The sequence below is a fragment of the Cupriavidus alkaliphilus genome, from assembly GCF_900094595.1.
GTDB lineage: Bacteria > Pseudomonadota > Gammaproteobacteria > Burkholderiales > Burkholderiaceae > Cupriavidus > Cupriavidus alkaliphilus.
In genome coordinates, this window is sequence record NZ_FMAD01000014.1 from 1 (window position 1) to 55,540 (window position 55,540).

At 68.6% G+C, this 55,540-nt stretch carries 53 protein-coding genes, 1 tRNA gene and 1 pseudogene (1 of these 55 cut by a window edge); 33 read left to right on the forward strand and 22 right to left on the reverse strand.

The features are described from left to right. The first annotated feature begins 277 nt into the window (after positions 1-277). The 3 genes from GA0116996_RS23870 to GA0116996_RS23880 all read left to right on the forward strand — a co-directional run bounded on the left by GA0116996_RS23870 (position 278) and on the right by GA0116996_RS23880 (position 2,616). The gene (locus GA0116996_RS23870; protein ID WP_092316552.1) at positions 278-664 is read left to right on the forward strand and encodes a DUF488 domain-containing protein; all 387 of its coding nucleotides are present in this window, start codon (positions 278-280) and stop codon (positions 662-664) included. Positions 665-728: 64 nt separating this feature from the next. Beyond that, positions 729-1,973, forward strand: a complete 1,245-nt coding sequence (locus tag GA0116996_RS23875; protein ID WP_092316554.1) for a nucleoside recognition domain-containing protein — start codon at positions 729-731, stop codon at positions 1,971-1,973. Positions 1,974-2,337: 364 nt separating this feature from the next. Beyond that, the gene (locus GA0116996_RS23880; protein WP_018006086.1) at positions 2,338-2,616 is read left to right on the forward strand and encodes a DUF1488 family protein; all 279 of its coding nucleotides are present in this window, start codon (positions 2,338-2,340) and stop codon (positions 2,614-2,616) included. A 21-nt stretch (positions 2,617-2,637) separates the two neighbouring features. Here the strand turns inward: GA0116996_RS23880 and GA0116996_RS23885 are convergent, their stop codons facing one another. After that, positions 2,638-3,108 carry a universal stress protein gene (locus GA0116996_RS23885; protein WP_092316556.1) on the reverse strand — a complete coding sequence of 157 codons (471 nt, stop codon included), beginning with the start codon at positions 3,106-3,108 and terminating at the stop codon, positions 2,638-2,640. A 200-nt stretch (positions 3,109-3,308) separates the two neighbouring features. Here GA0116996_RS23885 and paaA point away from each other — a divergent pair, with 200 nt between their 5' ends. From paaA to GA0116996_RS23920, 7 genes are all read left to right on the forward strand, one after another. After that, a complete protein-coding gene (gene paaA / locus GA0116996_RS23890) occupies positions 3,309-4,328 on the forward strand; it encodes a 1,2-phenylacetyl-CoA epoxidase subunit PaaA (protein WP_092316558.1) in 1,020 nt (339 codons plus the stop codon). 26 nt (positions 4,329-4,354) lie between these two features. Next, positions 4,355-4,642: a 1,2-phenylacetyl-CoA epoxidase subunit PaaB gene (gene paaB, locus GA0116996_RS23895; RefSeq protein ID WP_012354162.1), complete on the forward strand. Its 288-nt coding sequence runs from the start codon at positions 4,355-4,357 to the stop codon at positions 4,640-4,642. Positions 4,643-4,652: 10 nt separating this feature from the next. Beyond that, the gene (paaC, locus tag GA0116996_RS23900) at positions 4,653-5,504 is read left to right on the forward strand and encodes a 1,2-phenylacetyl-CoA epoxidase subunit PaaC (RefSeq protein WP_092316560.1); all 852 of its coding nucleotides are present in this window, start codon (positions 4,653-4,655) and stop codon (positions 5,502-5,504) included. A 31-nt stretch (positions 5,505-5,535) separates the two neighbouring features. Further along, on the forward strand, positions 5,536-6,105 hold the full coding sequence (paaD, locus tag GA0116996_RS23905) for a 1,2-phenylacetyl-CoA epoxidase subunit PaaD (RefSeq protein ID WP_092316562.1): 570 nt from the start codon (positions 5,536-5,538) through the stop codon (positions 6,103-6,105). Positions 6,106-6,129: 24 nt separating this feature from the next. Beyond that, a complete protein-coding gene (paaE, locus tag GA0116996_RS23910; RefSeq protein ID WP_092316564.1) occupies positions 6,130-7,227 on the forward strand; it encodes a 1,2-phenylacetyl-CoA epoxidase subunit PaaE in 1,098 nt (365 codons plus the stop codon). A gap of 195 nt (positions 7,228-7,422) precedes the next feature. After that, positions 7,423-8,217 (forward strand): DUF1835 domain-containing protein, encoded by a 795-nt coding sequence (locus GA0116996_RS23915; protein WP_092316566.1) that lies wholly within the window; start codon positions 7,423-7,425, stop codon positions 8,215-8,217. A 10-nt stretch (positions 8,218-8,227) separates the two neighbouring features. Next, entirely contained in the window at positions 8,228-8,845 is a 618-nt protein-coding gene (locus tag GA0116996_RS23920) for a TetR/AcrR family transcriptional regulator (RefSeq protein ID WP_092316568.1), read from the forward strand. A 27-nt stretch (positions 8,846-8,872) separates the two neighbouring features. On the opposite strand, the gene kefC is transcribed toward GA0116996_RS23920, so the two are convergent. Together kefC and kefF are read right to left on the reverse strand one after the other, a co-directional pair. Next, positions 8,873-10,687 (reverse strand): glutathione-regulated potassium-efflux system protein KefC, encoded by a 1,815-nt coding sequence (gene kefC, locus GA0116996_RS23925; protein ID WP_092316570.1) that lies wholly within the window; start codon positions 10,685-10,687, stop codon positions 8,873-8,875. Next, positions 10,684-11,238 (reverse strand): glutathione-regulated potassium-efflux system oxidoreductase KefF, encoded by a 555-nt coding sequence (kefF, locus tag GA0116996_RS23930; protein ID WP_092316572.1) that lies wholly within the window; start codon positions 11,236-11,238, stop codon positions 10,684-10,686. The genes kefC and kefF overlap by 4 nt, the downstream gene beginning before the upstream one ends. Positions 11,239-11,569: 331 nt before the next feature. On the opposite strand from kefF, the gene GA0116996_RS23935 reads away from it, so the two are divergent. Then, the gene (locus GA0116996_RS23935) at positions 11,570-12,268 is read left to right on the forward strand and encodes a GNAT family N-acetyltransferase (RefSeq protein WP_092316573.1); all 699 of its coding nucleotides are present in this window, start codon (positions 11,570-11,572) and stop codon (positions 12,266-12,268) included. Between the two features lie 89 nt (positions 12,269-12,357). Here GA0116996_RS23935 and GA0116996_RS23940 read toward each other — a convergent pair whose 3' ends face one another. The 5 genes from GA0116996_RS23940 to GA0116996_RS23960 all read right to left on the reverse strand — a co-directional run bounded on the left by GA0116996_RS23940 (position 12,358) and on the right by GA0116996_RS23960 (position 16,699). Continuing rightward, the gene (locus tag GA0116996_RS23940; RefSeq protein WP_010813460.1) at positions 12,358-12,852 is read right to left on the reverse strand and encodes an Lrp/AsnC family transcriptional regulator; all 495 of its coding nucleotides are present in this window, start codon (positions 12,850-12,852) and stop codon (positions 12,358-12,360) included. A gap of 414 nt (positions 12,853-13,266) precedes the next feature. Continuing rightward, on the reverse strand, positions 13,267-13,890 hold the full coding sequence (locus tag GA0116996_RS23945; protein WP_092316575.1) for an EF-hand domain-containing protein: 624 nt from the start codon (positions 13,888-13,890) through the stop codon (positions 13,267-13,269). Positions 13,891-14,044: 154 nt separating this feature from the next. After that, entirely contained in the window at positions 14,045-14,806 is a 762-nt protein-coding gene (locus tag GA0116996_RS23950; RefSeq protein ID WP_092316577.1) for a type II secretion system protein N, read from the reverse strand. Between the two features lie 126 nt (positions 14,807-14,932). Further along, positions 14,933-16,153: a globin domain-containing protein gene (locus GA0116996_RS23955; protein ID WP_092316579.1), complete on the reverse strand. Its 1,221-nt coding sequence runs from the start codon at positions 16,151-16,153 to the stop codon at positions 14,933-14,935. Positions 16,154-16,246: 93 nt separating this feature from the next. Next, positions 16,247-16,699 (reverse strand): RrF2 family transcriptional regulator, encoded by a 453-nt coding sequence (locus GA0116996_RS23960; RefSeq protein WP_092316581.1) that lies wholly within the window; start codon positions 16,697-16,699, stop codon positions 16,247-16,249. A 242-nt stretch (positions 16,700-16,941) separates the two neighbouring features. Here GA0116996_RS23960 and gspG point away from each other — a divergent pair, with 242 nt between their 5' ends. The 11 genes from gspG to gspF all read left to right on the forward strand — a co-directional run bounded on the left by gspG (position 16,942) and on the right by gspF (position 28,544). Then, positions 16,942-17,403, forward strand: coding sequence for a type II secretion system major pseudopilin GspG (gspG, locus tag GA0116996_RS23965; protein ID WP_092316583.1), 462 nt, complete (start codon positions 16,942-16,944; stop codon positions 17,401-17,403). A 33-nt stretch (positions 17,404-17,436) separates the two neighbouring features. After that, complete coding sequence (locus tag GA0116996_RS23970) at positions 17,437-17,937, forward strand: GspH/FimT family pseudopilin (protein WP_092316585.1); 501 nt, start codon at positions 17,437-17,439, stop codon at positions 17,935-17,937. Then, positions 17,934-18,347, forward strand: a complete 414-nt coding sequence (gspI, locus tag GA0116996_RS23975; RefSeq protein ID WP_092316587.1) for a type II secretion system minor pseudopilin GspI — start codon at positions 17,934-17,936, stop codon at positions 18,345-18,347. Before GA0116996_RS23970 ends, gspI begins: the two co-directional genes overlap by 4 nt. Continuing rightward, on the forward strand, positions 18,325-19,032 hold the full coding sequence (locus tag GA0116996_RS23980) for a PulJ/GspJ family protein (RefSeq protein WP_092316589.1): 708 nt from the start codon (positions 18,325-18,327) through the stop codon (positions 19,030-19,032). Before gspI ends, GA0116996_RS23980 begins: the two co-directional genes overlap by 23 nt. Beyond that, the gene (gene gspK / locus GA0116996_RS23985; protein WP_092316591.1) at positions 19,029-20,075 is read left to right on the forward strand and encodes a type II secretion system minor pseudopilin GspK; all 1,047 of its coding nucleotides are present in this window, start codon (positions 19,029-19,031) and stop codon (positions 20,073-20,075) included. Before GA0116996_RS23980 ends, gspK begins: the two co-directional genes overlap by 4 nt. Before the next feature lie 270 nt (positions 20,076-20,345). After that, entirely contained in the window at positions 20,346-21,791 is a 1,446-nt protein-coding gene (gspL, locus tag GA0116996_RS23990) for a type II secretion system protein GspL (protein WP_092316593.1), read from the forward strand. A 16-nt stretch (positions 21,792-21,807) separates the two neighbouring features. Further along, positions 21,808-22,413: a type II secretion system protein M gene (locus GA0116996_RS23995; RefSeq protein WP_092316595.1), complete on the forward strand. Its 606-nt coding sequence runs from the start codon at positions 21,808-21,810 to the stop codon at positions 22,411-22,413. Next, positions 22,413-23,222, forward strand: coding sequence for a type II secretion system protein N (gspN, locus tag GA0116996_RS24000; protein ID WP_092316597.1), 810 nt, complete (start codon positions 22,413-22,415; stop codon positions 23,220-23,222). Before GA0116996_RS23995 ends, gspN begins: the two co-directional genes overlap by 1 nt. Positions 23,223-23,256: 34 nt before the next feature. Continuing rightward, positions 23,257-25,746, forward strand: coding sequence for a type II secretion system secretin GspD (gene gspD / locus GA0116996_RS24005; RefSeq protein ID WP_092316599.1), 2,490 nt, complete (start codon positions 23,257-23,259; stop codon positions 25,744-25,746). 89 nt (positions 25,747-25,835) lie between these two features. Then, positions 25,836-27,311, forward strand: coding sequence for a type II secretion system ATPase GspE (gspE, locus tag GA0116996_RS24010; protein ID WP_092316792.1), 1,476 nt, complete (start codon positions 25,836-25,838; stop codon positions 27,309-27,311). A gap of 15 nt (positions 27,312-27,326) precedes the next feature. After that, positions 27,327-28,544 carry a type II secretion system inner membrane protein GspF gene (gene gspF / locus GA0116996_RS24015; RefSeq protein ID WP_092316601.1) on the forward strand — a complete coding sequence of 406 codons (1,218 nt, stop codon included), beginning with the start codon at positions 27,327-27,329 and terminating at the stop codon, positions 28,542-28,544. A gap of 110 nt (positions 28,545-28,654) precedes the next feature. On the opposite strand, the gene GA0116996_RS24020 is transcribed toward gspF, so the two are convergent. After that, the gene (locus GA0116996_RS24020; protein WP_092316794.1) at positions 28,655-29,920 is read right to left on the reverse strand and encodes an NYN domain-containing protein; all 1,266 of its coding nucleotides are present in this window, start codon (positions 29,918-29,920) and stop codon (positions 28,655-28,657) included. A gap of 339 nt (positions 29,921-30,259) precedes the next feature. Here GA0116996_RS24020 and GA0116996_RS24025 point away from each other — a divergent pair, with 339 nt between their 5' ends. Next, on the forward strand, positions 30,260-33,865 hold the full coding sequence (locus tag GA0116996_RS24025; protein ID WP_092316603.1) for an indolepyruvate ferredoxin oxidoreductase family protein: 3,606 nt from the start codon (positions 30,260-30,262) through the stop codon (positions 33,863-33,865). A 162-nt stretch (positions 33,866-34,027) separates the two neighbouring features. On the opposite strand, the gene GA0116996_RS24030 is transcribed toward GA0116996_RS24025, so the two are convergent. Continuing rightward, the gene (locus tag GA0116996_RS24030; protein WP_092316605.1) at positions 34,028-34,639 is read right to left on the reverse strand and encodes an HD domain-containing protein; all 612 of its coding nucleotides are present in this window, start codon (positions 34,637-34,639) and stop codon (positions 34,028-34,030) included. 208 nt (positions 34,640-34,847) lie between these two features. On the opposite strand from GA0116996_RS24030, the gene GA0116996_RS24040 reads away from it, so the two are divergent. The 4 genes from GA0116996_RS24040 to GA0116996_RS24055 all read left to right on the forward strand — a co-directional run bounded on the left by GA0116996_RS24040 (position 34,848) and on the right by GA0116996_RS24055 (position 38,218). Next, on the forward strand, positions 34,848-35,198 hold the full coding sequence (locus GA0116996_RS24040; RefSeq protein WP_092316607.1) for a GFA family protein: 351 nt from the start codon (positions 34,848-34,850) through the stop codon (positions 35,196-35,198). Then, the gene (locus GA0116996_RS24045) at positions 35,179-35,622 is read left to right on the forward strand and encodes a VOC family protein (RefSeq protein WP_092316609.1); all 444 of its coding nucleotides are present in this window, start codon (positions 35,179-35,181) and stop codon (positions 35,620-35,622) included. The genes GA0116996_RS24040 and GA0116996_RS24045 overlap by 20 nt, the downstream gene beginning before the upstream one ends. A 110-nt stretch (positions 35,623-35,732) precedes the next feature. Next, positions 35,733-37,022, forward strand: a complete 1,290-nt coding sequence (locus tag GA0116996_RS24050; protein ID WP_092316611.1) for an MFS transporter — start codon at positions 35,733-35,735, stop codon at positions 37,020-37,022. Next, positions 37,019-38,218, forward strand: a complete 1,200-nt coding sequence (locus GA0116996_RS24055; RefSeq protein ID WP_092316613.1) for an MFS transporter — start codon at positions 37,019-37,021, stop codon at positions 38,216-38,218. Before GA0116996_RS24050 ends, GA0116996_RS24055 begins: the two co-directional genes overlap by 4 nt. 4 nt (positions 38,219-38,222) lie before the next feature. Here GA0116996_RS24055 and GA0116996_RS24060 read toward each other — a convergent pair whose 3' ends face one another. Continuing rightward, positions 38,223-39,107, reverse strand: coding sequence for a DODA-type extradiol aromatic ring-opening family dioxygenase (locus GA0116996_RS24060; RefSeq protein WP_092316615.1), 885 nt, complete (start codon positions 39,105-39,107; stop codon positions 38,223-38,225). A 270-nt stretch (positions 39,108-39,377) separates the two neighbouring features. Between GA0116996_RS24060 and GA0116996_RS24065 the strand changes: the two genes are divergently transcribed. Both GA0116996_RS24065 and GA0116996_RS24070 read left to right on the forward strand, forming a co-directional pair. Continuing rightward, positions 39,378-39,716 (forward strand): hypothetical protein, encoded by a 339-nt coding sequence (locus GA0116996_RS24065; protein ID WP_092316617.1) that lies wholly within the window; start codon positions 39,378-39,380, stop codon positions 39,714-39,716. A 77-nt stretch (positions 39,717-39,793) separates the two neighbouring features. Then, positions 39,794-41,104: an MFS transporter gene (locus GA0116996_RS24070; protein WP_092316796.1), complete on the forward strand. Its 1,311-nt coding sequence runs from the start codon at positions 39,794-39,796 to the stop codon at positions 41,102-41,104. An 80-nt stretch (positions 41,105-41,184) separates the two neighbouring features. Here the strand turns inward: GA0116996_RS24070 and GA0116996_RS24075 are convergent, their stop codons facing one another. Beyond that, the gene (locus GA0116996_RS24075; RefSeq protein ID WP_018006121.1) at positions 41,185-41,541 is read right to left on the reverse strand and encodes a DUF2314 domain-containing protein; all 357 of its coding nucleotides are present in this window, start codon (positions 41,539-41,541) and stop codon (positions 41,185-41,187) included. A 105-nt stretch (positions 41,542-41,646) separates the two neighbouring features. Here GA0116996_RS24075 and GA0116996_RS24080 point away from each other — a divergent pair, with 105 nt between their 5' ends. Beyond that, positions 41,647-42,273, forward strand: a complete 627-nt coding sequence (locus GA0116996_RS24080; RefSeq protein WP_092316619.1) for a DNA-3-methyladenine glycosylase I — start codon at positions 41,647-41,649, stop codon at positions 42,271-42,273. Between the two features lie 345 nt (positions 42,274-42,618). On the opposite strand, the gene GA0116996_RS24085 is transcribed toward GA0116996_RS24080, so the two are convergent. Further along, positions 42,619-43,563: a cation diffusion facilitator family transporter gene (locus GA0116996_RS24085; RefSeq protein WP_092316798.1), complete on the reverse strand. Its 945-nt coding sequence runs from the start codon at positions 43,561-43,563 to the stop codon at positions 42,619-42,621. Positions 43,564-43,748: 185 nt separating this feature from the next. On the opposite strand from GA0116996_RS24085, the gene GA0116996_RS24090 reads away from it, so the two are divergent. Next, the gene (locus GA0116996_RS24090) at positions 43,749-44,000 is read left to right on the forward strand and encodes a hypothetical protein (protein ID WP_092316621.1); all 252 of its coding nucleotides are present in this window, start codon (positions 43,749-43,751) and stop codon (positions 43,998-44,000) included. Between the two features lie 17 nt (positions 44,001-44,017). Here the strand turns inward: GA0116996_RS24090 and GA0116996_RS24095 are convergent, their stop codons facing one another. From GA0116996_RS24095 to GA0116996_RS24105, 3 genes are all read right to left on the reverse strand, one after another. After that, positions 44,018-44,731, reverse strand: coding sequence for an aspartate/glutamate racemase family protein (locus tag GA0116996_RS24095; protein WP_092316623.1), 714 nt, complete (start codon positions 44,729-44,731; stop codon positions 44,018-44,020). Between the two features lie 14 nt (positions 44,732-44,745). Then, positions 44,746-46,194, reverse strand: coding sequence for an MFS transporter (locus GA0116996_RS24100; RefSeq protein ID WP_092316625.1), 1,449 nt, complete (start codon positions 46,192-46,194; stop codon positions 44,746-44,748). A gap of 231 nt (positions 46,195-46,425) precedes the next feature. Then, positions 46,426-47,277, reverse strand: coding sequence for a MurR/RpiR family transcriptional regulator (locus tag GA0116996_RS24105; RefSeq protein ID WP_092316627.1), 852 nt, complete (start codon positions 47,275-47,277; stop codon positions 46,426-46,428). Positions 47,278-48,194: 917 nt separating this feature from the next. Here GA0116996_RS24105 and GA0116996_RS24110 point away from each other — a divergent pair. Next, positions 48,195-49,913 carry a YncE family protein gene (locus tag GA0116996_RS24110; protein ID WP_221221591.1) on the forward strand — a complete coding sequence of 573 codons (1,719 nt, stop codon included), beginning with the start codon at positions 48,195-48,197 and terminating at the stop codon, positions 49,911-49,913. Positions 49,914-50,115: 202 nt separating this feature from the next. Further along, on the forward strand, positions 50,116-51,147 hold the full coding sequence (locus GA0116996_RS24115; protein ID WP_092316631.1) for a hypothetical protein: 1,032 nt from the start codon (positions 50,116-50,118) through the stop codon (positions 51,145-51,147). A 90-nt stretch (positions 51,148-51,237) separates the two neighbouring features. Here the strand turns inward: GA0116996_RS24115 and GA0116996_RS24120 are convergent. The 6 genes and pseudogenes from GA0116996_RS24120 to GA0116996_RS24145 form a co-directional block, all read right to left on the reverse strand. After that, positions 51,238-51,313, reverse strand: a tRNA-Ala gene (locus GA0116996_RS24120). Positions 51,314-51,386: 73 nt separating this feature from the next. Further along, on the reverse strand, positions 51,387-53,108 hold the full coding sequence (gene soxB, locus GA0116996_RS24125; protein WP_092316633.1) for a thiosulfohydrolase SoxB: 1,722 nt from the start codon (positions 53,106-53,108) through the stop codon (positions 51,387-51,389). A gap of 57 nt (positions 53,109-53,165) precedes the next feature. After that, positions 53,166-53,612, reverse strand: a pseudogene (locus GA0116996_RS24130) (TlpA family protein disulfide reductase); the annotation flags it as partial. 53 nt (positions 53,613-53,665) lie between these two features. Further along, positions 53,666-54,340, reverse strand: a complete 675-nt coding sequence (gene soxX, locus GA0116996_RS24135; RefSeq protein WP_092316637.1) for a sulfur oxidation c-type cytochrome SoxX — start codon at positions 54,338-54,340, stop codon at positions 53,666-53,668. Between the two features lie 19 nt (positions 54,341-54,359). Continuing rightward, complete coding sequence (gene soxA / locus GA0116996_RS24140; protein WP_092316639.1) at positions 54,360-55,187, reverse strand: sulfur oxidation c-type cytochrome SoxA; 828 nt, start codon at positions 55,185-55,187, stop codon at positions 54,360-54,362. Positions 55,188-55,268: 81 nt separating this feature from the next. Continuing rightward, positions 55,269-55,540, reverse strand: the 3' portion of a protein-coding gene (locus GA0116996_RS24145) for a DsrE family protein (RefSeq protein ID WP_092316641.1). Its footprint extends 193 nt past the window's final position; 272 of the gene's 465 nt are visible here — the last part of the coding sequence; its start codon lies beyond the right edge, outside the window; the stop codon is at positions 55,269-55,271.

The window sequence follows — 55,540 nt, forward strand, 5'->3', positions numbered from 1 at the left end:
GCTGCAAACCTCGCTGCGCCAACCTCCCGGCCGACCCCGCAACCCTTGCTGCGCCTGCCTTGCAGGGGCCGCGTTGTGTTGCGAGGGGGCGAATAGTAAGCGAGCGCGGCGGGGTTGGCAAGCGTTTCAACGAAATAATTCGGTGACGCCGCAAAGCCGTCCCTAATGACACCAGTTTGTCAGCCGCAGCCCCATGATTCATGATCTGGGCCTGGAGTGAGCCAGGCACACCGCCGCCGCGGCACTGCATGGCGGACAGAGCCAAATCGGAATCCTCATGACCATCAGAATCGTAAGACTGGGTACACCGCGCGCGGCGGACGAGGGCCTGCGCGTCGGCACCGTGCGCCGGCCGCCGCGGGGCGTGCCCAAATCGGAGTTTGCGAGCCGCGATTACTATGATGTCTGGTATCCGGCTCTTTCGCCGTCGCCAGAACTGGTCGCCCAGGCGCTGCAAGCGACCGACGACAAGGAATGGCGCGCCTTCGTGCGGCATTTCCGCAAGGAAATGGCCGAGCCGGACGCCAGCCGCACGCTGGACCTGCTGGCGGCGTTGTCGCACCAGACCAATTTCTCGGTGGGCTGCTATTGCGAGGACGAAGCGCGTTGCCACCGCTCTGTCTTGCGCGAATTGCTCGCCGAGCGCGGGGCCGTGATCGACTGAGTTGCGCGACGTGCCGGGATCTTCCCGGCTTTGTTTTCACGTTTTCCCCGCTTCCCTTCTTCCGATGGCGCTGAACGTAGTCTGGCTCGGCTTCTTCCTGATTTCCTTCTCTGCCGCCTGTGTCCGGGTGGCCCAGGGTGACCTCGCCGTGTTTCCGGCGATGTTGAGCAGTCTGTTCGACAGCGCCCGCACCGCCTTCGAGATCGCGCTGGGACTGGCGGGGGTAATGAGTCTGTGGCTGGGCATCATGCGCATCGGCGAGCGCGCCGGCGTTGTCGACGCCTTTGCCCGGCTGGTGAACCCGCTGCTGCGGCATTTCTTTCCCGGCGTGCCCCAGGGTCACCCGGCACAGGGCGCGATGATGATGAACGTGTCGGCCAACCTGCTCGGGCTCGACAACGCCGCCACGCCGCTGGGCCTGAATGCGATGCGCGAGTTGCAGACGCTGAACCGGCGCCCGGACGTCGCGACCGACGCGCAGATCATGTTCATCGTGCTCAATTCTGCCGGGCTGACGCTGATCCCGACTTCGGTCATCGCCATCCGCCAGGCCATCGCGGTCAAGCAGGGTCTGGTCGGTTTCAACGCCGCCGATATCTTCTTGCCGACGCTGCTCGCCACCGGCGGCGCCTGCCTCGCCGGGTTGCTGGCGGTGGCCTGGGTTCAGCGGATCAACCTGCTACGCCCCGCCGTGCTGGTGGCGTTCGGGCTGGTGCTCGCGCTGCTTGGGGCGATGTTCGCCTGGTTGCAGCATGCGCCGCCCGAGCAGGTCGGTACCGTGACGGCGCTGGCGGGTGCCGGCTTCATCCTGTCCTTGATCACCCTCTTCCTGATTTGCGGGGCGCTGCGCCGGGTCAATGTCTATGAGGCGTTTATCGACGGCGCCAAGGAAGGCTTCGGCGTAGCCGTACAGATCATCCCCTATCTGGTTGCGATCCTGGTCGCGATCGGCTTGTTCCGCGCCGCGGGCTGCATGGACGTACTGATGGCCTGGCTCACGCATGCGGTCGCGCTGCTGGGTGTCAACACAGACTTTGTCCCGGCGCTGCCGGTCGGGCTAATGAAGATCCTGTCCGGGGCCGGGGCGCGCGGGCTGATGGTCGACGTGATGACGACCTACGGCGTGGATTCGTTCCAGGGGCGGCTGGCCGCGATTATCCAAGGCTCGACCGAGACGACCTTCTATGTCCTCGCGGTTTACTTCGGCAGCATCAATGTACGCAACACGCGACATGCGCTGGGTTGCGCGCTGGTCGCGGACGCCGCAGGAATTGTCTGTGCCGTGGGCGCCGCATATCTTTTCCGATGACCGTGCAGGTTGCCGAATATCGTTGTTTCCATACAACGACATTGTGCGCATCATCCTACATTGACACATTGGACTTGGTGCGTCGCAACAAAGCATGTATAGTGAAGTCTGTCTCCTCCACCACCTCGGTGGATTCCAACCCACGCATAACCTGCGTGGGTTTTTTTTCGCCTGTATCCAACCTCGGGCGCTAGGGATTTCCGCATCGCAACAATAACGCCGAGGGCGACGGCACGGCACCTCAACGGGACATGGCCCGCGGTGGGAAACATCCGCAGGATGTACCGCCTGGCCGCGGGACTTTACGGAATTCGGGCTTGGCCTATATTGATTGGATACGTCCGCCGCCAGCACGAGGCACGCCATGCCAGACATCACGTTCCCTCGCAGCCTTCCCACCTACTGTGCAGCCAGCCTGACGCTGTCCTGCCCCGCGACGGTCAACGGCAGTCCCACCTTGTATTCCGTCACCGCCGAGGCGCTCGAAGCCCACTTCGGCGCGCGCTCGCCCCGCGAAGAAGACCTGGTGGCGGCCTTCACCAATAACCGCCAGCGCATCGAGCGCCTGGCAGAAAGCCTGTTCGAACTGACCGAGGCGCGCGAAATCGTGCTGCGCAGCGGCCACTTCCGCTTTGCAGGCTGAGCGTAGCTGCGAAGGGCCGCTTCAATCGCCTTTCGCCGCGCCGCGCACCAGCAGCACTGGCACGGTGGACTGGCGGATCACCGCCTCGGCCACGCTGCCCAGCACCAGCCGGCGCACGCCGCGGCGGCCATGCGTGCCGATTACCAGCAGGTCTGCTCCCCATTGACGCGCGGCCTCATTGATGGAAGCACCGATGTCCCCAGGCACCGCAGCCGCGGTCACGAGTTGGGTTTCATGCGTGACGCCGGCACCAGCCAGTCGCCGTGCTGCGGCCTGCAGGGCGCGTTGCCCGCTTTCTTCGAAGGCCTTCTGCAACTGGCTTGGGTCATAGTAGCCGGCGTCGAACATGGGCGTGCCGGTATCGACCACATAGAGCGCCAGCACGGTGGCACCGCCGGGGGATGCCACGCGAATGGCTTCATCAACCGCCAGGTCCGACGTGCTGCTGCCGTCCACCGCCACTACGATCTTGCCGTATGCCGCGCTTGTCATGAGCGTACCTCCGTTGATGGAAAAGAGATGCGGCACAGTGCCGCCTGTCTTGGATAGTACACATCGGGCGAAGCCGGCGTTATGCGCCGACACAAACCCCGCGGACATGCCCCCTTTAATTGACCGACCGGTCGGCTTTTATATAATAGGGCCAGCCGCGCCGGACCGAGCTGCCGCGGCGCCCCGCCAGAGGAGACGCTATGTACACGCAGAGTCTTGACCTGCCCGGCCAGCACGCCGATGCAGCGCAGGCCAGCGCGCCCCCCGATGAAGCCGCCTGCCAGGCAGCGTTCGACGCCTGCATGGCCGCCGACGGCAAGATCGAGCCGCAGGACTGGATGCCGCAGGCCTACCGCAAGACCCTGGTGCGGCAGATCTCGCAGCATGCGCACTCCGAGATCGTCGGCATGCTGCCGGAGGGCAACTGGATCAGCCGGGCGCCGTCGCTCAAACGCAAGGCTATCCTGCTTGCCAAGGTCCAGGATGAAGGCGGCCATGGCCTCTACCTGTATTCGGCGGCCGAGACCCTGGACGCCTCGCGCGATGACCTGGTCGACGCGCTGCACAGCGGCAAGGCCAAGTATTCGTCGATCTTCAATTACCCGACGCTGACCTGGGCCGATGTCGGGGTGATCGGCTGGCTGGTCGACGGCGCCGCGATCATGAACCAGATCCCGTTGTGCCGCTGCTCGTACGGGCCGTATGCGCGCGCCATGATCCGCATCTGCAAGGAAGAATCGTTCCACCAGCGCCAGGGCTTCGACGCGCTGCTGGCCATGATGCGCGGCACCGACGCCCAGCGCGACATGGTGCAGGACGCGGTCAACCGCTGGTGGTTCCCGGTGCTGATGATGTTCGGCCCGCCCGATGCCGCCTCCACCAATAGCGCGCAGACCATGGCCTGGGGTATCAAGCGCATCTCCAACGACGACCTGCGCCAGAAGTTTGTCGATGCCACGGTCGAGCAGGCGCGCGTGCTGGGCGTGACCCTGCCCGACCCAGGGCTGCAATGGAATGCCGAGCGCGGCCACTATGACTACAGCCCGCTGGACTGGGACGAATTCTGGCGTGTTATCAACGGCGACGGACCGTGCAACAAGGAACGTCTGGCCACCCGCGTGAAGGCGCACGAGGACGGCGCCTGGGTGCGCGAAGCCGCGCTGGCGCACGCCGCCAAGCTGGCCGAACGCGAAGCCGGCGCCGGCCGCGCCGCCGCCTGATCATTGACCTCGCCGAGGAGACCACGATGCAACGCAAGGAATGGCCGCTGTGGGAAGTGTTCGTGCGCAGCAAGCAAGGCCTGGAACACAAGCATTGCGGCAGCCTGCACGCGGCCGACGCGCAGCAGGCGCTGCACATGGCGCGCGACGTCTATACGCGGCGCCAGGAAGGCGTGTCGATCTGGGTGGTGCCGTCCGCGGCCATCACGGCCAGCGTGCCTGAGGAAAAGCCGGAGCTGTTCGACCCGATGGCGGACAAGATCTACCGGCACCCGACGTTCTACCAGCTGCCCGACGAAGTCAACCACATGTAAGGCCCGCACCATGACCGCGTCCCCACAGCCTGCCGTGCCTGCCTTGCTCGACCACCTGCCGCCGGCGCGCACCGCCGCGCTGCGCTACTTGCTGCGCCTGGCCGACAACGCCCTGATCCTCGGCCAGCGCAACGCCGAGTGGTGCGGCCATGGGCCGGTGCTGGAAGAAGACATCGCGCTGGCCAATATCAGCCTCGACCTGATCGGCCAGGCGCGGCTGCTGTATGGCCGCGCCGGCGAACTGGAGGGCGAGCTCACCGGCTTGCCCCGCCATGAGGATGACTACGCCTACTGGCGCACCGAGCGCGAGTTCCGCAACTGGACGCTGCTGGAACTGCCGCATCGCGGCCCGCTCTCCGGCAACGCCGCCGCCGAACGCGACTACGCCGTCACCATCGTGCGCAACTTCCTGTACAGCGCGCTGATGGTCGAGCTGTGGCAGGCCTTGCAGGCGAGCCGGGACGACCAGCTGGCCGCGATCGCCGCCAAGGCGATCAAGGAGGCGCGCTATCACCTGCACCATGCGGCCGGCTGGGTGGTGCGGCTGGGCGACGGCACCGAGGCCTCGCACGCGCGCATGCAGCACGCGCTGGAACACCTGCTGCCGTACATGAACGAGTGTTTTGCGGAGGACGCGGTCGAAAGCGAGGCGGCCGCGCAGGGGATCGGCGTAGTCACCGCCACGCTGCGCCCGGCCTGGGACGCCACCGTCGCCGAGACACTGCAGGCGGCCACGCTGGCCTTGCCGGCGGCCACCGGCTTTGTCTCGGCCGGCAAACACGGCGTGCATTCGGAACACATGAGCTACCTGCTGGGCGAGATGCAGGGGCTGGCGCGGGCCCATCCGGGCGCGCAATGGTGAGCGCACGCTTCAGCGCAAAGGGTTGATCCACATGAACGTCACCCCCCTCCCTTCCCACAACGTGAACGACGCAAGCGCCACCGGTGCACGCGTCGCGCGCGCGTGGGCGGCGCTCGAGGCGGTGCCGGACCCGGAGATCCCGGTGGTGTCGATCCGCGAACTGGGCATCCTGCGCGAGGTCGTGGCAGCGCCGGACGGCGCGTTGGAGATCGTCATCACGCCCACCTATTCCGGTTGCCCGGCGATGTCGCAGATCGGTGAGGACATCGGCCAGGCGCTGGACCGCGCCGGGCTGGCGCCGTGGCGCATCCGCACCGTGCTGGCGCCGGCCTGGACCACGGACTGGATCACGCCGGCCGCGCGCGAGCGCCTGCGCGCATTCGGCATCGCGCCGCCCGGACAGTGCGGCACGCCGGCCGGGGCGCAGCCGCTGCGCTTCGTGCCGCGCGCCGCGCGCGCCGGCGCGCCCGATGCCGTGGCCTGCCCGCGCTGCGGCAGCGTCCATACGCAGGAGATCTCGCGCTTTGCCTCGACCGCCTGCAAGGCGCTGTACCGGTGCCTGGACTGCCGCGAGCCGTTCGACTATTTCAAACCCTACTGAGCCCCCGGGCCGAGCCAGGCTGCCATGACTCCACAGTTCCACCCGCTGCGCGTGGCGCAGGTGCGCCCCGAGACCGCCGACACCATCTCGATCGCGTTCGAGGTCCCGGACGCGCTGCGCGACGCCTATCGCTTCACGCAAGGGCAGTTCCTGACGCTGAAGGCGCCGGTCGACGGCAAGGACCTGCGGCGCTCTTACTCGATCTGCTCGGCGGTGCAGGACTATGACGCGCACGGCGAATTGCGCGTGGCGGTCAAGCTGGTGGAGGACGGGCTGTTTTCCAGCCATCTGCACGATTCCATCGCCCCCGGGCAAGTGATCGACGTGATGACGCCCGACGGGCGCTTCCACGTGCCGCTCGACGCCAAGGCCGCGCGCCACTATGTCGCCTTTGCCGCCGGCAGCGGCATCACCCCGGTGCTGTCGCTGGTCCGCACCACGCTGCAGGCCGAGCCGCACAGCCGCTTTACGCTGGTCTATGGCAACCGCAATGTCGACAGCATCATCTTTTCCGAAGCGCTGGAGGACCTGAAGAACCAGTACCTGGCGCGCTTCACGCTCTACCACGTGCTGTCGCGCCAGCCGCAGGAGGTGGACCTGCTGCACGGCCGGCTCGACCATGCGCGCGTGACCGCCTTCCTGCAGACGCTGATCCCGGTGGACGACATCGACGCGGCCTTTGTCTGCGGCCCGGCCTCGATGATCGACGAGGTCGAGGCGGCGCTGCGCGATGCGGGCCTGGACCCGCACCGCATCCACGCCGAGCGCTTCGGGGTGCCGCTGGCACCAACCCGGCGCAAGCCGGCCGCCGCCCATGCCGCGCACGCGGACCATGCCGGCACGGCGGAGCTGGTGGTTGTGCTCGATGGCAAGCAGCACAGCATGCGCCTGCCGCTGGAGGACGCCAACGTGCTCGACACCGCGCTCGCCGCCGGGCTGGACCTGCCCTACGCCTGCAAGGGCGGGGTCTGTTGCACCTGCCGGGCCAAGGTGCTGGAAGGCAAGGTCGAGATGGAGAAGAACTACACGCTCGAGCCCTGGGAGATGGACAAGGGTTTCGTGCTCACCTGCCAGGCACGCGCGCTCACGCCGCGGGTGGTGGTCAGCTACGACGAACGCTGATCCCGGCACGCGCTCGCGTGCGTCGTCAGACAATCGCCGACATTGGCCAGCACTGGCCGTGACTACAATGGCGGCAGGCGGCGCCCTGCTGGCGCGATGCTTGCAGGCGGGTGATCGGGCGCGCGGTGCGGTCAGCTGTCGCGCCGCCGCCGCGGCGGCGCCAGCGAACCGCCCCACCCATATACAATCACGGCCATGCAATATATCCACGTCGTCAACGGTGATGTAGCAGGCACGACCCTGCGCCAGGCGCTGGCCCAGGCGGCGCGGCCGGACCCTGTCGTGGTGCTGCGCGACGATCTCGCGGTCGGTCCGCTGGCGGACATCGACAGCACCGGCATGATCCGCTCCGGCTTCTGGCAGCGCGTCGCCCCGCACACCGACATCGACTTTGCCGCCGAGATGCGCCAGGCGCTGGACCAGCTGCTGGCGCTGCGGCAGGACGACATGGAAGTGGCCATCTGGCACGGCCAGAGCGCGGCCGACCAGCTGATGCTGCGCCGGGTGGTATTCCACCTGTACCAGGCACCACAGCGCATCAACGAGGTCGCGATGGACCTGCGCGAACTGGAAACGCCCGCGCAGGGCAACCTGGCGGCGATCGGCATGTACTCACCGGCGCGGCTGGCGCGGCGCTTCTCCACCATCGCGCCGGTCTCGGTGCTGCGGCTGGGGCGCCTGGGTTACGAATGGCAGCAGAACGTCAAGGAAAACGCCGACGTGCGGCTGTGGAAGGGCAACACGCTGGTGCCGGCGGCCTACCGCACCATCGACGACATCATCATGGAGCGCGCCCCGGCCGACTGGACCCCCGCGGCGCAGGTGGTCGGCAGCGTGATGGGCGCGATCGAGGGCCTGCTGGCCAGCGACTGGTTCGTGTTCTGGCGCTGCCGGGAACTGATCGCCATGGGCCAGCTGGTGCTGCGCGGCAACGCCGACTCGCTCGATACCTGCGAGCTGCGCCGCCATGCCGGCGGCGGGGGCGAATAATCAAGAATATATGGCCCGTACCAAGGCACCCGATTTCGAGGCGCAGCGCGAGCAGATCCTGGACCTGGCCGCCGCCGCCTTTGCCAACAGCAGCTACCCCAGCACCTCGATGGCCGACCTGGCCGCCGCCTGCGGCACTTCCAAGGCGCGGCTGTATCACTACTACGAGAGCAAGGAAGCGATCCTGTTCGACCTGCTGGACCGCTACACGCGCCGGCTGATGCTGCTCGTCACCGAAGTCGAAGCCGACGCCGAGCGCCATGCGCGCACCGACAAGGACGCCTTCGGCAACCTGATCCGCGCCTTCCTGGCCGAGTACGAGACCTCGCAGACGCGCCATATCGCGCTGATCAATGACGTCAAGTTCCTGGCCGAGACCCAGCGCGACCTGATCCTGGGCCGCGAGCGCGACGTGGTCGCGGCGTTCTCGCGGCTGCTGCGCCGCGCCTACCCGGACCGCGTCACGCGCGAGAACCAGACCGCGCTGACCATGACCATCTTCGGCATGATCAACTGGACCTTCACCTGGCTCAAGCCGGGCGGCCGGCTCTCGTACGCCGACTTTGCCGAGATGGTGGTCGACCTGCTCGAAGGCGGCCTGCCCGGGCGCGCGGCCGCCGGGCGCTGAGCCGCCCGGGCCGGGCTGCGCCCGCGCCTACATCCACTCGGCCTCTTCGCGCTGGCGCCGCTGCTCGCGGTCCTGGCGGAACATCTCTTCCAGCTCGTCGCGCGCCTGGCGCGCCAGCGAGACCAGCTTCTTCTGGTCGGTGTAGTGCGGGTAGAAGCGGTCGATTGCCTCGATATTGTGGCGGCGGAAGCGCAGCGCCACGTTGCGCGCCTCGCCCGGGTCGAAGCCCAGCCCTTCCAGCACGCGCCGGCCCAGCATCAGCGAGCCCTCGAACATCTCGCGCTCGAACAGCTGCACGCCGCGGTCCTTGAGTTGATAGACATGGGAGACATGGCGCGCGCGGGCGTAGATCTGCAGATCGGGGAAGCGCTCGCGCACGCGGTCGATCAGCGCCAGGCTGTCGTCCATGCTGTCGATGGCCACCACCAGGATGCGCGCGTCGGCAATGCCGGCGGCTTCCAGCAAGTCCAGCCGGGTGGCGTCGCCATAGAACACCTTGAAGCCGTACTGGCGCAGGAATTCGATCTGGTCCGGATCGTGGTCCAGCACCGTCACGCCCACGCCCTGGCTGTACAGCAGGCGCCCGATGATCTGGCCGAAGCGCCCGAAGCCAGCGATCAGCACCGGGTTTTGCTGCGGCGTGATGACTTCGTCCGGACGCGCCTTGCCGGCGCCGATGCGTGGCGCCACCAGCCGGTCATAGGCCAGCAGCAGCAGCGGCGTGGCCACCATCGACAGCGCCACCACCAGCACCAGCAAGGCCTCGGTCTCGCGCGGCAGCAGTCCGGCGCCGCCGGCGACGCCGAACACCACGAAGGCGAATTCCCCGCCCTGCGAGATCAGCAGCGCGAACAGCAGGCGCTGGCCGCGGGCGATCGAAAAATGCCGCGCCAGCAGCGCCAGCACGGCGGTCTTGGCCACCACGAAGGCCGTCACCAGGCCCAGCACCAGCCACGGCGAGCGTGCCAGCACGGCGAAGTCGATCGACATGCCGACCGCCATGAAGAACAGCCCCAGCAGCAGGCCCTTGAACGGCTCCAGATCGGCCTCGAGGGCGTGCCGGTATTCGGAATCGGCCAGCAGCACGCCGGCCAGGAAGGTGCCCAGCGCCATCGACAAGCCCACCGCGTCCATCATCAGCGCGATGCCTACTACCAGCAGCAGCGCAAAGGCGGTGAACATCTCGCGCATGTCGGTGCGGGCGATAAACCGCAGCGCCGGGCGCACCAGGTAGCGGCCCCCGGCCACCACCGCGCCGATGACCGCCACCGCCTTGCCCGCCGCCAGCCACCCTGCCGCGCCGGCGCCGGCCCCTGCGGCGCCTTGCGTGGCCAGCAGCGGCAGCAGCGCGATCATCGGGATCGCGGCGATGTCCTGGAACAGCAGGATGCCGAAGCTGGCGGCGCCCGCCGGCGTGCCGAACAGGTTGCGCTCGGTCAGCGTCGCCAGCGCGATCGCGGTGGACGACAGCGCCAGCCCCAGGCCCGCCACCAGCGCCACCTGCCAGGGCGCGCCGGCCAGCGCCGCGACCGCGCCGATCATCAGCGCACAGGCGGCAAGCTGCACGCCGCCGTAGCCGAAGATGCTACGCCGCAGCGCCCACAGCTTGCGCGGCTCCAGCTCCAGGCCAATCACGAACATCATCAGCACCACGCCGAACTCGGAGAAGTGCAGGATCGATTCGACATCGGTCACCAGGCGCAGCGCGAACGGCCCGATCGCCGCCCCGGCCAGCAGGTAGCCCAGCACCGCCCCAAGCCCGCCGCGCCGCGCCAGCGGCACCGCCACCACCGCGGCGACCAGGAACACCAGCAGCGCAACCAGGAAATCATGCTGGTTCATGCCTGCACCTCCGCCGGCGTGGGATGCGTGCCCAGCCGCCCGCAGACGTGGGCGATATGGTCGGCCAGCGCCTGGGCGTCGGCATTGTTGGCGTCGTGCAGCACCACCGGCGGCAGCCACGTCATGCCGCACAACAGGGCGGTCTGCTCCAGCGGCAGCAGGAATTCGGCGATCGGATGGCCATGCGTGCCGTCCGGCCCGTATGCGTCGGCCGTGCCGCCGGTGCTGACCACCGCCAGCAGCGACTTGCCACGCAGCGCGGTGCCGCCCGGGCCATAGGCCCAGCCGGGCTCGAGTACTTCATCCAGCCACAGCTTGAGCATGGCCGGCACGCTGTACCAGCGCACCGGGAACTGGAGCACGATGGTGTCCGACACCGACAGCACGCGCTGCTCGGCCACGACATCGATGTCGTAGTCGACATAGCTGCGGTAGAGGTCGCGTACCTGGACCTGCGGCAGTGCGTCCAGCGCGTCGGCCAGCGGCCGGTTCACGCGCGAGCGGCTGGGCGTCGGGTGCGCGTAGATCACAACGATGGGGGGCTCGGTCATGGAAAGACGTCAGGGCTGTCTGGGTGATCGGGAAATTCGCCGGGATGTCGATGAATTGACGCGTTGCACCAAATCCACACCTGACGGCGCGCAACAATTCATCACATTTTTTTAGGTCGTTGTTTTAATTGATTTTTATCTCACGGCGTAGCCGAAAGGAGTTCTGCTGCGGCGCAGGAAGCTTACGTCAAACTGACAATTCCACTACAATACTTTTCGTGCTGCATCAAGTTGGTGTTTCCCCGAGTCTCGCACGGTTTCCGGGAAAAGTGCCTGGAAAAACACCGCCGCAGTGCCTATTTTTTATCTGACTGCACCGGAAGGAATCATCGTGAACCCGCTCGAACTGAGCAAGGCCGTCGGCGCACTGACCGACGAAGATCTGCGCAAGGCAGCCGAAGCCGCCCAAGCCGCCCACCGCGCCACCGTCCTGGTGCGCGAGCTGTCGGCCCACCACCGCTCGCGCCTGCTGAAGCATTTCCTCGCCCTGGGCGAGGAGGATCGCCTGCTCCGTTTCGGCCAGTCGGTGGGCGACCACGTGATCGAGGCCTATGTCGACAGCATCGACTTCGACCATGACAGCGTGTTCGGCGTCTACGACGACAAGCTCGAGCTGATCGGCGTCGGCCATTTCGCCAACCTGCGCGACAACGCCCAGGGTCGCGTGGCGGAGTTCGGCGTGTCGGTGTCCGGCAGCGCGCGCGGCCGCGGCATCGGCAGCGCGCTGTTCGAGCGTGCCGCCATCCATGGCCGCAATACCAGCGTGCGCACGCTCTACATGCACTGCCTGTCGCGCAACGCCGCGATGATGCATATCGCCAAGAAGGCCGGCATGAAGGTCCAGTATGCCTACGGCGAAGCCGACGCCTACCTGGAACTGCCGCCGGCGGATACCGCCAGCCGCCTGAGCGAGGCGCTCGACGAGCAGCTCGCCGACCTGGACTACGCGGTGCGCCGCAACCTGCGCGACGCACGCCGCTTTGGCCTGCGCTTCTGGCGCACCATGGTGCCGCAGAAGCATACCGCCTGAGCGGCCGGACCTCCGGTCCGCACGGCATCGACAAAAACGGCGCATCGCAACGATGCGCCGTTTTGCTTTGCCGGCCCGGGCCGCGCCGTTCAGGCCGCGCCGCCCACCGGCAGCGCCGTGGTGTCCTTGATGCTTTCCAGCGCGAAGCTCGAGCGCACATCGATCACCGACGGGTGCGCCAGCAGCTGTTCCTGCATGAAGCGCGCGAAGTGCTCCATGTCCTCGACATAGACCTTGAGCAGCAGGTCCATCTCGCCGGTCATGGCATGGCACGCCGCCACCTCCGGCCACACGGCGATCGAGGCGCGGAACAGGTCCAGCGGGGCCTTGCCCTTGGGCGCGCCCCCATGCTTTTCCAGCCGCACATTGATATAGGCCAGCAGGCCGAGCCCGATCTTGTTGGGCTCCAGCAGTGCCGCGTACTGCCGGATCACGCCGATCTCTTCCAGCCGCCGGATGCGGCGCAGGCAGGGGCTGGGCGACAGGTTCACGCGCTCGGCCACCTCCAGGTTGGTTAGCCGGCCGTTGGTCTGCAGCACTTCCAGGATCTTCCGGTCGATCTTGTCCAACTCCACCTTGCTCACGATATTGTTGCTCCGCAATATGTTTATTGGCAATTTTTTTGCGCAAATTTAGCAAGCCGTGCACAAGTACGCAATTTTTTGTGAAATTACATCCGATCTGCGCCCGATTTTGTGGGGTGGGCGGCCTTATCGGTCACTCGCGCGTCAGCCGTTCGGGCCGGGCAAATCCCAGTCTGGCGGCGCTGCCGGGTGTCGCGGAGGCGCGCTGACCGGAGAACGGGCGAGGTGGCGCGCAGGTTCCGGCAAACAGGGAAGCGGCATTCTACGGGCGTTTGGGTCCGCGCCAGTGCGTTCCTGTGCCGGAGCAGTCCACGTTGTCCGCTGAACGGACAAAAAAGCGCGCGGCCCTCGGGCTCGCGCGCTTGGTCGGTAGGCTGGCAGCGGCGCTCAGGCGGCGCTGCCGGGGCCGTCCGCTCAGCCGCCGCTGGTCGACGGCGCCGCCGGGTTGGCGGGTGCCGGCTGGTTGTCCGGGGCGGCCTGGCCGCGCGGACCGCGTTCGCCACGCTCGCCACGATGGGGACGATCGCGGTGCATCTTCTCCATGCCGGCGCGGATTTCATCGCGGGTCAGCTTGCCGTCGCGGTTGGCGTCGAGCTGGTCAAAGCGCTTGGCCAGGCGCGGCAGGCCGGCGTTGGCCTCGGCCTTGGTCAGCGCGCCGTCGCCGTTCTTGTCGGCGGCCTTGAACTTCTCGTCGAAGGCGGCCTGCATGCGCGCGTGATGTTCGGCCATGGCGGCCTTGCGCTGCGCGTCCATCTCGGCCTTGTCGATCTTGCCGTCGCGGTTGATGTCGAGCTTGTTGAACCACGCGTCGGCCTCGGCCTTGGAAATGGCGCCGTCGCCATCGGTATCGATCGCCTTCATCCACATGCCGCCGCCGTGGTGGCGGTGGTGGTGGTGGCCCATGCCGGGCTTGCCGGCCGGTGCTGCGCCCGGTGCAGCGGGAGCGCTGGCCTGGGCAAAGGCGCCGCCGGCGACCAGCAGCGCGGCCGAGACGGCCAGGAACTGTTTCAGGATCTGCGGCTTGTGATTGCGTTGCATGTCGTGCTCCTTTTCATCACGTTGGCATGTACGGATTAGAACGCAGACGATGCAGCGAAGTTGGCGCTTTTAATACGATGTTACCCGCCTCACAGAAAGCCGGGAGCGGCGTAAGGGAACGCAAGCAAGGGCGAATATTCGATCTGCCGGCAGCCTAGGGCTGCGCTTTCGGCACGATCTGGCCTTCATCCGCCGCCTCGGCCGACATGCCGGGCTGGTACTGGCGCGGATCGACGGGTTGAGGCTGGGGCTGGGCCGGCTGGACCGACGGTGCCGGCTGAACCGGTTGTGGCTGGGGCTGGGCTTGCGGCTGTGGCTGGGCCTGTTGCCCTGGCGGCTGGCCGCGCGGCGGCTGGGCCGGTGCGGGCTGCGCAGCAGCCTGCGCCGGCGGCGGCATGGGCGTTGCCATGGGCGCCGCCGCGCCGGCGGGCGGCGTCGGCAGCGGGCTGGCGGCACGCGGCGCACCGCGCGTGGCAGCCGCCTGCAGCGGCAGGGCAATTTCCTGGCGCACGCCATTGCGCTCGATCACCACGCCGCGCTGGCGCACTTCCACCAGCCGGATCTGCGGCGCCAGGTCGGCACCCATGCGCACCGCCTTGGCCGGACCGCCGTCGATGGAGACGATTGCCGCGCTGGCGCCACCGCCGAGCTCGGCCACCACGCCGAGCAGCTGCACGTTGCTCGGTCCGGCCTGGGCCGAGCCGCCGAACAGCGTCGCGATCGCGCCGGTCTCGACCGCCTCGGTCTGCGCCACCCGCGCGCTCTTGGGCACCGGGATGGTCCGCATCGCACTGAACGTCAGCACCCAATAGGTGACCAGCGCGCACAGCGCGATAAACAGCGCCACGCTGGCCAGGCGCGGCAGCCACAGCGCGGAGGCATCGAAGCGGAACGAAGGCCGGAGGGACAATTGCATGGATCGGGACCCTGGATACCCGCCGCGGCGGGTCATGGCGCGAGAGCGCGGACGCGCCAAGCGTACCAGAGCCCCATGACGCTGTCTGCCGCGCCGGCGATGCTGCCGCCGGCGCGGCCGGGACGCTTACAGCAGGTCGTCCAGCAGGTCAGGGCCGAACACTTCGCGCTCAACGTGCGCCGCCGGCACGCCCGCGCTGAGCAGCGCGTGACGCTGCGCCTGCATGAAGCCGAGCGGTCCGCACAGGTAGAAACGGCCATCGACAAAGCGTTGCAGGTCGGGCTGGCGCAGCATCTCGGCCAGCGGCATGGTGCCGGCGTGGTCGTAATCGCGGCCCGCAAGGTCTTCCGCTTGCGGGGACTCATAGCTGATGTGCGTGACCAGCCCCGGCAGGCGCTCACGCGCCCATTGCAGGTCGGCGCGATGGGCATGGTGGCGGCCGTCGCGGGCGGCGTGGGCGAACAGCACCGCACGCTGCGAGCCTTGCGCGGCCAGCGTGCGCAGCACCGACAGCATCGGCGTGATGCCGATCCCGCCCGACAGCAGCACCAGGGGCCGGTGGCTTTCCAGCGCCGGCGTGAACTCGCCGAACGGCGCGCTCACCTTGAGCTCGGCGCCCTCGTGGGCGTTGGCGTGCAGCCAGTTGGACACCGCGCCGGCCGGCGTAGCCTGGCCGCCATCCTCGCGCTTGACCGAGATGCGCCAGGTCGGCAGTCCGGCCTCGGCCGACAGCGAATACTGGCGCAGCTGGCGCGTGCCGTTGTCCAGGCGCGCTTCGACGCTGATGTACTGGCCCGGCCGGAAATCACGCAGCGGCTGGCCGTCGGCCGCGGCCAGCGTCAGCGCCACCACCTGGCCGCCCTGCGCCTCGCGGCGCACCACGCGCACCGGCATCAGCGCGCCGGCGGTCACGCCGGTGCGCTGGTACAGGCGCGCCTCGGCGGCGATCAGCTCGCCCGCCAGCAGCCAGTAAGCCTCGTCCCAGGCCGCCAGCAGCGGCGGCGTGGCGGCTTCGCCCAGCACCGCGGAGATCGCGCCGAGCAGGTGGCGGCCGACGATCGGGTAGTGCGCGGGCGTGATGCCCACGGCCGCGTGCTTGTGCACGATGCGCTCGACCACCGGCCCCAGGGCCGCCGCGTTGTCGATGTTGGCCGCGTAGGCGAATACGGCCGACGCCAGCGACTGCTGCTGGCTGCCGTTGGCCTGGTTACCCATGTTGAACAGCTGGGTCAGCTCGGGCCGGTCGGCGAACATCTCGCGGTAGAAATGCGTGGTGATGGCCAGGCCATGCTCGCGCAGCACGGGCACGCTTGCATCGATATAGGGGCGGGAAGCGGCGGACAGCATCAGGTATCACTCCGTTTTATTCATGCAAACAGGATGCATGTTTTAGCACAACAAAAAACCGGCATTCGCCAGCCACGTGCGGATCCCGTCCGCTCAGGCCGAACGCCGGTTCAGGAAATCACGATGCAGGCGGATGATCGATTCGGCGGTGTGGCTGCCGGTGACATCGGCCAGCGTGACGTCGTCGAGCGCGCGGTAGAAGGCTTGCTCGGCCACGTCCAGCGCGCGCTTCAGGTGGCAGTTGCCATTCAGCGCGCAGGGCGGGTTGTCGCAGTCGATCACCGGCCGGTGCCCTTCCAGCTCGCGCAGGATGGTGCCGATGGTGAGCCGCTCGGCGCCGGGGCCAAGCTGCAGGCCGCCATGGCGGCCGCGCGTGGCGCTGACCCAGCCCAGCTTCGACAGCCGCGCCGCCACCTTGACCAGGTGGTTGTGCGAGATGCCGAACTGCTGGCCCACCTCGGCGATCGTGATCGGCCGGCTGCCGTCGCCACGGGCGACGTACATCAACAGGCGCAGCGCATAGTCGGAGAAGCGGGTCAGTTGCATCGTGGCGTCATGTTAAAAAAGATGCATCCCGGATGCAAGTTATATTTTTTCCCGGCGTGCTAGGGTTCGGGTTCGCCAAAAAGCGCTGGCCGGCTTTGTGATTCATATCAGACATTGCCGCGACCCCGACGGGGGCTGCCCATAAAAGAGTCATAAGGCGCCGGTTATACTGATCGGCGAACCCGGCCCCGCCAGCCCCCTGGCGCGGGTCCCGCCATTCCAGCAACGAGGTCTTACCAACAATGCGCAGAATCACTTCCCAGCTTGCCCGCCCCGCCCGTCCTGCCCGCCGCGCGCGCGGCTTCACCCTGATCGAGATCATGGTCGTGATCGTGATCCTCGGCGTGCTGGCGGCACTGGTGGTGCCCAAGATCATGAGCCGTCCGGACGAAGCCCGCATCGTCGCGGCGCGCCAGGATATCTCGTCGATCATGCAGGCGCTCAAGCTGTACCGTCTCGACAACAGCCGCTATCCGACCACCGAGCAGGGCCTGGGCGCACTGGTGGCCAAGCCTACCACCGAGCCGGTGCCCAACAACTGGAAGGGCGGCGGTTACCTGGAAAAGCTGCCCAAGGATCCTTGGGGCCATCCGTATCAGTACCTGAACCCCGGCGTGCGCGGCGAAATCGACGTGTTCAGCTTCGGTGCCGACGGCCAGGCCGGCGGCAACGCCAACGACGCCGATATCGGCAACTGGGAGTAAGCGCCCCTGCCGCCCGCCCCTGCCGCTTCCCTGATGACCACGGCGCCGCGCCGCCGCGCCTCCCGGCAGCGGCACTCCGGCTTTACGCTGCTGGAACTGCTGGTGGTGATGGTGATCGCCGGCATCGTGATCTCGCTGGTCGCGGTCAATGCCTCGCCCAACGAGCGCGGCCGCGTGCTTGACGACGGCCAGCGCATCGCGCGGCTGTTCGAGCTGGCGCAGGAAGAGGCGCAGCTGGGCGCACGCCCGCTCGCCTGGGAAGGCGACGCCGGCGGCTGGCGCTTCCTCGAGTCGACCCCCAACGGCTGGATCCCCCTGCGCACCGACGTGTTCGCGCCCGGCACCTGGCGCCTGGCGCTGGACCAGGTCATCGTCGCCGAAGGCGGCCGCAGCACCGGCACCAACAGCCCGCCGCGGCTGATTTTCGGGCGCGAGCTGATCGATGCCCCGCAGCGCCTGGTGCTGGTGCGCGGCGATATCCGCGTCGACGTGGCCGGCGACGGCAGCGGCCGCTATTTCGCCAGCACGCCATGACGTCCCCGCGCTCCCCCGCACGCCGGCGCGCCCGCGCGGCCGGCTTCACGCTGATCGAAGTGCTGGTGGCGCTGACCATCCTGGCGGTGGCACTGACCGCGGCGATGCGCGCGATGGGCTCGATGATCGATGCCGGCGCGTCGCTGCAGACCCGCATGCTGGCCGAATGGAGCGCCGAGAACCACCTGGCCTCGCTGCGCCTTGCCAAGACCTGGCCCGAGCCCGGCGTCAGCGGCTATGCCTGCCCGCAGGGCGGCACGCCGCTGTACTGCGAGCAATCCGTGTCGGCCACGCCCAATCCGGTGTTCCGCCGCGTCGAGATCGCGGTCTATCCGTCGGCCACCGACAAGTCGGTGCGGCTGGCGTGGCTCGTCACCATCGTTCCCAATGAAATCCGCAACGTGCTCTGAGCGCCGGCGCGGGCGCCGATCCGCCAGCGGCTTCACGCTGCTGGAAATGCTGGTCGCCATCACGCTGCTGGCGGTGATGGCGGTGATCGGCTGGCGCGCGCTCGACAGCCTGACGCGCGGCCGCGAACGGCTGATCGACCATGACGCCCGGCTGGATGCACTGAAGGTGCTGTACGGCCAGATGCAGGCCGATTGCGAGCACCTGGCCAACCCCACGCTGCTGCAGGGCAGCCCGGTCGAGATCGGCCAGAACCGCGTGCTGCTGGTGCGCGACCGCCGCGACGAAGGCCAGCCGCCGGCATGGCAGGCACTGTCTTACCAGCTGGACGGCAACACGCTGGTGCGCGTGGCCGCGCCGCCGGTGAGTAACCGCGCCGCGCTGCAGTCGTCGCTGCTGGCACTGCGCCAGGGCGGCGGCAACGACGCGCAGGTGCGGCGCCTGCTGGCCAACGTCGACGGCATGAGCGCGCGCGCCTGGGTCGAACCCGGCGGCTGGCAGGCCGACAGCAACCGGATCCGCAACGTGCTGTTCAGCGGCAACGCTGCCAGCGCGGTGCAAGCGTCGGAGGCCGGCGCGGCGGTGCCCAATACCGCGGTGCGGGCGGTGGAACTGACCATCCTCGCCCGCATGGGCGACGGCGACGCGCCGCGGCAGTTCCAGAAGATCTGCATGTCGGGGCTATGACGCACGCCCGCAGCCCCCTCCGCTTCCGGCCTTTGCGCCGCGCGCGCGGCGCGGCCGTGGTCACCGCGCTGCTGATGGTGACGCTGGCCGTGGTGGTGGTGTCGGGGATGCTGTGGCGACAGCAGGTGCAGATTCGCGCCATCGAAAACCAGCGGCTGCTGGCCCAGGCCACCTGGATCGAGCGCGCCGCGGTCGACTGGGCGCGGCTGATCCTGCGCGACGACCAGCGCCGCAGCAACGTCGACGAGCTGGGCGAGCCGTGGGCGGTGCCGATCGCCGAAACCCGCCTGTCGGATTTCCTGGGCGCGTCGCTGCGCACCGACGTTGCGGGCGAGACCTCGTTCCTGTCCGGGCGCATCCTCGATGCGCAGGCGCGCTTCAACCTTGCCAACCTGGTGACATGGTCAGCCACCGGCGGCCAGGGCGCGCCGGTCGGGCGCGTTGCCAATATCGACCAGTCGGCGCAGGCCGCCTATGGCCGGCTGCTGCGGACCGTGGGCCTGAACCCGGCGCTGGCCGAATCCACCGCGCGCCACATGCTGCAGGCCGCGCAAGGTGGCCACGGCGCCGAGGGCTCGGGCCGGCAGGCGCCGCGCCCGCTCGACAGCGTGCAGGGCCTGCTGGCGCTGCCCGGCTACACGCCCGAGATGGTGGCGGTGCTGGAGCCCTTCGTGATCGTGCTGCCCGAGCGCACCCTGGTCAATGCCAACACCGCCGAGGCCGAGGTGCTGGCCGCGATGATCGACAAGCTGCCGCTGGAACGCGCGCGCGAGCTGGTGCGCCAGCGCGACCGCGCCTACTTCAACAACATCGGCAACCTGCAGACGCAGCTGTCCGCGCTGGCGCCGCAGGCGAGCAGCGGCAACCTCGGCAACCTGCTCGACGTGCGCTCGCATTACTTCCTGGTCTACGGGCTGGTGCGGCACGAGCGCGCCAGCCGGCTGCAGGTGTCGCTGATCTATCGCGGCGAACCGCTCGGTGCGGCCAACACCACCCGCGTGGTCTGGATCCAGGACGCGGACCGGCTGCCGGACCTGCGCTGAGCATGGCAAGGCGGCCTGGCCCACATATGAATACAGCACACCGGAGCAACCGGGGAGAATGGTATTGACGCGATTTTGTCACGCAGGCAAGGTATGCTGCGGCGCTGGCGCGAGCCTGACACCAGCCCGCTCGCCGCTGATCGGCCTCCCAGGCCGCCCGCCGGCATCCCCGCACTCCGGCAAGTTTCCTGCGCCGGGGCGTTCCCGGGCGCACCCCCATGGGCCATGCGCCTTATCGAGCCGTTCTACTGAAGCCAAAGCAAGGACACCTTGAGCACCACTCTGTACGTGCGCTTGCCGCACCGGCCGCATGACCAGCCGCAACCGTGGCAGTTCGGCGCCCTGCCCTTTGCGCTGGTGCGCACGGCGGCGGCCGATGCCACGCGGCGCGGTTTGCCCCGTGCCGCACCGGAAGTGTTGCGAGAAGGCCACGCCCGCATCGCTGACCTGCCCGCGGCGGAGCGGCTGGTGCTGATCCTGGCCGCCAGCGACGTACTGCTGACCAGCGCCAGCGTGCCGCCGCTGCCGCCCGCGCGTTTGAAGCAGGCGCTGCCCAACCTGGTCGAGGATGCCCTCGCCACTGACGCGCAGCCCTGCCATATCGGCATCGGCCCCACCCTCGACGGCGCCGCATCCGCGCGCGGGCCGCGCCAGCGCCTGTTGATGGTGGCGGACCGCGCCTGGCTGCGCGCGGTGCTCGATGCCTTTGCCGAGCACCGCCATCGCCGCCGCCACGTGCTGGCCGCGCAGCTGTGCGTGCCCCTGGCCGCGCCGGCAGAAGAGGAAGCCGGCGCCGAGCCGACGCTGGCGCCGCCCGGGGCGGCGCCGGCTGCGGTGCAGCCGGCCACGCTGGTGGTCGAGGCCGCCGCCAGCGCACTCGCCGAAGGCGGCGCGCTCGGCGACGCATTGGGCGAAGCCTTGCCGGACACCGCCAGCAGCACCGCACGCCAGTGGCAGCTGACCGTGCGCACCGGTGCGTACACCGGATACGGCCTGCTGCTGGGCGACGACGCGCTGGCCGCATGGCAGGCGCTGGCGCCTGAAGGCACCTGGTATGCCGATGGCGAGGCCGCGGCGATGGCGCCGGTGCCCGGGCTGCGCCAGGCCGGTCGCACCGGCTGGCGGCTGTGGATCGACGGTGCGCAGGAATGCCTGCGCGAGCCGGGGCTGGACCTGGCCCAGTTCGAATTCGCGCAGGGCCGCGCCGACCGCTGGAACCTGGTGGCGTGGCGCCTGCCGCTGGCGCTGGCGGCGGGCCTGGTGCTGGTCCAGCTGATCGGCATGAACACCCACTGGCTGCTGCTGCGCAACGAACAGCAACGGCTCGAAGCCGCGCAGGCGCAGACGCTGCGCGGCACCTTCCCGCAGACGCCGACGGTGATCGACCCCCCGCTGCAGATGCGCCGCCAGGTCGAGCAGCTGCGCATCGCCAGCGGACGCAGCACGCCCGATGATTTCCTGCCGCTGGCCGACCGCTTCGCCCAGGCCGCGCGCCGGCTGCCGCCCGACGCGCTGCAGGCGCTCGAGTACCGCGGCCGCATGCTGGTGGTGACGCTCAAGCCCGGCACCGACACCGCCGGCCTGCGCAGCGCGGCGCGCCAGGCCGGACTGCAGATGGACGAAGACAAGGCCGGCAATGCCGCGGGCAGCACCGGCTCCAGCGCAGGCACGCCTGTGACACCCGGCTCGCGCTGGACCATCAAGCCTGGCCTTTGACCGGCGCACGCCCGACATGAACCCATTGAAAGATTCCACCCGCAGCCCTTCGCCCGCCGCCCGCCGCAGCGGTGCCGCCACGCTGCGCACGCGCATGGCGCGGCTGCGCCCGTCGGTGCCGCAAGCCTGGCGGGAACGCTTCGACGCCTTCTGGTCGGCGCGCAACCCGCGCGAGCAGGCTATCCTGGGCGGCGGTGCCGCGGTGCTGGCACTGGTGCTCGGCTACCTGCTGCTGTGGGAGCCGGCCGCCGACGGCCGCGAGCGGGCCGCGCGCAACCTGCCGCAGCTGCGTGCCGACCTGGCCGAGATGGAAACGCTGGCTCAGGAAGCCCGCGGCCTCAAGGCCACGCCGGCGCCGTCGCTGCGCGGCGATGCGCTGACCGAGGCGCTGCAGGAAAGCCTGGGCCAGTACGGCCTGAAAGCCACGCGCCTGGCGGCCGCCGCCGACAACAGCGTGCAGGTGCAGCTGGACAAGGTCCCGTTCGGGGCGGTCAGCACCTGGCTGCAGGACGTGCGCCAGCAGCAGCGCATGAAGGTGATCGATGCGCGCGTGGTCTATGTCGGCGCCACGGCGCTGGTGAACGTTACCGCGACCCTGCAGGGTCCGGGCGGCCGCAGCTGATGGTGCGGCTGGAAACCCTGCGCCTGCCGCGGCGCGCGCTGCGCCAGCCGGCCGCCGCGCGGCGCCTGCGCTGGCTCGGGCTGGGCCTGGCCACGGCCGCGGTGACCACGGTGGCGATGCTGCCGGCAACATGGATCGCTACGCGCGTCGCCACGCAGACCCAGGGACGCGTCCTGCTGGCCGATGCCAGCGGCTCGCTGTGGCGCGGCAGCGCCACGCTGGCGCTGTCGGCCGGCGCCGGCAGCCAGACCGCCACCGTGCTGCCCGGGCGGCTGCAGTGGACGCTGGCGTTCTGGCCGCTGCTGACCGGCCGCGCGCGGCTGGTGCTGACCCATGCCGAGGCCATGGCGGCGCCGGTCGCCATTACCGCGACCCCGGGCGGCTGGACCGCGCAGTCGGGCGCGATGCGGCTGCCCGCGTCGCTGCTCGAGGGCGTGGGCGCGCCGTTCAACACGCTGCGCCCGGACGGCCTGATGCGGGTGGACTGGTCCACGCTGCAGGGCCGGTTTTCCGGCCAGGGCATGACCGGCCATATGACGCTGCGCATCGAGCAGGTATCGGCCGCGGTCAGCCGGCTGCGCCCGCTCGGCAGCTACCGCGCCGAGATCGACTGGACCGGCGCAGGCGGCGGCAAGCTGCAGCTGAGCACCATCGATGGTCCGCTGCACCTGGAGGGCAGCGGCACCCTCGGGCGGCAGGCGCGCTTCGAAGGTACCGCGCATGCCGAACCCGAGGCGGCGACGCAGCTGACCAGCCTGCTGAGCCTGCTGGGACGACGAGACAACAATGTGACTAGGCTGCGTTTCTGATGCCACGCAGAGCGCACAGCCCACGGAAATGACTATGACCACCCACGCCAACCGACCTGTTTTCAAGACCGCCTGCGCCCGCGCCGTGGCATTGCTCTGCGGGCTCTCCTTGCTGGCGCCCGCGCCGCTGTGGGCCCAGCCCGGCGCGCCGGCCGCGCGCAGCCAAGGCACGCCGCCGGCGCCGCCCGACGTCACCCCGGCCAATCGCGACCAGGTGGTGCTGAACTTCGTCAACGCCGACCTCGACTCCGTGATCAAGGCGGTCGGCCAGGCCACCGGCAAGAACTTCGTCATCGACCCGCGCGTGAAGGGCACCGTCAACCTCGTCACCGAGCAGCCGGTCTCGCGCGCGCAGGCGCTGCAGACGCTGGGCTCGGTGCTGCGCATGCAGGGCTATGCCATGGTCGAGAGCAACGGCTTCACCAAGGTCGTGCCCGAGGCCGACGCCAAGCTGCAGGGCTCGCCCACCGTGATCGGCGGCAGCCCCAGCCGCGGCGACCAGGTGGTGACGCAGGTGTTCCGGCTGAACTACGAGTCGGCCAACAACCTGGTGCCGGTGCTGCGGCCGATGATCGCGCCCAACAACACCATCACCGCCTATCCGGCCAACAACACCCTGGTCATCACCGACTACGCCGACAACCTGCGCCGCATCGCCCGCATCATCGCCGCGGTCGATGCGCCGGCCTCGGGTGAGGTCGAACTGGTGCCGCTCAAGCATGCGCTGGCCAGCGATACCGCGGCGGTGCTGCAGCGCCTGCTGGACCCGGCCGCCGCGGGCGCGGCCGGCGGCGGCGGCGGTGGCGCGGCCGTCGATGCCAGCCTGCGCACCTCGGTGGTGGCCGAGCCGCGCAGCAATTCACTGATGATCCGCGCCACCAGCCGAGCGCGCCTGCAGCAGGCGCGCCAGCTGATCGAGAAGCTCGACCAGCCCTACGCGCGCCCCGGCAACATCTGGGTAGTGCCGCTGAAGAACGCCGATGCGATCAAGCTGGCCGCCACGCTGCGCGCCATCGTCGCCGCCGACAGCAGCTTCGCCACCTCGACCCAGCCCGGCGGACAGCCTGGCGGCCTCGGCGGCGCGGCGGGCATGACCAATGTCTCGACGCCGACCGGCGGCCAGTTCACCGGCGGCGCAACCACGACCCAGACCGGCATGCGCAGCGGCACCGGCACCGGGAGCGGCACCGGCGCCTCTGGCAGCTCGGCCTTCGCCGCCTCGTTCGGCACCAATACCCAGCCGACCACCGGCGGCATCATCCAGGCGGACCCGTCCACCAACTCGCTGATCATCACCGCCAGCGAACCGGTCTACCGCAACCTGCGCGGCGTGATCGACGACCTCGACGCGCGCCGCGCGCAGGTCTACATCGAGTCGATGATCGTCGAGGTGACCGCGACCCAGGCCAGCGAGCTGGGGATCCAGTGGCAGGGCCTGATCAGCTCGCCCGGCGGCAACAACAACGTCTTTGCCGGCACCAACTTCGGCACCGGCGGGCAGAACATCCTGAACCTGACCCTGGCCGGGGCGCTGGCCGACAGCAACCGCACCGCCGGCATCGCCGCGGCGCAGGGGCTGGTGCAGGACATCGGCGGCCTGAACCTGGGCATCGTCAACCGGGCCATGGGGCTGGGTGCGCTGCTGCGCGCCCTGGGCACCAACGGCAGCGTCAACCTGCTGTCCACGCCGAACCTGATCACGCTGGAGAACGAAGAAGCCAAGATCCTGATCGGCCAGAACATCCCGATCACCACCGGCTCCTACGCCCAGACCGGCGGCGCGGCCTCGGTCACGCCGTTCCAGACTTTCGACCGCAAGGACGTCGGCATCACGCTGCGGGTGAAGCCGCAGATCACCGACGGCGGCCTGGTGAAGATGCAGATCTTCCAGGAATCGTCGAACGTGGTGCAGGCCACCGCCAACCTGATCCAGGGCCCGACCACCAATGTGCGCTCGATCGAGACCAACGTGCTGGTCGACGACGGCCAGATCATCGTGCTGGGCGGCCTGATCGAGGACAACTATGGCGACGGCGTGCAGAAGGTGCCGCTGCTGGGCGACATCCCCCTGATCGGCGGCCTGTTCCGCTACGAGAACAAGAACCGCTCGAAGACCAACCTGCTGGTGTTCCTGCGGCCCTATGTGATGCGCACGGCCGGCGCCACCGACCGCCTGACCGCGGACCGCTACGACTATATGCGCGCGCAGCAGCAGGGCTTCGTATCGCCTAACATCATGGTGCGGGACACCAACACGCCGATGCTGCCGCCGGCCGACGCGCCGACCACGCCGTTCGTCAACCCGCGCACCAACGGCGCCGTGCCCGGGCCGCTGCCGCTGCCCCAGACGCTGCCGCAGAGCGCGCCGCAAGCGGGCGTGCCGGGTCAGCCACAGCCGCTGCAGGCGGCCCCGCAACCGGTGCCGGAACCGGTCCCGCAACCCCTGCCGCAACCCGCGCCGCAAGCGCCGGTGAGCGCCCCGCAACCGCTCAACCAGCGCGGCGAAGCCGCACTTCCGTACTGAGGCCCGTCATGGCCAGCGAAGTCCAAACCGCCCTTTCCACCGGCAGCGCCGGCATCAACCCGCCGGCCGAACTCGAGCCACCCTCGCCGATGGCGGCGCGGCTGGTTTCCTACGGCTTCGCGCGCGAGGCGCCGCTGCTGATCGCGCACCAGCGTCCCGACGGGCTCGAGGTGTGGGTCAGCCGCGCCACCTCGCCCACGGCGCTGGCCGAAGTGGCGCGCGTGCACGGCGCGCTGCGCCTGCGCGTGCTGGAACCCGAGGCGCTGGAGCATGCCATGTCCGACGCCTATAACCGCCAGGACGGCAGCGCCGCGCAGGTGGTGGGCGAGGTCGAGGGCGAGGTCGACCTGTCGCGCCTGATGCAGGACATTCCCGCGGTGGAAGACCTGCTGGAATCCGAAGACGATGCGCCGATCATCCGCATGATCAACGCGCTGCTGACGCAGGCCGCGCGCGAGGGCGCCTCGGATATCCATATCGAGCCGTTCGAATCGTCGTCGGTGGTGCGCTTCCGCGTCGACGGCACGCTGCGCGACGTGGTGCGGCCCAAGAAGGCGCTGCACGGCGCGCTGATCTCGCGCATCAAGATCATGGCGCAGCTCGACATTGCCGAGAAACGCCTGCCGCAGGACGGCCGCATCACGTTGCGCGTGGGCGGGCGGCCGGTCGACGTGCGTGTGTCGACGCTGCCCACCGGCCACGGCGAGCGCGCGGTGCTGCGCCTGCTGGACAAGGAAGCCGGCCGGCTCGACCTGGCCAAGCTGGGCATGGCGCCCGACACGCTGCGCGGCTTCGACCACCTGATCCGACAGCCGCACGGCATCGTGCTGGTGACCGGGCCGACCGGCTCGGGCAAGACCACCACGCTGTATGCCGCGCTGTCGCGGCTGGATGCGCGCACCACCAACATCATGACGGTGGAAGACCCGGTCGAGTACGACCTCGACGGCATCGGCCAGACCCAGGTCAACCCGCGCATCGACATGACCTTCGGCAAGGCCCTGCGCGCGATCCTGCGCCAGGACCCGGACGTGGTCATGATCGGCGAGATCCGCGACCTGGAAACCGCGCAGATCGCGGTGCAGGCGTCGCTGACCGGCCACCTGGTGCTGGCCACGCTGCACACCAACGACTCGGCCTCGGCGGTGACGCGGCTGGTCGACATGGGCATCGAGCCGTTCCTGCTGTCGTCGTCGCTGCTGGGGGTGCTGGCGCAGCGGCTGGTACGGCGCCTGTGCCCGCACTGCAAGCGCGAGGAAGTGATCGAGGTCACGCCCGCCGAGGCCGACGTGCTGCACGCGCAGGGCAAGCCGCTGCAGACCCTCTGGCATCCGGTCGGCTGCGACAAGTGCAGCCAGTCGGGCTACCAGGGTCGCATGGGCGTCTACGAGCTGCTCACGGTCGACGATGAAATCCGCACCATGATCCACCGCCAGGCGCCCGAATCGGAAATCAAGCACGTGGCGCTGGCGCACGGCATGCACACCATGCGCGGCGACGCGCAGCGCTGGATCGACAGCGGCGCGACCTCGCTCGAGGAAGTGCTGCGCGTCACGCGCGACTGACGCGGAGCCGCCCGCATGCCAGCTTTCCGCTATGAAGCCGCCGACGCCGCCGGCAAGACCGACCGCGGCGTGATCGAGGCCGACAGCGCGCGCCAGGCCCGCACCCAGTTGCGCGCGCGCGGACTGACGCCGCTGACCGTCGATGCGCTCGCCGGCGCCGGCCTGGCGCCGCGCGCCGGCAGCCAGCTGTTCGCGCGCAAGCTGTCGACGCAGGAGCAGGCGCTGTTCACGCGCCAGCTGGCCAGCCTGATCGTCGCCGGCCTGCCGCTGGACGAAGCGCTGGGCGCGCTGGCCGACCAGGCCGAGCGGCCCTATGTGCATGAACTGCTGGCCGGCATCCGCGCCGAGGTGATGGGCGGCAGCGCGCTGTCGGTCGCGCTGGCGCAGCATCCGCGCGATTTTCCGGACATCTACCGCGCACTGGTCTCGGCCGGCGAGCACTCCGGCCACCTGGGCGTGGTGCTGGAGCGGCTGGCCGGCTATATCGAGTCGCGCAACACGCTGACCTCCAAGATCCGGCTGGCCTTCACCTATCCGGCCATCGTCACGGTGGTGGCGTTCGCGATCGTGATCTTCCTGCTGTCGTACGTGGTGCCGCAGGTGGTGAGCGTGTTCGCCAACACCAAGCAGAAGCTGCCCACGCTGACCATCATCATGCTGTGGCTGTCGGATTTCGTGCGCAACTGGTGGTGGGCCGCGCTGGCGGTGATCGCAGTGGCCGCGTTCAGCATCCGCCGGCTGCTGCGCCAGCCCGCGGTGCGGCTGGAATGGCACCGCTGGCTGCTGACCGCGCCGCTGCTGGGCAAGCTGGTGCGCGGCTACAACACCGCGCGCTTTGCCGGCACGCTGGCGATCCTGGTTTCCGCAGGGGTGCCGATCCTGCGCAGCCTGCAGGCCGCCGGCGAAACCCTGACCAACGAGGCGCTGCGCGCCAACGTGGAGGACGCCAACACCCGCGTGCGCGAAGGCGCCTCATTGGCGCGCGCGCTGGCGGCGCAGAACCAGTTTCCGCCGGTGCTGGTGCACCTGATCCGCTCGGGCGAAGCCACCGGCAACCTGCCGATCATGCTGGAGCGCGCCGCGCAAGGCGAAGCGCAGGAACTGGAACGCCGCACGCTGTTCCTGACCAGCCTGCTGGAACCGCTGCTGATCCTGACCATGGGGGTGGTGGTGCTGCTGATCGTGCTGGCGGTGTTGATGCCGATTATCGAGATCAATCAGCTGGTGCGGTAGCGGCCGGGAGACGGCGGCGCACTGAGGCGTCGGGGCTGGACTGACATCTTTGGCGGACGCTCCCCTCTCCCGCAAGCTTGCGGGAGAGGGGAGAAAACCAACAGCCGGTTTTACTCCGCCTTCTTGCTCGGACGCTTGCGCGTCTTGCGTGCCGGTGCCGGCGCGGGCGCGGGCGCCGTCTCAACCTCGGCGGCGGCCGGTTCCGCCTCCACCGTCGCAGTCAACACCGTAGTCCCCGGCGCCGCGAACACCGACTGGTCGATCGGCCACGGCGTCTCGCTCAGCGTCACCTCCGGCCGGCGCGCCGCGCGCTTGCGCGCGCCGCTGCGGTTGCCCGCCTTCGGCTCCGGGTCGGGCTGCGGCGCGGCTTCGAGCGGCGGCACCGGTTGCGGCTCCGGCTCGGCCTCCACCACGTCGGCCGCGACAAACGGCGGCTCGGCTTGCGCCGGCGCCTCGGGTTCGGGGTCAACCGTCTCCGGCGTCGGCAGCGGCTCGACCCCGCGGGCCGGCTCCGGCGCTCCCGCAGGAACGGGAGCGGCCTGGCGGCGCGCCGGCTCGGCATGCTGGGCCGGCGGCTGCGGCGCGCGCTGCTGCGGCTCTCCGCCCTTGGCGCGCTTCTTCAGCCGTACCCAGATGGTCTTGTTGTTGCCGCCGTTGCGGGTCTCGACCTCGAACAGGCCGGTCGCCGCGACCAGCTCCGACAGCTTGCCGTAGCCGTAGTTGCGCGAGTCGAATTCCGGCGCCTGCTTGGCGATGTGGTTGCCCATGCTGCCCAGCGTCAGCCAGCCGTCTTCGTCCGATACCGCTTGCGCCGCATTCTGCAGCAGGCGCACCAGGCGCGAGTCCTGGCGCAGCTCGCCGGTGCTGCGCTTGCGCGTGGGCGCGGCGGCGCCGTCGGTGCCGTCCGCGCCGTCGGTGTCGACCTCGGCGCGCAACACGTCGGAATAGATGAACTTGTCGCAGGCGGTGACGAACGGCTTGGGCGTCTTGCGCTCGCCAAAGCCGTACACCGTCAGGCCCTGCTCGCGGATGCGCGAGGCCAGCCGGGTGAAGTCGCTGTCGCTGGAGACGATGCAGAAGCCATCGAAGCGCCCGGTATAGAGCAGGTCCATGGCGTCGATGATCATGGCGCTGTCGGTCGCGTTCTTGCCGACGGTGTAGCGGAACTGCTGGATCGGCTGGATCGAGTGCGACAGCAGCCGCTCCTTCCATCCGGCCAGGTTGGGCCGGGTCCAGTCGCCGTAGATGCGCTTGACGGCGGCCACGCCGTACTTGGCGACCTCGGCCAGCAGGCCTTCGACAATAGCGGGCGCCGCGTTGTCGGCGTCGATCAGCACGGCCAGGGTCGCGGTGCCCTGGCGGGGGGAAATGGTCATGTTCGGATATTCGCTGGCAAGCCGCGCACCGGCGCGGGCGGACAAGGGATCGGGTTGCACCAGGCTGGCAACGCAGATATGACGCACAAGAGACCGCCCGGCCTTGGCGCGGGCGCTCTCGATGCAACGCAGTGTACACGCCAGGCCCTGTCGATACGGGAAATCACGGGCCCGGCCGGCACGCTTTGTGCTGCATTGCAAGGTACCGCCGGTTTTGTGGCGGTGCTACCATGCCGCGCAGAGACACAGCCACCCGGCGCCTTCACAAGAGGCAACGAGGCGGTTGCCCACAACTGCAGGTTTCGGTGATCCCGACAGCACGCCCATAGAGGAGCACGCATGAATGCCCCCCTGACCTCGCCGGTCAGCGACGCCATCCGCCAGGCGCTCGCCAACGTTTCCCTCGAAGACAAATACACGCTCGAACGCGGCCGCATCTATATCAGCGGCACGCAGGCGCTGGTGCGCCTGCCGATGCTGCAGCAGGAGCGCGACCACGCCGCCGGGCTGAACACCGCCGGCTTTATCTCCGGCTACCGCGGCTCGCCGCTGGGCGCGCTGGACCAGTCGCTGTGGAAGGCCAAGAAGCACCTGGCCGCGCACAATATCGTGTTCCAGGCCGGCCTGAACGAAGACCTCGCCGCCACCTCGGTATGGGGCTCGCAGCAGGTCAACATGTACCCCGATGCGAAGTTCGACGGGGTCTTCGGCATGTGGTACGGCAAGGGGCCGGGCGTGGACCGCACCGGCGACGTGTTCAAGCACGCCAACTCGGCCGGCTCGTCGAAGCACGGCGGCGTGCTGGTGCTGGCCGGCGACGACCACTCCGCCAAGTCGTCGACGCTGGCGCACCAGTCCGAGCACATCTTCAAGGCCTGCGGCCTGCCGGTGCTGTATCCGTCCAACGTGCAGGAGTACCTGGACTACGGCCTGCACGGCTGGGCCATGAGCCGCTACTCGGGGCTATGGGTGGCGATGAAGTGCGTGACCGACGTGGTGGAATCGTCGGCCTCGGTCGAGCTTGACCCTCACCGCGTGCAGATCGCGCTGCCGGGCGACTTCATCATGCCGCCGGGCGGCCTGAATATCCGCTGGCCCGATCCGCCGCTGGAGCAGGAAGCGCGGCTGCTCGACTACAAGTGGTACGCCGGCCTGGCCTATGTGCGTGCCAACAAGCTGGACCGCATCGAGATCGACTCTCCCCACGCGCGCTTCGGCATCATGACCGGCGGCAAGGCCTACCTGGACACGCGCCAGGCACTAGCCGACCTGGGCCTGGACGACGCCACCTGCGCGCAGATCGGCATCCGGCTGTACAAGGTCGGCTGCGTGTGGCCGCTAGAAGCGCATGGCGCGCGCGCCTTTGCCGAGGGCCTGCAGGAAATCCTGGTGGTCGAAGAGAAGCGCCAGATCATGGAATACGCGCTCAAGGAAGAGCTGTACAACTGGCGCGACGATGTCCGTCCCAAGGTCTACGGCAAGTTCGACGAGAAGGACAACGCCGGCGGCGAATGGTCGATTCCGCAGGGCCACTGGCTGCTGCCGGCGCACTATGAGCTGTCGCCGGCGATCATCGCCAAGGCCATCGCCACGCGCCTGGACAAGTTCGACCTGCCGGTGGACGTGCGCGCGCGCATCACCGCGCGCCTGGCCATCATCGAGGCCAAGGAGAAGGCACTGGCCACGCCGCGCCTGGTCGGCCAGCAGAAGGCCGAGCGCAAGCCGTGGTTCTGCTCGGGCTGCCCGCACAACACCTCCACCAACGTGCCCGAGGGCTCGCGCGCGCTGGCCGGCATCGGCTGCCATTACATGACGGTGTGGATGGACCGCAGCACCAGCACCTTCAGCCAGATGGGCGGCGAAGGCGTGGCGTGGATCGGCCAGGCGCCGTTTGCCGGCGACAAGCATGTGTTCGCCAACCTGGGCGACGGCACCTATTTCCACTCCGGGCTGCTGGCGATCCGCGCGTCGATCGCCGCGGGCGTCAACATCACCTACAAGATCCTGTACAACGACGCGGTGGCGATGACCGGCGGCCAGCCAGTCGACGGCCAGCTGTCGGTGCAGGACATCGCCTGGCAGGTGCACAGCGAGGGCGCGAAGCAGATCGTCATCGTCAGCGACCAGCCCGAGAAATACAACGCGGCGATCAAGCTGCCGCCAGGCATCGACATCCATCACCGCGACCAGCTCGACCGCGTGCAGCGCGAGCTGCGCGAGGTGCCGGGCTGCACCATCCTGATCTACGACCAGACCTGCGCCACCGAGAAGCGCCGCCGCCGCAAGCGCGGCACCATGGAAGACCCGCCGCGGCGCGCCTTTATCAACGATGCGGTGTGCGAGGGCTGCGGCGACTGCTCGGTCAAGTCCAACTGCCTGTCGGTGGAACCGCTGGAAACCGAGTTCGGCACCAAGCGGCAGATCAACCAGTCGTCGTGCAACAAGGATTTCTCGTGCCTGAACGGGTTCTGCCCCAGCTTTGTCACGGCCGAGGGCGCGCAGGTGCGCAAGCCCGAGCAGCATGGCGTGTCGATGGACAGCCTGCCGCCGCTGCCTGAGCCGCAACTGCCCGCGATCCGCCGCGCCTACGGCATCCTCGTGACCGGCGTCGGCGGCACCGGCGTGGTGACCATCGGCGGCCTGCTCGGCATGGCCGCGCACCTCGAGAACAAAGGTGTCACCGTGCTCGACATGGCCGGGCTGGCGCAGAAGGGCGGCGCGGTGCTGTCGCACGTGCAGCTGGCGGCGCGCCCCGACGACCTGCATGCCACCCGCATCGCCATGGGCGAGGCCGACCTGGTGATCGGCTGCGACGCCATCGTCTCGGCCACCGACGAGGTCATCTCCAAGACCCAGGCCGGCCGCACCCGTGCCGTGGTCAACACCGCGCAAACCCCGACCGCGGACTTCATCAAGAACCCGAAGTGGCAGTTCCCGGGCCTGTCGGCCGAGCAGGACGTGCGCAATGCGGTGGGCGAGAAGTGCGACTTCATCAATGCCTCGGGCCTGGCCGTGGCGCTGCTGGGCGACGCCATCTACACCAACCCGCTGGTGCTCGGATACGCCTGGCAGAAAGGCTGGATCCCGCTGACGCTGCAGGCGCTGGAGCGAGCCATCGAGCTGAACGGGGTGGCGGTGGAAAAGAACAAGGCCGCCTTCGACTGGGGCCGCCATATGGCGCACGACCCGGAGCACGTGCTGTCGCTGAGCGGCAAGCTCAAGAGCGCCGCCGAAGGCGCGGCCGTGGTCAAGCTGCCGGCGTCTACCGGCGCCCTGCTCGACAAGCTGATCGCGCGCCGCGTCGAACATCTGACGGCGTACCAGGATGCGGCTTATGCCGGCCGCTACCGCGAAGCGATCGAGCGCGTGCGCGCGGCCGAGGGCGCGCTGCTGGGCAGCGGCAAGGCCCTGCCGCTGACCGAGGCGGCGGCGCGCAACCTGGCCAAGCTGATGGCGTACAAGGACGAGTACGAAGTGGCGCGCCTCTATACGGACCCGGCCTTCCTTGACAAGCTGCGCGCGCAGTTCGAGGGCGAGCCCGGGCGCGACTACCAGCTCAACTTCTGGCTGGCCCCGCCGCTGAACGCGAAGCGCGACGACAAGGGCCAGCTGGTCAAGCGCAGGTTCGGCCCTTCGACGATGAAGCTGTTCCGCGTGCTGGCGAAGCTGAGGGGACTGCGCGGCGGCATCCTCGACATCTTCGGCAAGACCGAAGAGCGCCGCACCGAGCGCGCGCTGATCGGCGAGTACCGGGCCTTGCTGGATGAACTGGTGGCGGGCCTCAATGCCGCCAACCACGACACCGCGGTGGCGCTGGCCAACCTGCCCGACGACATCCGCGGCTTCGGCCACGTGAAGGAAAACAACCTGAAGGCGGTGCGCGCGCGCTGGGCGAAACTGCTGGAGCAGTTCCGGCATCCGGAGACGGCGCAGCGGGCGGCCTGACGGCGAGAAGTTTTGCAGGGCCCCCGCGTTTTCTCCCCTCTCCCGCTTGCGTGAGAGGGGCCGGGGGAGAGGCGGGAGTATCTCGATGCGTGGTGCCTTGCTAAACCACCCCTCACCCTGCCCTCTCCCCATGCGGGGAGAGGGCAACACCGTCGGTCTGCCCTACGGCTGCGCCAGCTCCTTCTCCCCCGGCTTGAGATACATGGAGTTCTTCGGCTGCGACAGTACCCGGCGTACCATCGGCTCGAAGAACGACAGCGGCAGCGTGTCGTAGTCGGTCATGAAGGCGGCGGCATCGTACTTGCGGCAGAACTCCGCGGTGCGCTCGAACAACTCCGGCTGGCTGCGGTACTGCTCGCGCAGGTTGCGATCGAGCCCGAGGTGATGGAAGAAATAGTAGCCCTGGAACACGCCATGCTTCTCCACCATCCACAGGTTTTCGGCGCTGACGAAGGGCTTGAGGATGGCGGCGGCGATGTCGGGATGGTTGAAGCTGCCCAGCGTATCGCCGATATCGTGCAGCAGCGCGCAGACCACGTATTCCTCGTCCTGGCCGTCGCGGTGGGCGAGCGTCGCGGTCTGCAGCGAATGTGTGAGCCGGTCCACCGGGAAGCCGCCGCAGTCGCCGTCGAGCAGGCGCAGGTGCGCCAGAACGCGGTCAGGCAGCGCGCGTGCGAACGGCATGAACTCGGCGGAGATGGCGGCCCAGTCGTCGCGGGTGCCGTGTTCCATATGGCTGAAGGTGGCGCGTGCAGGCGTGGGGGTGTCGCTCATGCGGGTCTCCTTTTGTGGGCGATTTTTTGTGGGCGATTTTTGTGGGCGATGCGTGGGCGTGCCGCCATCGTCTTGAAACAGCTTGCAGGCATTGTGGCACCCGTGACCGGACTACACTGTCAAAAACCAAACAATGTGCCGGCATATTGCGGCGCAGCAGCGTTGCTGTGATGCCGGCGCGAACGAACCCAGTCGCAAGGAGTCAGACATGACCTTCAACGGAAGCTGCCATTGCGGCAACATCGCCTTCGCGGTCGAGGCCGACAGCATTCCCAGCGTGATCCGCTGCAACTGCTCGATCTGCCGCCGGCGCGGCCACCTGCTGTGGTTCGTCCCGCGCGCGTCCTTCAAGCTGGACACGCCCGAGGGCAACGCCTCCACCTACCGCTTCAACACCATGAAGATCGCGCACCGCTTCTGCCCGGTGTGCGGCTGCGGCCCGTATGCGGATGGCCAGGACAAGGACGGCAAGCCGATGGCCGCGGTCAATGTGCGCTGCCTGGACAATGTCGACCTGGATAACCTCAAGATCATCGACTATGACGGACTACACCACTGACGCGACGTTCCGCATCCTCGGCCTCGACCACCTGGTGTTGCGCAGCGCCGATGTGGACGCGCTGCGGCGCTTCTATGTCGACGTGCTCGGCTGCAGCGTCGAGCGCGAGCAGACCGACCTGGGCCTGACCCAGTTGCGCGCCGGTGGCAGCCTGATCGACCTGGTCACGCTCGATGGCCCGCTGGGCCGCGCGGGTGGCGCCGGTCCGGGCGCGCAGGGCCGCAACCTCGACCATTTCTGCCTGCGCATCGACCCGTTCGACGCGCAGGCGCTGCGCGCGCACCTGGCGGCGCATGGCATCGACGCGGGCGAAGTGGCGCAGCGCTTCGGCGCCGAAGGCAAGGGACCCTCGCTCTATGTGCAGGACCCCGACGGCAACGTGGTCGAGCTGAAAGGACCGCCCACGCCGGTGACCGCACAGTAACGCGCGTTGCGGCCGGCGCGCCGCGAGCAGCCGGCGCGCGGCATCGCTACAATTTCCGACTGGCCCCAGGCGCGCCGCTTCTGTGGCGGCCATCCCCCGCCGGGCCCGCCATGACCACACTCGAAGCCAGCACCGGCACGGACGCTGCCGACACCGATCCTGACGCCAGCCCGGCCCGCGCCGGACCCGCGCAGCCCGCCACGCCGCCGCGCCGGCTGGTGTGGATCCTCGGCCTGACCGAGACCATCTCCTGGGGCACGCTGTTCTTCGCCTTCACCGTCTTCATCGACCCGATGATCCGCAGCCTGGGCTGGTCCAAGCCTTTCCTGGCGGGCGGCTATTCGCTGGGACTGCTGGTGTGGGCGCTGTGCTCGTTCGCGGTCGGGCGGCTGCTGGACCGCGCGCCGGCGCGCAAGGTGATGGGCGCGGGCTCGGTGCTGGCCGGGCTGGGCCTGCTGCTGTGGGCGTGGACACCGTCGCAATCCGTGTTCCTGCTGATGTGGGTGCCGCTCGGCCTGGCCATGGCGACCACGCTGTACGAGCCCGCCTTCGTGGTGCTGCGCCAGGCCTATGGCGACCAGTACCAGAAGCCGATCGTCGCGGTCACGCTGATGGCCGGCTTTGCCAGCACGATTTTCGTGCCGCTGGCGCAATGGCTGGTGCTGCATGTCGGCTGGCGCCCGACCCTGGTCGGCTTTGCTTTGCTTAACCTGCTGGTCTGCGCGCCGCTGCATGCGCGCATGCGCTACGCCCTGCATCCCTCTTACTCGGGCGCGGGCGCCGGCACGGCCGCCGCCGGCGGCCGCGACATTGCCCGCGCCACGCTGCGCCAGCCGGTGTTCTGGGCGGTGGTGCTGGCCTTTACCGCGACCGCGGTGGTGGCGTCGCTGCTCGGCGCGCACCTGATCCCGATGCTGACGGAGAAGGGCATGCCGGTGGCGCAGCAACTGGCGGTCGCGGCGCTGATCGGGCCGGCCCAGGTGGCGGGCCGCATGCTGATGATGCGCGCGGGCGTGCGCCACCCGGTGCGGCTGTCGCTGCCGGTCTATGCGCTGATGAGCGTCGGCCTGCTGTGCTTCGCGCTCGGGCATGGCGCATGGCTGATGGTGGCGGCCGTGCTGTACGGCTGCGCCAACGGCGTCAACACTATGCTGCGCGCGATGGCGATGCCCGAGCTGATTTCGCGCCACCACTATGCCACCCTCAACGGCCTGATGATGACGCCGGTGCTGCTGATGCAGGCGGCGGCGCCGTGGCTGGGCGCGCTGCTGTGGCGCGCGGCCGGGGGCTACTGGCTGATGCTGTGGGTGATGCTGGCGCTGGCGCTGGCCGCGCTGCTGGCCTTCGGCTACGCGCTGCACCGGCGCGGGCTGCTGCGCGTGGAGGCAGGCCGCCCATGACCGGCTCCCCGGCGTCCGCCGCCGCGCTGCCGGCCGGCCAGGTCGCGCGCGCCACGCGCGGCACCATGGCGCTGTTCTTCGTCAACGGCGCCACCTTCGCCACCTGGGGCGTGCATATCCCCACCATCAAGGCCCGCTTCGGCCTGTCCGACGCGATGCTGTCGCTGGCGATGCTGGCGGTGGCCGGCGGCGCCATCGTGGCGATGGGCCCGGTCGGGCGCTGGGTGGCGCGCGCCGGCAGTGCGCGCGCCTCGATGGCCGGCGGGCTGCTGTTCGCGCTGGCCACGGTGGCGATCCTGGCGATGCCTTCGTTCTGGCTGCTGCTGCCCGCGCTGCTGGCCTTCGGCATGACCAATGCGGCCTTCGATGTCGCCATGAACGCGCAGGCCGCCACGGTCGAGGCCAGCCGCACGCGCCCGGTGATGTCGTCGCTGCACGGCATGTTCAGCCTGGGCGGCATGGCGGGGGCGGGCTTTGGCGGCCTGATGCTGGCGCTGGACGTGCCGCCGCTGGCGCATGCGGCAATGATGGGCGGCGTGACCGCGGCGGTGGCAGTGGCCACGCTGCCGGGGCTGCTGGCCGACCATCCGGTGCCGCCTTCCGCGCCCCACCATCGCGATCATGCGGTGCGGGCGCTATGGCTGCTGGGGCTGCTGGCCTTTCTCGGGCTGATCGGCGAAGGCGCGATGTACGACTGGACCAGCGTCTACATGCGCGACGTGGCACGCGCGCCCGACGGCTGGATCAGCCTGGGCTATGCCGCATTTTCGGGCGGCATGGCGTGCGGGCGCTTCGGCGGCGACCGCCTGCGCGCGCGCCTGGGCGACAGCGCCACGCTGACCGGCAGCGCCTGGCTGGGCTTTGCCGGCATTGCGCTGGCCCTGGCGGTGCCGTTGCCGCTGGCCGCGCTGGCAGGCTTCGCGCTGATGGGGCTGGGCGCGGCCAATATGGTGCCGATCTTCTTTGTCGCCGCGTCGCGGCTGCCTGGCGTGGCGCCGGCGGAAGCGATTGCGCGCGTGGCGCGCTTCGCCTACGTGGGGCTGCTGCTGGGCCCGGTGCTGATCGGCGGGGTGGCGCACCTGGCCAGCCTGCGCGCGGGCCTGGCGCTGGTGGCCGTGACCATGGGCTGGATCGCGCTGGCGGGGGCGCGCTCGGCGCGGCGCTACCTGCCGCCGCGCGCGCCGTCGCGCCGGTAAGCGTTCAGGCCGCGGCGCGCAGCGGCGCCCCGGCGCCCATGCCTTCGAACACGAAGCTGTCCATCGCCAGCACGCCATAGGTGACCTCGTCCGCCACCCGCGACACCGTGGCCGGCCCCGCCAGCACCGGGTCAGCGCCCTCCGGGCCGAGCGCCGCGCCCAGCGCCACATAGAACGGCAGCAGGTGTTCGTCGGTCGGGTGCGCCCGGCGCGCATAGGGCGCCTGGGCACGGTAGTCGGCAATCAGGCGGGTGTCGCCGGTGGCCAGGGCCTGGTCCAGCGCCTCGCCCATCCACTTGCGGAACGCTTCGACGTACGGCTCGGCCTGCGGGCCGTGCTGTTCACGTCGGCCGCCGCCAAACACTTCCTGCAGGTTGTGCGTGAAGCTGCCGGAGGCCAGCACCAGCACGCCCTCGTCGCGCAGCGGTGCCAGTGCGCGCCCGATCGCGATCTGCGTCGCGGGCGGCAGGTAGGGATTCAGCGCCAGCTGCACCACCGGCATGTCGGCATCGGGGAAGAAGTGGCGCATCGGCATCCAGGCGCCATGGTCGAGCGGGCGCTCGTCGTCGTGGCCGACAAAGCCCGCGCCGGGAATCGCCGCCGACTCGACCAGCGCCTTCACGCGCGCCGCCAGTTCCGGCGAACCCGGCGCGTCGTAGCGCAATGCGTACAGCTCGCGCGGGAAGCCGCCGAAATCGTGCCAGGCCTCCTGGCGTTCGCGGCTGGTGACGGCGAGCGTGCTGTAGATCCAGTGCGCCGAAATCACCAGCACCGCGCGCGGCCGCTGCGCGCGCAGCCGGGCGCCCAAGGCCTCGAACGCGGCACCGGTGGGGCCGGGATCGATGGCCAGCATCGGCGAGCCGTGGGAGATATAAAGCGAGGGAAGCATGGCAATACCGCCTTCAAACGGTTTGTGTACTGGCTTCCAGTTTGGCGAAGAACGGCGGCGCTCGCGGACGCCGTTTGCGGACACCTCATGCAAAAAAATTGAACCCGCGGCACGCTCCGTGGCCCGGCCCACACAAGCCGTGCCGCACCGGCACCGTGGCCGATGCGAGAGGCTTATGCTGCAGCCGGAAGCCCGCTACAGGCGCTTCGCAGGAACTTCCGCAACGCAGACGCCACGGCGCTTTTCCCGCGCGCATGGCAGGAGACTCAGGTGGCCTCGCGCAACCCGCGCCGTGCCGGACGGCACAACCGCATCCCCGGCCAATGGTGGCAGCCGGGCGTCTACGGCAGCATGCCCGCCGTCGCGCTATGGATTCTGGCGCGGCTGCCGGCCGGCCTGCTGCTGTCCGTGACCGGCATGCCGGCCGCGGCCGCCTGGTTGAACCTGGCCGGGGACACGGTATTCGTGGCGGGCTGGGTCGCCAGCGCCCTGCTGCTGTGGCTCACGCGACGCCGCCCCGCCCCCGTCCGCTCGGCGGATGCCGCCACCCCCGCCGAGAGTTCGCCAAAGCCCGACCACCGGGCGACTGAACCTGCACTGCCCGGCTGAAGTCGCGCACGAGGGCGCGGCGGCCCGGGATTAAGGAATCGCTTAATATGGCGATTTCCCTGCATGAGCAACGCTTCATGACCGCGACTACCGCCCCCGTTCCAGAACTGACCAACGCCACCCGACGCAAGGCGATTATCGCCGCCACCATCGGCAATGGCCTGGAGTGGTTCGACTTCACCGTCTACAGCTTCTTTGCCGTCATCATCGCCAAGCTGTTCTTTCCCACCGGCAATGACCTGACCTCGTTCCTGCTCACCGTCGCCACCTTCGGCGTGGGCTTCTTCATGCGCCCGGTCGGCGCCATCGTGCTGGGCGTCTATGCCGACCGCGTCGGCCGCAAGGCGGCGCTGACGCTGACCATCCTGCTGATGGCGCTGGGCACGGCCATCATCGGCCTGGCCCCGACCTACGACCAGATCGGCCTGTGGGCCCCGGCGCTGATCGTGATCGCGCGCCTGATCCAGGGCTTTTCCGCCGGCGGCGAAGTCGGCGGCGCCACCGCCTTCCTGATCGAGCACGCGCCCGACGCCGAGCGCGGCGCCTATGCCAGCTGGCAGCAGGCCAGCCAGGGCATCTCGTTCATGCTGGGCGCGGCCATGGGCGCGCTCGTCACCAATGGCCTGTCGCCCGAGCAGATCGACGCCTGGGGCTGGCGCATCCCGTTCCTGTTCGGCCTGCTGATCGGCCCGGTGGGCATGTATATCCGCTCGCACCTGCACGAGCCGCCCGAGTTCGAGGCGCGCCAGGCCGCCCGCAAGGCCGCGCAGGTAAAGTTTTCGCCGCTGTCGCAGGTGCTGCGCGACCACCCGCGCGAAGTGCTGGCGGGCCTGGGCGTGACCATCCTGTGGACGGTCTGCACCTACGTGCTGGTGTTCTACATGCCGTCGTACGCCAAGCAGCAGCTGGGCCTGCCGCTGGGCGCCACGTTCCAGTCGACCGCGCTGTGCGGCGCCATCATCCTGGCGCTGTGCCCGCTGATGGGCATGCTGTCGGACCGCGTCGGCCGCAAGCGCATGCTGGGCGTGGTGGCGCTGCTGATCGGCGTGCTCGCCTATCCGCTGTTCCACTGGCTCAATGTGGCGCCGACCACGCAGACGCTGCTGCAGGTGCAGATCGTGCTGGGCATCCTGCTGGCGGCCTTTACCGGCCCGGCGCCGGCGGTGCTGGCCGAGCAGTTCCCGACCGAGGTGCGCTCCACCGGCCTGTCGCTGGCCTATAACTTCGCCGTCACCATCTTCGGCGGCTTTGCCCCGCTGATCGTGACGTGGCTGATCGAGTCGACCCAGAACAAGCTGGCGCCGGCCTACTACGTGATCGCCGCCGCCGTGGTGAGCTTTGTCGCGCTGGTGTTCATGCACGACCGGACCGGCAAGCGCCTGGCCTGAGCGCGCCGCGCGTCTGCATCGAAAAAGCCAGCCGCGAGGCTGGCTTTTTTGTGGCCGGCGGCTGGCCGCTCGCGTGCGGCTCAAGCGTCCTCGTCGCCTTCCCGATAGATATTGATCACGTGCCGGGCCTCGAAACAAAGCGGCATGCCGGGATTCATCTCGTCGGTGCAGTACGGCTGGTTGTCGAGTTCGCCGGTATAGAGCGCGCCTTCGCGTCCGGTCACATTGACCCACATCCGCTCGACGTGGACTTCCTCGTTGCCATCCTCGTCCGCGACGAGGATGCGGAAGATCAGCTTGACCTGCTGGCCCGCGGCAAGCGCGTCGCGTTCCGCGCGCGGCGGCATCCAGAAGGTGTCGGGGTGGGCGGCGGCGATGGGCTCGGCGTCGTCGAGCTCCCATCCGTCCTCGTCCAGGGTGGTCAATCGCATGTCCATTTTCAGCCTTCCGCTATCTCTCAGGTGCGGGCATGATCGCAGCAAATGCGCCGGCCGGCGAGAGCCAGACCGGCGCCCCATTCATTCAATACTGGAAAGGTACGCATGACGAGCAACAAGGAAGCGCTGGCCGCGCCGGTGCGCTGCGGCTGGTGCGGCACGCTGGAGGACTATTGCCACTACCACGACACCGAGTGGGGCTTTCCGGTGGCCGACGACCGCCGGCTGTTCGAGAAACTGTGCCTGGAGGGATTCCAGTCCGGCCTCAGCTGGCTGACCATCCTGCGCAAGCGCGAAGCCTTCCGCAAGGCGTTTGCCAATTTCGACATCGAGAAAGTCGCGCGCTTCACCGAGCGCGATATCGCGCGCCTGCTGGGCGATGCCGGCATCGTGCGCCATCGCGGCAAGATCGAGGCCGCGATCAACAATGCCCAACGGGCCCGCGAACTGCTGGAATCGGAGTCATCGCTGGCGGCCTACTTCTGGCGCTTCGAGCCCGATCCCGCCAGCCGGCCGAAGGTGCTGACGCCAGAGGTACTGCGCACCATGGCCATTTCGCCCGAGTCCACCGCGCTGTCCAAGGACCTGAAGAAGCGCGGCTGGCGTTTCGTCGGCCCCACCACGATGTATGCGCTGATGCAGGCCATGGGCCTGGTCAACGACCACCAGGAAGGCTGCGCCACGCGCGCGCAGGTGCTGGCGGCGCGCAAGGTATTCAAGGTGCCGCGCTAGCCGGTATACGGGCCGCCGCGTATACGTGGCGGCCAGGTACTACCGCCACGCGCAATGGTCCTGGCTGTCGTCTTTATATTGTTTACGTATGTAAACATAGTAGTAGTAGGTAAACCTCGCTGCGGGCCGTGGATAAGTCACCTTTTTCCTTCCGGCTCAGTGACTTGCAGCAAAGATAACGGCCCCGGGATAACCCTGATTTCCCGGGACAAGACGCCGGCAACGTATACATCTGCCGCGCGCCCCCATGAGTTGTTCGTATACGTTTCACAGCGCATCCCCAACCGCGACACAGCTTGTCCGGCCGGTTATCCCCAGCCTGGGCGAAGCTGTCCACAGCCCGGCTCAACCCTCGGCAGCGGCTGCGCCCACGTATACCGGGTCGACGTGCGTCATCACGTTCAGCACATGGTGGTGTTCCAGCGTGCGGCGCCGCGCTTCCACGGCGATGGCATGGCCCTGCGCCACGGTCAGGGTGGCGTCGATCTCGAGGTGCACGTCGACCAGGACCTGGTCGCCCATCTTGCGCGTGCGCAGTTCGTGCAGGCCCAGCACGCCGGGCGTGGCCAGCATGGTCGCGCGGATCGCGGTGACGGTTTCCTCGTCGGCGGCGCGGTCCATCAGGTCGTTGAGCGCGTCCCAGCCGAAGCGCAGCCCCATGCGCGCCACCATCAGCCCGACCACGAGCGCCGCGATCGGGTCGAGGACGTGGTAGCCCAGCAGGTTGCCGCCGATGCCGAGCGCCACCACCAGCGAAGACGCCGCATCGGAGCGCGCATGCCAGGCGTTGGCCACCAGCATGCTCGACCGCACCCGCCGCGCCACGGCCAGCATGTAGCGGAACAGCAGTTCCTTGGACGCCAGCGTGGCCAGCGCCACCCACAGTGCCACCGGCTGCACCGGCTGCGCGCCGCCCGCGGACTGCAGCTTGCCCAGCGCCGCCCACAGCATGCCGGCCCCCACCGTCAGCAGCAGCACGCCCAGGGCGAGCGACGCGGCGGTCTCGAAGCGCAGGTGGCCGTACTGGTGATCGGCATCGGGGTCCTTGCGGCTTTGCCAGCCGGCGGCCAGCACGACGAAGTCTGAAAGCAGGTCGGACAGCGAATGCGCGGCGTCGGCGATCAGCGCCTGCGAGCCGGAGATCACGCCCGCGACCGCCTGCACCGCGGTCAGGCCGATATTGACCGCCACGCTGACCAGCGTGCTGTTCCGGCCGGCGCGATGGCGCGCCTCGGCTTGCGCCGCGGGAGGGGCGTCGTCGTCGGGCAGGCTGCCCGGTTTTGCGCGCATGCGGGGCGAGTGCGAATCCATCGGGTGACTATAGCCGAACCTGGGGGCCGCGCCATCGTGCCGATTTCGTAACAGCGCTGGCTAACTTATTGCGCCGCCTTTACCGTAGACAGGACGGGCACCGCACGAAGCGTGCGCGCCAGCGCCAGCGGGCGCACCCGGTCTTTGCAAGGAGGGCTCTCACGATGGCGATCCGTTCGCTAGCCTCGCACAGCACATCTCAGTTACGCCGCCTGGTCGGACAGATGCAGGCGGAAGTCGACGCACTCGAAAACCTTTCCACGCCCGATGCCGATGCGCAAAGCCGCCTGGGCTATGCCACCGGCCGCCTGCGCGACGGTATCGAAGCGGTCGAGGATGCCCTGCAGTCACTGCGCGCGCTGCAACAGGTACGCCCGTCGGCGATGAAGGCCAGGCGGCCTGCGCGGGTGGCCTAGCCCACACCTCAGGTCGCTCAAGCGCCTGCCGCGGCCGCAGCCGGCGAATCCGCCGGCCCCTGGCGAGGCGCCAGCCCCAGGGCGCGGGCCAGCGCTTCGCACGCGGCCGGGATGGGCCCGATCACGGGTACCGCGAAGCGCTGTTCCAGCGCCCGCGCGGCCTCGCCCAGCGGCCCGCCGCCGATGATCACGGCCTGCGCGCCATCGTCAATGCACGCCTGCACCGCGCCTGCGAGCCGTTCCTCCTGTTGCTGCGGGGCGCTGCCCAGCGCGCGGGGGTCGCCATCGGTGAAGCGCGCACCGGTAAACCAGGCCTCCAGCCCGTGCCGGCGCACGCCCGACGCGATCGACACCGCCAGCCGCGGCGTGGTGGTGGCGATGCCGAAGCGCCGCTTGCCCGCCGCGGCGGCGCGCATCGCCGCCTCGCCGATGCCCACCACCGGCACTGCCAGTTGCGCGCGCAGGGCTTCCAAGCCCGGATCCCCGAAGGCGCCCACGATCACGCCCCCGGCAAGGCCGGCCAGGCGCACCATGTCCGCGTCATTGACCGCGTCGGCGGCCACCGCCAGATCGCCATCGTCGACGATCATCGGCGCGCCGCGCGTCGCCGTCGCGCCGACCACGGCCGGCGGCGCGGCCAGGCGCTGCGCCAGCCAGGCGCGGGCGATGCCGACCATCATCTGCGTGGTGGCGCTGGAAGTATTCGGGTTGATCAGCAGGATATGGCTCATTCACGTCTCGGGATTCAGGAACGCTGGCCGGCGGCGGGCTGGCCGGCCGGATGCCGCGGTGCGTCGCCGGGCTCGTCGTCGGCGCCGTCCAGCGCCCGGCCAAAGGTCTCGGGGGCGAACTGCAGCACCAGCGCGAACACCGCGTACATGCCGGCCATCATCCCGAACATGCCGCCGATGCCGTACTGGTCGAACACGCGGCCGGCGATCAGCGGCATGGCCGCGCCGGCCATGGTGCCGAGCGCCAGGATGAAGGCGGTGCCGAAGGCGCGCACGCGGGTCGGATACAGCTCCGGCGCGTAGATCCAGATCGAGGTGTTCAGCAGCAGCACGCAGAACTGGAAGGCCGCGCCGAACACCAGGACCAGCGCCGCGGAGCTGGACAGGAAGCCGAAGCACAGGCCGATCACGCACGCCAGCAGCGCGCCCAATGTGAGCACACGCTTGCGCGGGCAGCGGTAGCCGAAATACGAGGCCGCCACCGCACCCAGCAGGCTGCCGGATTGCATCACGATGGTGAAGGCAAAGCTCTTGGTCAGCGTATAGCCCTGCGCCATCAGGATCGTCGGCATCAGCGTCAGCACCGAAATCTGCGCGCCGTAGGTCATGCATACGGCAATCCCCACCGCGATCGTGCGGCGTGCCAGGCGGCCGGTGAAGACTTCGCTCAGACGGACCTTTTCCGGCTGGATATCGCCCTCGCGCGCGGCACTCAGGTATTCCGTCGACTGCGCCGTGCGCCGCGACAGCTTGCCCGAGGCGAGGATGTTGAGCACGTGGTTGGCCTCGGCGACGCGCCCCTTCGACAGCAAAAAGCGCGGCGTCTCCGGGATAAAGCGCCGGTACAGCAGCACGAAAAATGCCGGCAGCACCAGGCAGCCGAACAGCCAGCGCCAGCTATCCGGGCCGGGGAACAGGGCAAACACCGCCAGCCCGAAGGCCGGCGCCAGCATATTGCCCAACCCGCCGCCCGCCACGTTGATGGCCCCGACCGCCACGCCGCGGAAACGCGACGAGCAGAACTCGGCCAGCATGGTCACCGCGATCGAGATCTCGCCACCCAGCCCGAAGCCCACAATGAAACGCCCCGCGGCCAGCACCGCGTAATTCGGCGCCAGCGCGCAGACCAGCGCACCCAGCGTGAACAGCATCAGGTTGATGCTCAGCATCGCGCGGCGCCCATACCGGTCCGCGATATAGCCGGAACCCAGCCGGCCCAGCGCCGCCGCGCCGAAGGTCAGGGTGTTGAGAAAGCCGATTTCCGCCGCCGACACGCCCCAGTGTTCCCGCAGCAGCGGCCCCACCAGGCCCACGGCATTTTGCTCGAACACGTCGAACAGCACGCCGAACAAAATCAGCGCCAGGATTTTCTTGTGCGACGGGGTGACGCCGATCCCGTCCAGCGCCTGCTCAAGTTGCTGCAGCCGCGGCTGCGTCGAGGAAACGATGACTTTCGCACCCATGCCTTGCCTCCATGCGCACGCCGGCGCTTTTTTAAAGGCCGGGACTCAGCCGCTCCCGACGTAATGTTTTGTTTTTTTCATATGATAAATATTTGAAAAGAATTTTTCATACGGGTTTATACCGACGCGTGCCGGGTGCGTGTCGGCTGCGTGGGGATTTAAGGCTGCCGGCAACGCAGCGGAACGTGGGAAATGGGGTTGCATCCCGCCGCAGGCGGCGGGTGGTGACGCTCAGAGTTCGTCGAGCGCGTCGTGGAAGGCCTCGACCAGCCCCAGATGCCGCCGGCCCGGCGTACCGGCCAGTTCCATCACCTGGGTGACGATCAGGTGGCACAGGCCGATCACGGCGGCATGGTTGTCCAGCACGCCAGGAGCCTGAACATCGCAGCGCAGCACCCACCGGGCTGGCACCTTGGTCGCCGCGCCCTGCTCCGTAACGTAGAGCAGCCTGGGACACGCCTTTGCCGCCTGGGCCACGACCGACGGCAGTTCGCGCACGCGCCGGCGCAAGGCCAGCACGATCACCACGTCGTCTTCGGTCATGCCGGCGAGATGTTCGCCCATGGTCTCGCCGGCGCCGGGCACCGCCTGTGCGCTCGGCACGATCTGCAACAGTTGCCAGCGCAGGTACAGGGCCAGCGGCTGGCTCGAGCGAAAGCCGACGATCCACACCTTGCGCGCGTTGAGGATGGCCTCGGCGATTTCCCGCAACTGCGCCTCGGACAGGCGCCGGTATGTGGCGCCGAGGTTGGCCAGCCCCTGCTGCAGATGCGCGCCGAGCGAGCCGGTATCGGCCGCGCCGGGCCCGCTTTCGGTGCCGGCCAGCAGCAGCGGCGAGCCTGCGCTTTTCTCCGAGCGCACATGTTTGCGCGCGTCGTCATACGAGGCATAGCCCATGCGCCGCACGAAGCGCGTCACGGTGGCATTCGACACATTGGCCAGCCCGGCCAGTTCCGACGCGGTATAGCCGGCGAGATCGCCGGGGAAATCCAGCGCGAACTCCGCCAGCCTGCGCTCCGAAGGCGACAACTGGTCCAGCTGTTCGCGGATGCGTCCGACGAACGATTTCCTGGTGGCTTGCATGGGACGAGGCGGCTTTGGTGCGCACGGTCGGTCGACTGAGCCCGGCGCGCGCGCGGGGCTCCAAGGGGCTCAACGATAACGTATGGCGCCGCGCGATGCGAGCCGCAGGCGCAGGCCTGCCTGACCCGTCGCGCGTGGCGCTTAACGCTGCGCGCCGCTGGCATTCATGTGGGATTCAGGTGGCATTAACCCGTCGCGGCGCTGGCGTTGCGCCGGCATTAAATGCCCGTCCTGGCCTGGCCCGAGCCAGCGCAATTACCGGATTCTTTAGCCGCGAAAATCGCGCGCGATGATATTGGCGCGTACGGAAGGCTGTCCACAAATCGAACAAATCCTTACATGTGATCCACAGGCGAGTAATCGTTACGTCGCAACCACGCACTGCAATAGTGCACAGGTGCCCCGCCCGAAAATCACACGTAACCCATTGTTACCGCTCTGTACGGTGTCGGACGCGTACCCCTAGTATCGCCGCTGCCGGGTTTTCCAAGGGGTTAACCCGATCCGCTTTTTATGCCACTGCAATTCGTCGCGCACACTGCAAACCGGCACAAGAACGGGCGTGGTGATGTTTATTCACTTTCATCTTTTATCCATTTACTTAAAAATCAATGACTGGGAAAAATCTACCTCGCGATAACCCATCCGACCTGCGCAGAGCGCGCAATTCTTACATTCTCCCGAGCCTGAACTTCCTGGCTGCTGCCTGCGCCGCTGTGGTGCTTACGGCATGCGGCGGCGGCGGCGAGGGAAGCGATTCCACCACCTCCGGTAGCACCTCCTCCAGCGAAGCTTCGCGCAGCCCGACCACTCCGGCCGAATCCACCCAGGTTGCCGACGAGATTTTCGACGGCTCCGGTAATCTGAATGCCGACGAATATGTCGCCATTGCCTCGGATTACACCAGCGAAAAAGCCATGGCTTATCGCTTCGGCGCGAGTAATACGGCCGCCGCAGCAGTTGGTACTGTCTGGAAACCCGAGGACAAGACCTTTTACCCGCACGGTAATACCTGCTTCCAGCAGGAATACCCGGGCGCCCAGATGGATACCAGCACCAACGTCATTTATCAGCTGGGTGACATCGACTGCGCCCGTAACGACTACGGCAGCAACATGGGCGACGTGATTTACCGTTCGGACGTCGCTTCGGACTCCGCCGTCACGCCGCTGCTGACGCTCGCGCTGAGCGCCGGCACCATTGCCGAAAAGCCGCAAACCCCGTGGTTCTGGGGCCATACCACCACCAATCCGCTGCTGAAGGACCACGTCGCGGCCAACGGTGGTGCGATGCCCACGCAGCCTATCGCCATGGGCCGCTGCAGCGAGCACGATTGCGCACAATCGCTGGTGGCTTTCCAGAACGGCCTGATTGCCTCGGTCGGCATGAATACGGCCTCGCACTCGGCATCGGTGAAGCTGCCCGAGGGCAAGGTGCCCACGGCAATCGCGATCACGTCGAATTCCGAGTTTGCGCTGGTCACCATCTGGGACACCAAGAACCTGAAGGGCCAGGTGGCGGTGATTGCGCTGGGCAGCCTCGCCGACGGCAGCAAGGTGGGCGGTCCGTATGACTCGAGCGATATGTCGTGGCACGGCCTGTATCCGGGCCTGCGCAACATGTCGAACTTCGTCTTCATGAAGCTGCTGGGCTTCGTTGACCTGCCGGACATGAAGGCGCCGACGGACATTTCCGCCGTGACCGACTTCAGCACCATGCAGGACAACACCACCCAGGGCTGGCTGCGTGACCCGGTGGGAGACCGCGGCGCGAGCCTGGGCCTGCCGGCAGCGACGCCTGGCCTGAGCGAAGCCAACCAGAAGAGCTTTGCCGCGGGTGGCGTCAACGCCAACCTGATCTCCCGCTCCGGCGTTGCCGCGGTGATCTCGAAGTCGGAAAAGAAGGTGGTGTTCCTGGACCTGAAGCCGCTGTTCGACAAGGTCATCAATACCTACTTCGAAGGCAGCTTCAACGACCTGCAGAACACGCTGAACAATACCGGCCTGGAAGACTCGCAGTGGCCGCAGACGTTCTCGGTGGACAACTACGCCCCGACCATCGTCAAGACCATGAACCTGGCCGAGAAGCCGACCGCGGTGAAGCTCTCGCTGCTGGCCAACCCGGGCCAGGCCTGGGTGGCGACGGAAGACGGCGTGATCCACGCCATCTCGGTGGCTGGCGTGCAGTCCGGTACCAACCTCGATCCGGAACTGATCAAGGAAGTGACCACCCTGCAAGTGGGCAAGAACCCGACCAGCATGATCCACCAGGTGAATCGCGAGAGCTTCGGCAGCTCGAACACCAAGCTGTGGGTGGTGTCGCGCGGCGAGCAGAAGGTCCAGCTGGTCGACATGGCAACGCTGACGGTCGAAAAGACGCTGCAGGATTCGCGCATCGTCGACCCGATCACGGTGTCTGAAAGCCAGCAAAGCCCGCTGCTGACCAGCGTGATCTCGCTGACCGACTATTCCGGCAAGCAGGTGCTGAACTATCGCTACGCACCGATCAACCTCCAGGGTGCCAACACCCCGCTGTATATCGGCGTGGGCCAGTCGGGCAATGAAGAGTTCGAGTTCGGCGGTTCCTATGCGGTGGCCGGCAAGCCGTTCAACTTCACCCAGAGCAATGTACCCTGAGCGCCATGTCAGCCTGAAGCGCGCCGGTTGATTCCGGCAAGCTTCTCTCCCTGATATCGCTTGTCAGAGGCCCGCACGGTTCGCCGTGCGGGCTTTTTCCATTGTGCAGACGCCGGCCGCGCCGTGACGCCGCGTGCGCTGGAGCACAGATATCCTGCCCGGGGACATGACAACCTCGCCATATGCGCAAGGAGCCAGTCCCATGCCGAATCCGTCCACCCACGACCTGAACGCCCGCGGCATCGGCGCCACCATCAGCCTGGTCGCGCCCGGCGAAGGTGGCGTCAGGGACTATGCCGCGACGCTCAACGGGCTGCTGCAGGGACATCTGGTCGAAGCAACGCCCGACCTGCCGGTGGCCGCGCTGGCCGGCGCCGACGTGATCCTCCATTACGTCGGCTACGGCTACGCCCGGCGCGGCACGCCGCTGTGGCTGCTGCGGCGCCTGCGCGAGGCCCGGCCGCACATGCGCCGCCTCGGCATCTTCTTCCACGAACTGTATGCCGACGGCGCGCCATGGCGCTCGGCGTTCTGGCTCTCCCCGGTGCAGCGATACATTGCCGCCGAACTGGCATCGCTGGCCGATTTCTGGGTGACCAACCGCGAGGGTTCGGCGCGCTGGCTCAACGCCCACGCGCCGGCGCGGCCGCACCGGGTGCTGCCGGTGTTCTCCAACCTGGGCGAAAGCGGCGCCCAGCAGCAGGACCGGCAGGCTGCGGTGGTGGTGCTCGGGGGCTCCGCGCTGCGCGCCCAGACTTACCAGGAGGCGGGCGAGGCCCTGTTCGACTGGATCGGCCGTGCCGGCTTCACGCTGCATGACGTCGGCCCACCCCTGGGCGATAGCGGCCTCGCCACCCGCATTGCCCGGCGCGGCGCGGTGGTGCACGGCCGCGTCGAAGCCGCCGAAGCCGCGCGGCTGCTGTCAGTGTCGACCTACGGCGTGCTGGCCTACCCCGTCGACTATGCGGCCAAGAGCGGGGTCTTCGCCGCGTACTGCGCCCACGCGCTCTGCCCCGTGCTGCTGTCCCGCCACGGCGGCGTGCACGATGGCATCACGCCCGCCCACTACCTGCCTTCGATCGAGGCCATGACGCCGGACCTGGACGCCGCCTGGCGCATCGGCCGGGCCGCCAACGCCTGGTATGCGCCGCACGCGCTGCGGCATCACGAGGCGGGATTCAGGGAGTTGCTGGGGCTGGAAACGCTGCCGGTGCAGGTCGCTGCGGCGTTGTGAGGGGGCGGCGGGAACGCCGCCAACAAAAAACCCCGGCAGCCTGGCGGCTCCGGGGTATTCGGCGCGTATTGCGGATACTGGCAAGAATTCTGGTGGACCGAAGGAGGATCGAACTCCCGACCTCTGCATTGCGAACGCAGCGCTCTCCCAGCTGAGCTATCGGCCCGTCGCGGAGGATTGTAGCGTACTTGGGCGGCGCGCTTCAATCCTCCGCGTCCCCATGCGTGCCGTTGGCCACATCACGCCGCGATGCCGGCATTGCCGTCCATGCCGCGCACGCGCGGCAGGTTCAGCGGGCGCGCGCTGACTTCGCGGGCGCTGCGCAGCCATTGCGCCATCACGTCCCAGATCGGCGCCCCGCCTGATTCACGCGCTTCCTCCGCGACCGGTGCCCAGCCGGCTACCTTGTAGGTCTTGCCGGCCTCCAGCGGCTTGCCCGCAAGGCGCATGTCGGTGATGCGCTTGCCCATGCCGGCGGCCGGATCGATGGTGTACTGCAGGCCGCCGACGCGCACCATGTCGCCGCCCTGCTGGTAGTACGGGTCGGGATTGAACAGGTTGTCGGCGACGTCTTCGAGGATGGTCTTGATGGTCGCGCCGCTCATCTGCGTCACCGTGGTGTACGGGTACGTGATGGCGGTCTGGTCCATCAGGTGCTCCATGGTGATGGCCTGGCCCGGCAGCAGCGTGGTGCCCCAGCGGAAGCCCGGCGAGAACGCGATCTGCGCGCCTTGCGCCTGCATCAGGCCGTCGAGGATCAGCTGGTCGAAGGTGCCGTTGAAATTGCCGCGGCGGTACAGCAGGCCACGGTTGACGGCGAGGACTTCGGACAGCTTCTTTTCATACGGCGCCCGAACCTTGCTGATGAGCGCATCCATGGCCGGGTCGGCCGGCAGGTAGTTGGCGAAGACCGGCAGCAGCCGGTAGCGGAAGTCCGCCACCTTGCCGTTTTTCACGTCGAAATCGAGCACGCCGAGGAACTTGCCGTTGGAGCCGGCATTGGTCACGAGCGTGGTGCCGCCGGCGTTCTTCACCGCCACCGGCGCGGGCACACCGTCATGGGTATGGCCGCCGAGGATGGCGTCGAGCCCGCGCACGCGCGAGGCCAGTTTCAGGTCGACATCCATGCCGTTGTGCGACAGCAGCACCACCGCCTGCGCGCCCTTGCCGCGCGCGGCGTCGATGACCTGCTGCAGGTTCTCTTCCTGGATGCCGAAGGTCCAGTCCGGCACGAAGTAGCGCGGATTGGCGATGGGGGTGTAGGGGAACGCCTGGCCGATGATGGCCACCGGCACGCCGTTGATCTCGCGGATCACGTACGGATCGAACACCGGGTCGCCGAAGTCGTTGGTCTTGATGTTCTGCGCCAGGAACGCGACCTTGCCCTTGAAGTCCTTGTCGACGATCTCCCTGACGCGCTCGGCGCCCAGGGTCATCTCCCAGTGCGGCGTCATCACGTCGACGCCCAGCGCCAGCGCGGCATCGACCATGTCCTGGCCCTTGGTCCACAGCGCCGTGGCCGAGCCCTGCCAGGTATCGCCGCCGTCGAGCAGCAAGGCGCCCGGCCGGCCGGCCTTGAGCCGCTTCACCAGCGTGGCCAGGTGTGCAAACCCGCCGACCTTGCCGTAGCGGCGCGCCGCCTCGTTGAAATCGAGGTAGGTGAAGGCATGCGCCTGCGCAGTGCCGGGGCGGATGCCGTAGTGGCGCAGCAGCGCCTCGCCGACCAGGTGCGGCGGCTTGCCGGCATAGTCGCCGATGCCGAGGTTGACGTTGGGTTCGCGGAAGTACACCGGCCGCAGCTGCGCATGGCAGTCGGTGAAATGCAGCAGGTGCACGTTGCCGAAGCGCGGCAGGTCGTACATGGCCTCGGCGGCCTGCGCGGCGTGCGCATCCTGGTGGGGGAACGTCATGCCGCCGGCGCCGGCGATGGCCAGCACCTGCAGGAACTCGCGTCGGTTCATGTCTCTTCCTGTGGATAAGTGCGTGCCGGTGTGCGCGTGGCGTCCGGCATCGCATCGCTATGGCTTTGCGTAACGCTCCAGCGCGGCCACGTCGTCTTCGAGCATCTCGCCCACTTCCTTCTGCACCACGCGGCCGCGCGCGTCGATCACGTACAGTTCCGGCAGCCCCTTGCGCTTGCCGAACACCGCCTGCAGCGCGGGCGAATCCATGGTCGCGGCGAAGGTGTAGCCGCGCTTCTTCATGTAATCGGCGGCTTCGCGCGGATCCTTGTCGATGCTGATGGTCAGCACCTGCAGCGGCGTGCCGCGCGTGCGCTCGTACAGCTTCTGCAGGCGCGGGTTCTGCATCGCGCAGAACGGACACCACGTGGCCCAGTACTCGACCACCAGCGGCTTGCCGGACAGCGCGGCCGCGCTCAGCGTGCGGCCGTCGAGGGTGCGGACCTCGGGCAGGCGCACGGTGTCGCCCACCTCCAGCGCGGCGGCGCCGGCCGCGGCCAGCATCAGGCTCGCGGCCAGCAGCGCGCGCAGCAGCATGGCGGGCGCGCGCATCGGCGTTACTGGTTGACCGGCGAGGCCGGGTCGAGCAGCAGCGCCATCACGTCGCGGATCTGGGCCTCGGTCAGGATGCCCTTGTGGCCGAAGCGCGGCATGTTGGAGCAGGCGGCGTAGGCGCTGGAGTCCCAGATCTTGCCCCAGGTGTACTTGATGACTTCCTGCGAGTTGCCGCGCAGCTTGCCGTACTGGTACAGCGACGGACCGATATTGCCGAACGAGATCTCGGCCTTGGTCATCTGGTGGCAGGCGTAGCAGTTGCCGCCATTGGTGCCGCCGACCTGGTCGGTGAACTGCATGCCGCGGCCGTTCTGGGCGACCTTCTCGCCTTCCTTCCAGTCGCCGAGCCATTTGTCGTCGGCCGGGTACTTGATCTGCTTCAGCTCGGCGGCTTCGACCTTCTTCGCCACTTTCGCCGGCACCCTGGTGCGGTCCGGGTACTGGCTGCAGGCCTGCTGCATGCCGTCCTGGTTCAGCACGCCCTCGACCGTGACCGGGCCGCGCGAAGAGAACGAGTCTTCGATCAGGTGCTTCATGTCGGCGCCGCTGACGGCGGCGGGCCTGGCCTTGGCGGGGCGGGCCTTGGCGCCGCCCTGTGCGCTCTCCTGTGCGTAGGCGCCGGTCGCCAGCAGGGCGGCCAGGGCCGCGACGGCCACTGCCTTGGTATGTCGTTGCATGGTGTCTCTCCCGTCCTGGTCAGCGCTTCATCGCCGGGCCGTCGTAAGTGCCGCCGTTGGCGTTCCTGGCCAGGAACATGGTCAGCGCGGTGATCACGTCCGAGCCATAGGCGGGTTCGGGAAAGCGCTGCTGGCGCAGGCAGTCGTACAGGCGGTGCTGCATGGTGCGGACCTCGCCCTGCGACACGCGATAGGCGGGCCAGGTGGTGTAGGCCGCCTGCGCGCCCTTGTCGGTCAGCAGGTTGGGCAGGTCTTGCAGGCGGATGCGCTGGCCGTCAACCGCATGGCAGGTGGCGCAGGCAAAGTCATAGGCACCGCCGCGGTAGAAGAACATCTTCTCGCCCAGCGCATAGGTGCGCTTCTCTTCCGGATGGCTGAGCTGCACGTTCATCTTCACGCCGCGCGACTCGCCGGTCAGGTAGGCCGCCAGCCGTTCGATCTCGGATGGCTTGCCCGACGACGAGAACGGGTTTTTGGTGGCCTCTTCCTTGCTCAGCCCCTGCAACGTCATGCGGCAGTGGGCCAGCCGCTGCTCCAGGTCCATCACCTTGTTGGTGTCCTTGAAGTAGCGCGGCAGCTCGGCGTAGGCGCCCTTGGTCACGCCCGGGCCCTTGCCCAGGTCGCATTGCTCGAGCGAGGCGTTTTTCGGCCCCGCGGGCTTTTTCCACAGCTCTTCGCCGGCGGCTTCCCACAGCTCGGCGGGATTGCCTTCGGCCAGCATCTGGCGATATTTGGCGATTTCGTCGGCGGTGCTGCCCTGCGCGTGCACGGCGGCAGCGCCTGCGGCCGCCGCGGTGGCGGCCAGCGCCAGCGCAGCACGCCGGGCCAGGCTTGGGATCGGTTTCATGGGGCTTCTCCTCGCGGCCGCGCCTTGCGGGACGGGCCGTTTTTTCTGTCTTGTCTTGCCGTCAGGCCGCGCCAGCCCGGCTCAGGGCTTGATATACGCGTAGCCTTCCTCGGCCTGCAGGCGGGCGATCTCGACCACGCCGGCCTGGACCACCTTGGCTTCCATCAACAGCTGCGACTCGCTGATCTTGCGCGCGGTCAGCGTATTGCGGCACACGCGGAACTCCACGCCTTCGGCGGCCAGCGCGCCTACCGGGCTCTCGAAGCTGTTGCCGCGCGCGTCCTTGGCGCCTTCCACCAGAAAGTCGATGCCGTAGCCGAACGCGACCACCACGATCTTGGTGCCGGGGGCGC

Coding starts and splice junctions, on each gene's coding strand:
- GA0116996_RS23970 (WP_092316585.1), top strand. CDS start 17,437: ATGACCACGGCGCCGCGCCGCCGCGCCTCCCGGCAGCGGCACTCCGGC.
- GA0116996_RS24080 (WP_092316619.1), top strand. CDS start 41,647: ATGACGAGCAACAAGGAAGCGCTGGCCGCGCCGGTGCGCTGCGGCTGG.
- kefC (WP_092316570.1), bottom strand. CDS start 10,687: ATGAACCAGCATGATTTCCTGGTTGCGCTGCTGGTGTTCCTGGTCGCC.
- GA0116996_RS24085 (WP_092316798.1), bottom strand. CDS start 43,563: ATGCGCGCAAAACCGGGCAGCCTGCCCGACGACGACGCCCCTCCCGCG.
- GA0116996_RS23870 (WP_092316552.1), top strand. CDS start 278: ATGACCATCAGAATCGTAAGACTGGGTACACCGCGCGCGGCGGACGAG.
- kefF (WP_092316572.1), bottom strand. CDS start 11,238: ATGACCGAGCCCCCCATCGTTGTGATCTACGCGCACCCGACGCCCAGC.
- paaE (WP_092316564.1), top strand. CDS start 6,130: ATGACTCCACAGTTCCACCCGCTGCGCGTGGCGCAGGTGCGCCCCGAG.
- gspD (WP_092316599.1), top strand. CDS start 23,257: ATGACCACCCACGCCAACCGACCTGTTTTCAAGACCGCCTGCGCCCGC.
- GA0116996_RS24030 (WP_092316605.1), bottom strand. CDS start 34,639: ATGAGCGACACCCCCACGCCTGCACGCGCCACCTTCAGCCATATGGAA.
- gspI (WP_092316587.1), top strand. CDS start 17,934: ATGACGTCCCCGCGCTCCCCCGCACGCCGGCGCGCCCGCGCGGCCGGC.
- GA0116996_RS24045 (WP_092316609.1), top strand. CDS start 35,179: ATGACGGACTACACCACTGACGCGACGTTCCGCATCCTCGGCCTCGAC.
- gspG (WP_092316583.1), top strand. CDS start 16,942: ATGCGCAGAATCACTTCCCAGCTTGCCCGCCCCGCCCGTCCTGCCCGC.
- GA0116996_RS24075 (WP_018006121.1), bottom strand. CDS start 41,541: ATGGACATGCGATTGACCACCCTGGACGAGGACGGATGGGAGCTCGAC.
- paaC (WP_092316560.1), top strand. CDS start 4,653: ATGACCGCGTCCCCACAGCCTGCCGTGCCTGCCTTGCTCGACCACCTG.
- GA0116996_RS24105 (WP_092316627.1), bottom strand. CDS start 47,277: ATGCAAGCCACCAGGAAATCGTTCGTCGGACGCATCCGCGAACAGCTG.
- paaD (WP_092316562.1), top strand. CDS start 5,536: ATGAACGTCACCCCCCTCCCTTCCCACAACGTGAACGACGCAAGCGCC.
- GA0116996_RS24050 (WP_092316611.1), top strand. CDS start 35,733: ATGACCACACTCGAAGCCAGCACCGGCACGGACGCTGCCGACACCGAT.
- GA0116996_RS24055 (WP_092316613.1), top strand. CDS start 37,019: ATGACCGGCTCCCCGGCGTCCGCCGCCGCGCTGCCGGCCGGCCAGGTC.
- GA0116996_RS24095 (WP_092316623.1), bottom strand. CDS start 44,731: ATGAGCCATATCCTGCTGATCAACCCGAATACTTCCAGCGCCACCACG.
- gspK (WP_092316591.1), top strand. CDS start 19,029: ATGACGCACGCCCGCAGCCCCCTCCGCTTCCGGCCTTTGCGCCGCGCG.
- gspN (WP_092316597.1), top strand. CDS start 22,413: ATGGTGCGGCTGGAAACCCTGCGCCTGCCGCGGCGCGCGCTGCGCCAG.
- GA0116996_RS23885 (WP_092316556.1), bottom strand. CDS start 3,108: ATGACAAGCGCGGCATACGGCAAGATCGTAGTGGCGGTGGACGGCAGC.
- GA0116996_RS23880 (WP_018006086.1), top strand. CDS start 2,338: ATGCCAGACATCACGTTCCCTCGCAGCCTTCCCACCTACTGTGCAGCC.
- GA0116996_RS24110 (WP_221221591.1), top strand. CDS start 48,195: ATGGCTTATCGCTTCGGCGCGAGTAATACGGCCGCCGCAGCAGTTGGT.
- paaA (WP_092316558.1), top strand. CDS start 3,309: ATGTACACGCAGAGTCTTGACCTGCCCGGCCAGCACGCCGATGCAGCG.
- soxB (WP_092316633.1), bottom strand. CDS start 53,108: ATGAACCGACGCGAGTTCCTGCAGGTGCTGGCCATCGCCGGCGCCGGC.
- GA0116996_RS24060 (WP_092316615.1), bottom strand. CDS start 39,107: ATGCTTCCCTCGCTTTATATCTCCCACGGCTCGCCGATGCTGGCCATC.
- GA0116996_RS23950 (WP_092316577.1), bottom strand. CDS start 14,806: ATGCAATTGTCCCTCCGGCCTTCGTTCCGCTTCGATGCCTCCGCGCTG.
- GA0116996_RS23920 (WP_092316568.1), top strand. CDS start 8,228: ATGGCCCGTACCAAGGCACCCGATTTCGAGGCGCAGCGCGAGCAGATC.
- GA0116996_RS24115 (WP_092316631.1), top strand. CDS start 50,116: ATGCCGAATCCGTCCACCCACGACCTGAACGCCCGCGGCATCGGCGCC.
- GA0116996_RS24090 (WP_092316621.1), top strand. CDS start 43,749: ATGGCGATCCGTTCGCTAGCCTCGCACAGCACATCTCAGTTACGCCGC.
- gspF (WP_092316601.1), top strand. CDS start 27,327: ATGCCAGCTTTCCGCTATGAAGCCGCCGACGCCGCCGGCAAGACCGAC.
- gspE (WP_092316792.1), top strand. CDS start 25,836: ATGGCGGCGCGGCTGGTTTCCTACGGCTTCGCGCGCGAGGCGCCGCTG.
- GA0116996_RS24020 (WP_092316794.1), bottom strand. CDS start 29,920: ATGACCATTTCCCCCCGCCAGGGCACCGCGACCCTGGCCGTGCTGATC.
- GA0116996_RS23995 (WP_092316595.1), top strand. CDS start 21,808: ATGAACCCATTGAAAGATTCCACCCGCAGCCCTTCGCCCGCCGCCCGC.
- GA0116996_RS24025 (WP_092316603.1), top strand. CDS start 30,260: ATGAATGCCCCCCTGACCTCGCCGGTCAGCGACGCCATCCGCCAGGCG.
- GA0116996_RS23875 (WP_092316554.1), top strand. CDS start 729: ATGGCGCTGAACGTAGTCTGGCTCGGCTTCTTCCTGATTTCCTTCTCT.
- soxA (WP_092316639.1), bottom strand. CDS start 55,187: ATGAAACCGATCCCAAGCCTGGCCCGGCGTGCTGCGCTGGCGCTGGCC.
- GA0116996_RS24070 (WP_092316796.1), top strand. CDS start 39,794: ATGACCGCGACTACCGCCCCCGTTCCAGAACTGACCAACGCCACCCGA.
- GA0116996_RS23945 (WP_092316575.1), bottom strand. CDS start 13,890: ATGCAACGCAATCACAAGCCGCAGATCCTGAAACAGTTCCTGGCCGTC.
- GA0116996_RS23915 (WP_092316566.1), top strand. CDS start 7,423: ATGCAATATATCCACGTCGTCAACGGTGATGTAGCAGGCACGACCCTG.
- GA0116996_RS23980 (WP_092316589.1), top strand. CDS start 18,325: ATGAAATCCGCAACGTGCTCTGAGCGCCGGCGCGGGCGCCGATCCGCC.
- GA0116996_RS24040 (WP_092316607.1), top strand. CDS start 34,848: ATGACCTTCAACGGAAGCTGCCATTGCGGCAACATCGCCTTCGCGGTC.
- GA0116996_RS24100 (WP_092316625.1), bottom strand. CDS start 46,194: ATGGGTGCGAAAGTCATCGTTTCCTCGACGCAGCCGCGGCTGCAGCAA.
- GA0116996_RS23960 (WP_092316581.1), bottom strand. CDS start 16,699: ATGCAACTGACCCGCTTCTCCGACTATGCGCTGCGCCTGTTGATGTAC.
- soxX (WP_092316637.1), bottom strand. CDS start 54,340: ATGCAACGACATACCAAGGCAGTGGCCGTCGCGGCCCTGGCCGCCCTG.
- paaB (WP_012354162.1), top strand. CDS start 4,355: ATGCAACGCAAGGAATGGCCGCTGTGGGAAGTGTTCGTGCGCAGCAAG.
- GA0116996_RS23955 (WP_092316579.1), bottom strand. CDS start 16,153: ATGCTGTCCGCCGCTTCCCGCCCCTATATCGATGCAAGCGTGCCCGTG.